The 44716-nt window shown below is 47.6% G+C and carries 38 protein-coding genes; 25 read left to right on the top strand and 13 right to left on the bottom strand.

The annotated features are described in order from the left end of the window. Positions 1–132 precede the first annotated feature (132 nt). The 3 genes from ACR2PX_RS26060 to ACR2PX_RS26070 all read right to left on the bottom strand — a co-directional run bounded on the left by ACR2PX_RS26060 (position 133) and on the right by ACR2PX_RS26070 (position 2558). On the bottom strand, positions 133–261 hold the full coding sequence (locus ACR2PX_RS26060) for a hypothetical protein (RefSeq protein WP_434002278.1): 129 nt from the start codon (positions 259–261) through the stop codon (positions 133–135). 592 nt (positions 262–853) lie between these two features. Further along, on the bottom strand, positions 854–1627 hold the full coding sequence (locus tag ACR2PX_RS26065; protein WP_434002279.1) for a siderophore-interacting protein: 774 nt from the start codon (positions 1625–1627) through the stop codon (positions 854–856). 103 nt (positions 1628–1730) lie between these two features. Further along, positions 1731–2558, bottom strand: a complete 828-nt coding sequence (locus ACR2PX_RS26070) for a class I SAM-dependent methyltransferase (RefSeq protein WP_434002280.1) — start codon at positions 2556–2558, stop codon at positions 1731–1733. Positions 2559–2899: 341 nt separating this feature from the next. Here ACR2PX_RS26070 and ACR2PX_RS26075 point away from each other — a divergent pair, with 341 nt between their 5' ends. The 13 genes from ACR2PX_RS26075 to brxL all read left to right on the top strand — a co-directional run bounded on the left by ACR2PX_RS26075 (position 2900) and on the right by brxL (position 22983). Then, positions 2900–3595 carry a hypothetical protein gene (locus ACR2PX_RS26075; RefSeq protein ID WP_434002281.1) on the top strand — a complete coding sequence of 232 codons (696 nt, stop codon included), beginning with the start codon at positions 2900–2902 and terminating at the stop codon, positions 3593–3595. Positions 3596–3796: 201 nt separating this feature from the next. Continuing rightward, a complete protein-coding gene (locus tag ACR2PX_RS26080; protein ID WP_434002282.1) occupies positions 3797–5020 on the top strand; it encodes an NAD(P)/FAD-dependent oxidoreductase in 1224 nt (407 codons plus the stop codon). A gap of 114 nt (positions 5021–5134) precedes the next feature. Then, on the top strand, positions 5135–5374 hold the full coding sequence (locus ACR2PX_RS26085) for a helix-turn-helix domain-containing protein (RefSeq protein ID WP_434002283.1): 240 nt from the start codon (positions 5135–5137) through the stop codon (positions 5372–5374). Continuing rightward, a complete protein-coding gene (locus tag ACR2PX_RS26090) occupies positions 5371–5976 on the top strand; it encodes a DUF1819 family protein (protein ID WP_434002284.1) in 606 nt (201 codons plus the stop codon). Before ACR2PX_RS26085 ends, ACR2PX_RS26090 begins: the two co-directional genes overlap by 4 nt. Then, the gene (locus tag ACR2PX_RS26095) at positions 5976–6569 is read left to right on the top strand and encodes a DUF1788 domain-containing protein (RefSeq protein WP_434002285.1); all 594 of its coding nucleotides are present in this window, start codon (positions 5976–5978) and stop codon (positions 6567–6569) included. Before ACR2PX_RS26090 ends, ACR2PX_RS26095 begins: the two co-directional genes overlap by 1 nt. Positions 6570–6617: 48 nt before the next feature. Then, positions 6618–10331 (top strand): BREX system P-loop protein BrxC, encoded by a 3714-nt coding sequence (gene brxC / locus ACR2PX_RS26100; RefSeq protein ID WP_434002286.1) that lies wholly within the window; start codon positions 6618–6620, stop codon positions 10329–10331. A 91-nt stretch (positions 10332–10422) separates the two neighbouring features. Continuing rightward, complete coding sequence (pglX, locus tag ACR2PX_RS26105; protein WP_434002287.1) at positions 10423–14448, top strand: BREX-1 system adenine-specific DNA-methyltransferase PglX; 4026 nt, start codon at positions 10423–10425, stop codon at positions 14446–14448. Further along, positions 14445–15497, top strand: coding sequence for an AAA family ATPase (locus ACR2PX_RS26110; RefSeq protein ID WP_434002288.1), 1053 nt, complete (start codon positions 14445–14447; stop codon positions 15495–15497). The genes pglX and ACR2PX_RS26110 overlap by 4 nt, the downstream gene beginning before the upstream one ends. After that, entirely contained in the window at positions 15494–16312 is an 819-nt protein-coding gene (locus ACR2PX_RS26115; protein ID WP_434002289.1) for a hypothetical protein, read from the top strand. The genes ACR2PX_RS26110 and ACR2PX_RS26115 overlap by 4 nt, the downstream gene beginning before the upstream one ends. Continuing rightward, positions 16291–17484, top strand: coding sequence for an AAA family ATPase (locus ACR2PX_RS26120; RefSeq protein WP_434002290.1), 1194 nt, complete (start codon positions 16291–16293; stop codon positions 17482–17484). Before ACR2PX_RS26115 ends, ACR2PX_RS26120 begins: the two co-directional genes overlap by 22 nt. Before the next feature lie 3 nt (positions 17485–17487). Then, positions 17488–18219 carry a hypothetical protein gene (locus ACR2PX_RS26125; protein ID WP_434002291.1) on the top strand — a complete coding sequence of 244 codons (732 nt, stop codon included), beginning with the start codon at positions 17488–17490 and terminating at the stop codon, positions 18217–18219. Between the two features lie 72 nt (positions 18220–18291). Beyond that, entirely contained in the window at positions 18292–20913 is a 2622-nt protein-coding gene (gene pglZ, locus ACR2PX_RS26130; RefSeq protein ID WP_434002292.1) for a BREX-1 system phosphatase PglZ type A, read from the top strand. A gap of 3 nt (positions 20914–20916) precedes the next feature. Beyond that, a complete protein-coding gene (gene brxL / locus ACR2PX_RS26135) occupies positions 20917–22983 on the top strand; it encodes a protease Lon-related BREX system protein BrxL (protein ID WP_434002293.1) in 2067 nt (688 codons plus the stop codon). A 23-nt stretch (positions 22984–23006) separates the two neighbouring features. On the opposite strand, the gene ACR2PX_RS26140 is transcribed toward brxL, so the two are convergent. Next, positions 23007–23630: a TetR/AcrR family transcriptional regulator gene (locus tag ACR2PX_RS26140; protein ID WP_434002294.1), complete on the bottom strand. Its 624-nt coding sequence runs from the start codon at positions 23628–23630 to the stop codon at positions 23007–23009. Between the two features lie 322 nt (positions 23631–23952). Between ACR2PX_RS26140 and ACR2PX_RS26145 the strand changes: the two genes are divergently transcribed. The 4 genes from ACR2PX_RS26145 to ACR2PX_RS26160 are packed head-to-tail and all read left to right on the top strand — an operon-like array spanning position 23953 to position 27564. After that, entirely contained in the window at positions 23953–24756 is an 804-nt protein-coding gene (locus ACR2PX_RS26145) for an SDR family oxidoreductase (protein WP_434002295.1), read from the top strand. A 42-nt stretch (positions 24757–24798) separates the two neighbouring features. Beyond that, a complete protein-coding gene (locus ACR2PX_RS26150) occupies positions 24799–25908 on the top strand; it encodes a DUF1214 domain-containing protein (RefSeq protein ID WP_434002296.1) in 1110 nt (369 codons plus the stop codon). 12 nt (positions 25909–25920) lie between these two features. Beyond that, positions 25921–27087: a sulfotransferase family protein gene (locus ACR2PX_RS26155; protein WP_434002297.1), complete on the top strand. Its 1167-nt coding sequence runs from the start codon at positions 25921–25923 to the stop codon at positions 27085–27087. A gap of 12 nt (positions 27088–27099) precedes the next feature. Continuing rightward, on the top strand, positions 27100–27564 hold the full coding sequence (locus ACR2PX_RS26160) for an SRPBCC domain-containing protein (RefSeq protein WP_434002298.1): 465 nt from the start codon (positions 27100–27102) through the stop codon (positions 27562–27564). A 39-nt stretch (positions 27565–27603) separates the two neighbouring features. On the opposite strand, the gene ACR2PX_RS26165 is transcribed toward ACR2PX_RS26160, so the two are convergent. From ACR2PX_RS26165 to cysD, 3 genes are read right to left on the bottom strand one after another with little or no spacing between them, the layout of a single operon-like run. Further along, entirely contained in the window at positions 27604–28563 is a 960-nt protein-coding gene (locus tag ACR2PX_RS26165; protein ID WP_434002299.1) for a DHH family phosphoesterase, read from the bottom strand. Positions 28564–28570: 7 nt separating this feature from the next. Further along, positions 28571–30475: a sulfate adenylyltransferase subunit CysN gene (cysN, locus tag ACR2PX_RS26170; protein WP_434002300.1), complete on the bottom strand. Its 1905-nt coding sequence runs from the start codon at positions 30473–30475 to the stop codon at positions 28571–28573. Then, a complete protein-coding gene (gene cysD, locus ACR2PX_RS26175; RefSeq protein ID WP_434002301.1) occupies positions 30475–31377 on the bottom strand; it encodes a sulfate adenylyltransferase subunit CysD in 903 nt (300 codons plus the stop codon). Before cysD ends, cysN begins: the two co-directional genes overlap by 1 nt. Before the next feature lie 248 nt (positions 31378–31625). Here cysD and ACR2PX_RS26180 point away from each other — a divergent pair, with 248 nt between their 5' ends. The 6 genes from ACR2PX_RS26180 (at position 31626) to ACR2PX_RS26205 (ending at position 37398) form a co-directional block, all read left to right on the top strand. Next, a complete protein-coding gene (locus tag ACR2PX_RS26180) occupies positions 31626–32219 on the top strand; it encodes a TetR/AcrR family transcriptional regulator (protein WP_434002302.1) in 594 nt (197 codons plus the stop codon). A 91-nt stretch (positions 32220–32310) separates the two neighbouring features. Then, positions 32311–32661 carry a hypothetical protein gene (locus ACR2PX_RS26185; RefSeq protein ID WP_434002303.1) on the top strand — a complete coding sequence of 117 codons (351 nt, stop codon included), beginning with the start codon at positions 32311–32313 and terminating at the stop codon, positions 32659–32661. 58 nt (positions 32662–32719) lie between these two features. Then, positions 32720–33637: an SdiA-regulated domain-containing protein gene (locus ACR2PX_RS26190; RefSeq protein WP_434002304.1), complete on the top strand. Its 918-nt coding sequence runs from the start codon at positions 32720–32722 to the stop codon at positions 33635–33637. Positions 33638–33742: 105 nt separating this feature from the next. After that, the gene (gene truC, locus ACR2PX_RS26195) at positions 33743–34489 is read left to right on the top strand and encodes a tRNA pseudouridine(65) synthase TruC (RefSeq protein WP_434002305.1); all 747 of its coding nucleotides are present in this window, start codon (positions 33743–33745) and stop codon (positions 34487–34489) included. A 480-nt stretch (positions 34490–34969) separates the two neighbouring features. Next, positions 34970–36184, top strand: a complete 1215-nt coding sequence (locus ACR2PX_RS26200; RefSeq protein WP_434002306.1) for a hypothetical protein — start codon at positions 34970–34972, stop codon at positions 36182–36184. A gap of 167 nt (positions 36185–36351) precedes the next feature. Further along, entirely contained in the window at positions 36352–37398 is a 1047-nt protein-coding gene (locus ACR2PX_RS26205; RefSeq protein WP_434002307.1) for a Fic family protein, read from the top strand. Positions 37399–37517: 119 nt separating this feature from the next. On the opposite strand, the gene ACR2PX_RS26210 is transcribed toward ACR2PX_RS26205, so the two are convergent. From ACR2PX_RS26210 to ACR2PX_RS26235, 6 genes are all read right to left on the bottom strand, one after another. Next, on the bottom strand, positions 37518–38048 hold the full coding sequence (locus tag ACR2PX_RS26210; protein WP_434002308.1) for a cytochrome b: 531 nt from the start codon (positions 38046–38048) through the stop codon (positions 37518–37520). Positions 38049–38278: 230 nt separating this feature from the next. After that, the gene (gene can / locus ACR2PX_RS26215) at positions 38279–38929 is read right to left on the bottom strand and encodes a carbonate dehydratase (protein ID WP_434002309.1); all 651 of its coding nucleotides are present in this window, start codon (positions 38927–38929) and stop codon (positions 38279–38281) included. A gap of 176 nt (positions 38930–39105) precedes the next feature. Then, the gene (pyrF, locus tag ACR2PX_RS26220; protein WP_434002310.1) at positions 39106–39918 is read right to left on the bottom strand and encodes an orotidine-5'-phosphate decarboxylase; all 813 of its coding nucleotides are present in this window, start codon (positions 39916–39918) and stop codon (positions 39106–39108) included. Between the two features lie 116 nt (positions 39919–40034). Continuing rightward, positions 40035–40745: a hypothetical protein gene (locus ACR2PX_RS26225; RefSeq protein ID WP_434002311.1), complete on the bottom strand. Its 711-nt coding sequence runs from the start codon at positions 40743–40745 to the stop codon at positions 40035–40037. A gap of 167 nt (positions 40746–40912) precedes the next feature. Further along, positions 40913–41662: a hypothetical protein gene (locus tag ACR2PX_RS26230; protein WP_434002312.1), complete on the bottom strand. Its 750-nt coding sequence runs from the start codon at positions 41660–41662 to the stop codon at positions 40913–40915. 261 nt (positions 41663–41923) lie between these two features. After that, positions 41924–42667, bottom strand: coding sequence for a hypothetical protein (locus ACR2PX_RS26235; protein ID WP_434002313.1), 744 nt, complete (start codon positions 42665–42667; stop codon positions 41924–41926). A 282-nt stretch (positions 42668–42949) separates the two neighbouring features. On the opposite strand from ACR2PX_RS26235, the gene ACR2PX_RS26240 reads away from it, so the two are divergent. Next, positions 42950–43426 (top strand): YbjN domain-containing protein, encoded by a 477-nt coding sequence (locus tag ACR2PX_RS26240; RefSeq protein WP_434002314.1) that lies wholly within the window; start codon positions 42950–42952, stop codon positions 43424–43426. A 117-nt stretch (positions 43427–43543) separates the two neighbouring features. Beyond that, a complete protein-coding gene (locus ACR2PX_RS26245) occupies positions 43544–44443 on the top strand; it encodes a DMT family transporter (RefSeq protein WP_434002315.1) in 900 nt (299 codons plus the stop codon). Positions 44444–44716: the final 273 nt, after the last annotated feature.

Genomic DNA, 44716 nt, shown 5'->3' on the forward strand with positions numbered 1-44716 from the left:
CAGCTTTCCAGCTTTCCAGCTTTCCAGCTTTCCAGCTTTCCAGCTTTCCAGCTTTCCAGCTTTCCAGCTTTCCAGCTTTCCAGCTTTCCAGCTTTCCAGCTTTCCAGCTTTCCAGCTTTCCAGCATAGAGAATCACTTCACCAAAGCAGGCTGATATTTCTTATACCAGGCTTTACGCTCTTCCAGGTCTTTTGCTGCCTCTACTTTTTCTTCAGGTGTCAGTAAGTCTTTGACTGGCAGGCTCATTAAATGACTGAACATGTGTGTCTTCCAGTCGAAAGAGGTGCCAGTTTTTTACGAGCAGACAGTCCAGAACACCTTTGGTAACAATCTGCTGATCGGATCGTCCCATATTTTTGGACATCTGATATCCCTTTGCATGTGACTGGATGTAGTTCAAATAAAAGGTATGACACTGATTAAAGTCATGCTTGAAAGAATGTTTGGGAGCCGGAGTATTTTTATTGGAAAGTAAACACCAGCATACATGTATTGGGCACCCTTACGATTTGATTTGTAAAACGGCTCGAACGACGCAGGGGATGCATCTGTTTTGGCACTCACTTGAGAACTTTGTGAGGCATAAACGGATGCTAATAAAATCAACGAAAGGAATGTCAGGGCTCTCTTCATCATTATTGTACGTCTCAATTTGAAATCATTGTTTTCATGCTTATCCAGAAGAATGTTTAGTAGCCGGATTCCAGTGGCACTATTGTTGCTCTTGTGGAGTCAGGATAGATGGAGATATCAATTCTTCCAGTGAGACAAGGCTATGAGGCAGGAGACGGTGCGAAGAGAGTCAAGGGCCCGTAAGGCCCTGAATACAGAAAAAGCTGATAGAGACGCTTAATTAAGTCTCAGACAGTCTCTCTTTCTTTTGAAGCTTATGAGCTTCGTCCGATAGACCAAATTGCCAGTAGCTACTGATGTATCGAGATGAGCGGGGAGCCAGTGATTCACTATTAACCCAGCTTCTGATTTCCAGTACGGCATTGAGCTCGCTGGCGGCCCAGATATAGGGATTGCCGGGTAGACGGGGTAATCCAGCCAGTGTTTCCTTCAATAGATCTTTCTGCTTGCCTGGATGAGGGTTTATGACCCAGATGATATCAATCGCTTTGGGTAGTGAAGCATCATCCAGTGCAAGGGATTGCTGGTCGTCCTGATGAGGGATCTCCAGAATCACATAGCCTTTGGCATTGGCAGGCAGAATCTCTATGTTGGCACGAATAGCCGGCAGAGCAGTCAGGTCTCCAGTCAGAACAAACCAGTCAGCCTCCTGGTTAACCAGTTTGGTAGGCCCGGGTCCATGCACAGAAATAGAGTCGCCAATTCTGACGCTTTCGAGCCAGCGAGATGCAGGTCCCTGATCATTGCCGCCAGGATGCACAGCAAAATCAATGATCAATTGATGTGCTGTCTGATCGCAGGAAACCACGCTATAACTTCTCAGCAATGGTTTTTTGGGCATGTCTGGGTTATCAAAAGCCAGTTTAACGTAAGCGCTGGCTTGATCAGGAGGAAAGTCAGAGAGAGATTCTCCTGTCAGGATCACCCGCTTCATATGAGGACTCAGTAATTCAATACTCTGGACAGATAACTCTCTTGCCGGTGCTCTTGCCATATAAATACTCAATTGATTTTAAGATTCTAATTGAGAATCATTATCATCTCTGTTTGAGTCAATTTCAATAAATATGTGTCTTAACTGCAGCGTCGTCACGCCGTCAGGATGATGAGGGTCGCAGCGCCACTGTCTGGACCACCATAATTCGGTTCTCCTTGAGGTTTTTCAGCTGGTTGGCGGCCATTTCAGAAAAGCGATCACCCAGAAGCAGATGGTATCCCAGTTGAGGACGGCCTTCTTCCTGGATTCTTACCAAGACATTTTCAAACCATTCGAGTGACTGATCTGAGCAATCTTTCCAGGAGTAGACTCTGAATCCCGCATGTTCGAGCAGAGTGTGAAGCTTTCCTCCAGTTACCAGAAAACTCTGTGTCGGCGACATCGCCCAGGGGACAGGGTAGTGAAGTTCTTTGTCGGCGTTTGAAAGGATATCGTAGAGAGCCAGATAGCCTCCTGGTTTCAAGACTCTATAGGCTTCCTTCAGCATCTGTCCTTTGTCATTGATATTCATTGAAGCATGCTGGGTCCAGACCACATCAAAGCTGTTGTCTTCAAAAGGCAGGTCCAGAGCATCGCCATGGAAATAGGAGACCTGCTTTTCCAGATCGGTCAGAGCAGTCAGGGAGCGGGCTACCGAACAATACTCTTCTGTCAGATCAATGCCTTGAACGAAGCAGCCAAACCTTGCAGCCAAATGACGTGAAGCTCCTCCGATCCCACAGCCAATATCCAGTACTTTAGTGCCCGGCATTAATGTGATTTCTTCTGCCAGTTCATTGGTCGCCATCCGACCTCTTAAATGAAACTCATCAATAGCCGAAAGGTCTTCCGGCTTCAGTTTCTTGAGATTTTTGCCTGATTGATCAAGGGCTTGCAGAATGGTTTCTTCCAAAGCCCCGTGGCTGTAGTGATCAGCGACTTCTTGCATTGTTACTCTCCACTTGAAATTGAGCCTGTAACCGTTGGAATCTGTGCTTAACTTCTGACCTGGGAGTCTCACGGAATTGAGACCATTTCAGCCTTAAATCCAGAAAGAGCAGGTAGTTCAGCCATGAGCGTGCTGAAGACAGTCTCGTTGAATTTACTTAAATAGGTGAACTATTCGCGTAAATTCAACGAAAAAACTGACCTGCGTTACTGAATTTCATGCATGAAAGCTCAAGTCAGACAGGCTGTTAGAAGAAAAAACATAAAGATCCGCAAATATAGGGATTGATAATTTGTCAGTTCCTGAAAAAATAGCCGGATTTTTTTCTAGAGGTTAAACAATTGATCACCCAAGATTTGTTCCTGAAGGCTCTTAACAATAATAAAGCTGTTCGTCCTCAAGATATGGAACTGCTGACAGTATGGTTTACTCTGTCCGGACGTGCTGCCAGTGCTGAGCAGGTGGTTGCGGTTACGGGAGCCAAGCGTGCTTCTCTGATTATCAATAACCTGGGCAAGCGCATTGCTGCTTTCCTGGAAGTTGATGCAGGTACTGGTGCTTCTGTTGTTGCTCTGGATGACAAAAACGAAGCTGGGGAAGCAGTATGGGTTATGCGCGAAGAGCTGTCTCAGGCTCTGGTTGCTCATGGTTCAGTCACGGCTGAAACAGCTCAGAAAGTGTCTGCTCCTGTTGCTGAAGTTGAGCCTGTAAAAGCAGAAGTGCCTGTTAAGACCGAGGCGAAAGAAGCGGCAGTAGTATCCAAGCCAAAAGTCGCTGTTGACGTTGAAGTGGTTAATAGCCCACTGGCTGAAGCTCTGGTTGAGTTTGATGCTCAGTCTATTCGTAAAGCCTACCCTAACACCCCAGCGGACCAGCGCTTGCTGAAGCCCGCTATGGTGAATGCTCTGGTGGCAAAACGCCCATCGAATGCCCGTGCATACCAGCGTCAGATCCCTGCTGAGCTGCGTAAGAGCGTCAGTACCCAGGAAGTAAAAATATTCCTGAACAAAGTGCTGGGTATTCTGAAAGCTCACTGATAGGCATCATAAAGGATTGCAATTAGCCTAGAGCCCGAATTGAATGAAACAGGGAAGGGGGAAACCGTTACCAGCAGTCGGTTTATGCTCTTTGGTTTCTTTACAGGGCTTGTTTATTTTCTGACAAGAAAAATGTTTCGTCTTGAAAAGGCGAAAAGTCATGTCATTTGCCCCTATCTGTTTACTTGAGATCCACCGAATATGCCCCTGACCAGAGCTCTGCAGTCTGACTATGATGCCATTATTATCGGTGCCGGTGCATCGGGTCTTATGTGCGCGCTTACAGCGGGATATCGGGGTCGAAACGTTCTTGTTCTGGATCATGCCAACAAGATCGGGAAGAAAATTATTATTTCCGGTGGAGGTCGTTGTAACTTCACCAATCTTTATACAGAGCCGGCCAATTACCTTTCAGACAATACCCATTTCTGTAAGTCTGCGCTGGCCCGCTATACCCAGTGGGATTTTCAGGCACTTGTGGATAAGTATCAGGTTGCCTGGCATGAAAAGACGCTGGGGCAATTATTCTGTGACAATCGTTCACAGGAGATCGTTGATCTGCTGCTCAGTGAATGTCGTGATGCAGGCGTAACCATTCGAGCTAAAGCCAGTGTTGAATCCGTTACCTCCAATGCAACCTCGGGTTATGCGCTGGCCACCAGTATCGGTGAATTCATCTGTCAGTCACTGGTGGTAGCAACAGGCGGATTGTCATTCCCCACCATGGGAGCTACAGGATTTGGTTATCAGGTGGCTGAACAATTTGGCCATACACTGATAGAGCAAAAGCCCGGACTGGTACCATTCACCATGAACCAGGCTTGGCTGAAACACTTCCTAGAGCTTTCCGGTGTCAGTTCAGAAGTGATTGCCAGCTGCAATGGGCAGTCTTTCAGGGAAAATATTCTTTTCACCCATCGTGGTGTCAGTGGCCCCGTTATTCTACAGATTTCATCCTACTGGAATCAGGGAGATACGGTGTTCATCAACTGGATTCCCGGCACAGACATTCATGACTGGCTTCAGTCCTGTGCAGAGCAGAGGCCCAAAGCACAGACCGCGACCATCCTGTCAGAACATATGACTAAAAGGTTGTCTCACGCTTTATGTGAACAGGGCCAGCTGAGATTGTTAACAGACAATGGTCAAAAGCCGATCGCACAATACACGCCTGCCCAGCTGGAAGATTTGGCGAATGCGCTGGAAAACTGGGCATTAAAGCCCTCGGGTACAGAAGGCTATAAAAAAGCAGAAGTCACTCTGGGTGGCGTAGAGACATCAAAAGTGTCGTCTAAAACGTTTGAGAGCCGTGTCCAGCCGGGACTGTTCTTTATAGGAGAAGTTCTGGATGTCACCGGTCATCTGGGTGGATTTAACTTTCAGTGGGCCTGGGCTTCAGGCCATTGTGCCGGACAGTATATTTAATTCATAACATTTTCCATAGTTTGCTTTTCTGCATCTACTAAGAGCATAATGCTTCGTTTATGAAGCATTGTGGGCATCAATACCTCTCACCTTATAAACAGGACACCCTCCTTCATGATCCGAGTCCTGCTCAAACAGAAACTGGATGAGAAAGCTTTCAATGAGCGTCGTCGTATAACTCTTAGCGAAGTTTCTGAAGTTACAGGTATAAGTCGTGCGACGCTTAACCGCATTGCTAATGTTCCTGGCTATAAAACCAGTACTGATGTTATCAGCTCCCTGTGTCTCTATTTTGAGTGTTCACCTGGGGATCTGCTTCAGTACTACCCTGAAAAAGTTGAGGAACAGGTATGAAGAACAACTCTTACCCTGCCAACTTTACGAAGGCTTCGCTGCTGATCCCAGAGAGTAGAATCATTGCGGAATTGATGTTGAAACACCCAACACCGGCTGAGTGGAAGCAACAGATTTTTGACGAGAATATTCTACAGAGAAGGACTCCTAACAGTGCCTCCACGGTTGCCAGCCTGATTCGCAGTCGGCTGAACACAATGGATGAGAGGCTCTGGGGGTTTATCCAAAAAGGCTCGAAAGAACTTGCTACTCAGGCAATACTCGCCGCTACAGTAAAATACTCTCCTCTTCTAGGAGACTTTCTCCGAGAAGTTTATCAACGAGAGCGCAAGCAGTTTGCCGAACAGCTCAGATCCACTTCCTGGGATCAGTTCATTGAGGACTGTCATAATCGTGTTCCTGATTTGCCGGTAAGATCTGAGAGTACTCACGCAAAGCTCAAACAAAATGCATTTCGAATGATGGCTGAGGCAGGTCTGATCGAAGATACAAAATCTATGGCTATTCGCCATATGTTGTTGGCACCAGAGTTGAAACGGTATCTGGTGAGCCGAAAAGAAGACTATGTCCTCAAGTGCCTAGTGCCTGCGGGAGATCACTAATGAGTAGTCACAGCGATAACCGCTTGCAAGGTCGCCTGAATCAGGTGCTGCCAAAAATCACCAGCGAAAGTTTCCTGAAAAGTGAGCGACTAGGCAATGAGATACCCTTTTATGCTTTCGACTATCCGCCTGAAGCAGAGGAGGTTGTCAAAGAGTACGTTGGTTTTCTCGATCAGCAGCTAAAGAAAAAGCTGCCAGATCTACCTGTTTTGCACATCAACCTGTTGCAGCTGGCTCTGGATACCATCAACAGTCGCAAGGGCAACATCTATGTTGCTTCCCTGAAGATGCAAAAAGACAAAGGCGATACTTTTGTCTTCAAAGCACTGAGAGCCATGCTGGAAGCTAACAAGGTTGCTTCCATATTGGCAGACAAAGCAAAAGAAGCGAATGCCGGGATGGTGTTGATCACAGGAGTCGGTAGTGTCTACCCATTGATTCGGACTCATCACCTGTTGCATGCCCTTCATGCAAAGATGGGGCAAACACCCCTTATCGTATTTTACCCGGGCAAATACACAGGTCAGGGCTTAAGCCTGTTTGGGCTACTACCAGATAAACCCTATTACCGTGCATTTCGCCTGATCGATTGAAGAAGGCCGGTTGAGTAAGTGCGGATTGAAGTTTAAAGGAATACCGAAGTGAATATTGAAGCGCTATTTGAAAAACCGATAGCTCGTAATATCAACGGCGTCATCAAGGCAGACCAGACCGACAGTGAGTCCATCTGGCAGGAACTGGATGAATACGTCATTACCCGAGAGCTGGATATTCACCTGAGAGGCTTTTTCGAAGCCTACCTGAATGCTATCGATCACCCAAATGACCCCGCTATTGCAGGCAAAGTGGGCGTATGGGTATCCGGTTTCTTCGGTTCTGGTAAATCGCACTTTATCAAAATACTGTCTTACCTTCTGGAAAACGGCTCTATCAGTCGTTTTAACCCAGAGACGAAACAGCAGGAAACCAGAACCCCTCTGGACTTCTTCAGAGAGAAAATCACAGACAACCTTCTGGCAGCTGATCTGGAACGTGCCGTTAAGAGTGAAGCAGAAGTTATTCTGTTTAACATCGATAGCCGTGCAGATAACACAGAAGGCCGCGATGCCATCCTGCGAGTTTTTCTGAAGGTCTTTAACGAAAAGCTAGGTTACAGCCCAGACCACCCAACCATTGCTCACCTGGAACGTTTCCTTGATCGACAGGGCAAACTTCAGGCATTTCATGCTGCCTTTCTGAAACACAGCGATATGGATTGGGTAGAAAACCGTGATAACTACATCTTCCACAACGATGCTCTGGGTACTGCTCTGACTGAAGTGACTGGCCAGACTATTACCGATGCCCTGAGCTGGCTGGAACGCTTTGAAGAAGATTTCAGTATCTCTGTTGAAAGTTTCTGTGGCTGGGTAAAAGAGTATCTGGATACTAAACCGAAGGATCACAAAATCCTGTTTCTGGTGGATGAAATAGGCCAGTTTATTGGTCAGGACACCCACCTGATGCTGAATCTGCAAACCATTACCGAAAACCTGGGTACCGTCTGCAGCGGTCGAGCCTGGGTGGTTGTTACATCTCAGGAAGATATTGATGCCGTAGTAGGCGAAGTTCGTGCCTCCAAAGCCAACGACTTTTCCAAAATTCAGGGACGCTTCAGCACTCGCCTTTCCCTGTCCAGCGGCAACGTAGATGAAGTCATCCAAAAGCGTATTCTGGGTAAAACCACAGCGGCAAAAGATGCGCTCATACAGGAATATCGCAACAAAGCAGATATCCTGAAAAACCAGCTCAGCTTTACCAATGTTGGCATGACTTTTAAGGCATTTGCCGACGAAGATGATTTTGTCAGCACCTACCCCTTTGCGCCTTACCAGTTCCAGCTGGTGCAAAAAGTCTTCGAAAGCATTCGTAAAGCGGGTGCGACCGGTCTGCACCTGGCCAGGGGTGAACGCTCCATGTTGAATGCATTTCAGGGGGCGGCACAGCAGTTAGCGAATGAAGACAAGCAAGTGGGAGTCATGGTACCGCTGTACCGCTTCTACCCTTCCATCGAAAGTTTCCTTGAAGGTGTCGTAAAATCCACCATCGATAATGCTGACCGAAACAGTTCTCTCAAACCTTTCGATGCTGATCTGCTGAAAACCCTGTTCCTGATTCGTTATGTGGATGAAATCAAAGGTAATGTAGATAACCTGGTGACACTCTTCGTAGATCAGATCGACGCCGACCGACTGTCTATCAAGAAAGAGATTGAATCCAGTCTGGTACGCCTTGAAGGCGAAACCCTTATCAACCGCAGTGGTGAAAACTACACCTTCCTGACCAATGAAGAACAGGATGTAAACCGCGAAATCAAAGATGTGGATCTGGGTCCAGGCGAAGACACTGGCAAACTCAGTGAAATCCTCTTCAGCGAAGTGTTGGAGGATGTCCGTAAATTCCGCCACCCGGTTACTGGCAAAGACTTCACCATCAACCGTACCTGTGATGGTATCCCTTATGGCCCTCGCTCAGAAGGCGGGCTTGAGCTGAAAGTCATCTCCTCTCTGGCAGATGATTACGACTTCTTTGATGAAAGTCGCTGTATCCTGACCTCGCAGGAAGGCCGTGGCCAGATCATTGTTCGACTGGATGATGAACAGCACCTGATGCAGGAAATCCGAACTTACCTGCAAACCGACAAATACATCGGCCGTAAAAATGATGACAGTGCCAGCCTGACCCAAAAGCGTATCTTCAGTGACCGGGCAGAAGAAAACCGTGAACGTCGTGGACGAATCGAAACAGGTCTCAAACAGCTCTGGTCTGAAGCTCGCTTCACCATCGCCGGACAGCTCTGGACCAATAGCAGCGAACACCCCAGAACTTCGTTAACCAAAGCACTGGAATATCTGGTTGCCAACACATTCAGCAAGCTATCCCTGCTTTCCAAGCCAAATGGAAACCCCCAGCAGGAAGTCAGCGCGGTACTCAGTACTCCAGTCAGTGAAGGGTTCGATTTTGAAGGCGGCGAGAGCAACACCCAGGCTCTGGATGAAGTAAGGCGATACATTGAGTTGTCATCCAGTGCAAGTCGTATGGTTATTCTTCACAGTCTGGTGGAAGAAAAGTTTGGTCAGCACCCCTATGGCTGGCCAAACTGGGAAACCCTATTGCTGGTAGCTCGCCTGCTAATGGCAGGTGAAATCAGTCTGGTCATGGACAATGCCGCCATGACATCCGATCAGGTGCGTGATGCTGTCCAGACGCCGAACAAATGGCGTCGTATCCAGGTCATCAAAAAGAAAACGGTAGACAGTGGTGTTCTGCAAAAAGCACGCAACCTGGCGCGGGATGTTTTCGGTCGAATGCCCACTGAAGGTGAAGAGGCCATTCATGTGGATCTGGGAACCAACCTGCAAGGATGGCAGAAAGAACTGGCAGAATGGAATGCCATGGCCGGCACTGGTCGCTATCCGGGTGAAGAATCCATTTCTGAGCTGCTGGTGATAGTGAATAAACTGCTGACGCTTACTGAAAGCTACGAGCGTATCAGCAAGTTTGTTTCAGATCGGGACGATTGGCGGGTGCAGGCTGAAATTCATAGCGAACTGCACTATTTCTACACCAGTCAGAAGCCAGTTTGGGAACGTCTTCAGAAAACGGTCAGAGAGCTTGAACCCAACCTGCCAGAGCTGGAAAAACAGCCACAGGCTGCAACCGCCATAAAGAGAATGAATCAAATTCTTGAGGCTCACTCACCTTTTGATTGGCTCAGTGATGCAGATGGTTTGATTCAGACAGCCACTCGTATTAACAGCGAACTGGTGGGCGACAAACGCAGCCATGCTCTGGAACGAGTTGACGAACGTATCGCGCGGGTTGAACAGGAACTGGCCGCAGCTCAGGCTGAAGACGCACTGAAGAATAAGTGTCTGTACCCTTTGAAGCAGCTGCATCAGAAGCTGGAGAAAATGAGTAGTATTGCTCATATCTTCCAGAATCAGATGCAGGCCAAAGATCTTGAAGATCAAGCTATTGATTTGATTGACGCCGCAGTGGAAGAAGCCAGACAAGCGGAACTGAGGCGACAAATTGCTAAAGACCTTGCAAAAATAGAAGCTCAGGAAGCCGCGAAAAAAGCCAGAGCTGAAGGTAAAAAGCCTGAAGTGAAAAAGGTTGAGGAACCAGCACCTCCGACGTACATCCCCCAGGTAAAAAAAGCGCCAAAGAAGCGGCGTAAAATTACTCCGAGCCACTACACCAGCGGCAGAACCTATCTGGAAGATCAGGATGACGTGGATACTTTTCTGGAAAAGTTGAGAGAAGAGCTGGAAGAGGCTCTGGCACGCGATGAGCGTATCGAAATTATCTGATTAACTGATCTCGTTCCCACTCACTGCGTGGGAGCGTAATACCCCAATATGCATTCCCACGCAGAGCGTGGGAACGAGACTGGCTCTACTTATGAACCGCACTCAACTGAAAAACTACGCGCCAGCAGCACGCCGCGATTTTATTACCGCTGTGACCAACCGTGCCCGCACGCTGGGTATAACGAATAAACACATCGCAGATGCTTATGTAGAAGGCGATGTACTGATGATTGACGGTCGTCCCTTCCCGTCAGCACTGGCTCACCTGCGTAAAAAACTGGTGGAGCGTGTTCAACATGAAGGATTTGATCAGGTCATGCAGGCCATGGCTTATACCTGGTTTAACCGTTTTGTGGCTATCCGGTATATGGAACTGCACGGTTATCTGGATCATGGTTATCGAGTGTTATCCCATCCGCAAGGTCAGAGTACGCCGGAAATTTTGCAGCAGGCCAGCCATGTTGACCTTCCTGGTCTGGACAAAGAACAGATTATTGATCTGCAACTGAACGGCAATAAAGACGCTGAACTTTACCGACTGTTGCTGATTGCCCAATGCAACGCCCTGCACTCGGCCATGCCCTTTCTGTTTGAACGGATAGACGACGAAACCGAACTGTTGCTGCCCGATAACCTGCTGCACTCCGACTCGGTGATTCGCCAGCTGGTCAACAGCATTGATGAAGAAAACTGGAACGAGATTGAGATCATCGGCTGGCTCTACCAGTTCTATATCAGCGAGCGTAAAGATGAAGTCATGGGCAAGGTGGTGGCCAGTGCCGATATTCCCGCTGCTACTCAGCTGTTTACCCCCAACTGGATTGTGAAATATCTGGTACAGAACAGTATTGGCGCACAATGGCTGGCCACCTATCCGGATTCCGGCTTAAAAGAACGGATGAATTATTACATTGAACCCGCTGAACAGACCGAAGAAGTTAAACAACAGCTGGCAGCCATTACGCCGGATGAACTGAATCCCGAAGAACTGACCTTGATCGACCCCGCCTGCGGTTCCGGCCATATTCTGGTGGAAGCCTATGACCTGTTTAAAGAGCTCTACCGGGAGCGAGGCTACCCGCGCCATAAAATCCCGAAACTGATTCTGGAGAAAAACCTCTACGGACTGGATATTGATACCCGTGCGGCGCAAATGGCAGGTTTTGCCCTGTTGATGAAAGCCAGGGTCGATAGTCCAAAGGTGCTTGGCAGTACACCAAAACTCAATATTCATGCTTTGCATGACATACCTGTAGTTAGAGCAAATGAGTATGCAGCCATTTTTCTGGATGCATACCTTTCTATGGAACAGGAGCAACCGCAAGGATTGTTTAGCTCCGAACTTCCTTTGTCTGATACATACAAGCAAGATGCACTGCAATTCCTTGATACGGTTATTTCCATCATTCCCAGGCACTTGTCACGTTTTTGGAAAGGGAAAAAGCCAGAAGGATCTATTCGCAACAAGCTGGATGAAGTCACCAGCCTCATGGATCAGCTCAACGACATTGCCAGTGAATGCCGAACTATCAAGTGTGGTAGTACCGATGTTTTCGCCTACCTTTATGATCGAATTGATAGCAGCAGTTCCTCACTGAACACTATTTTTGAGTGGTGTGAGAAACTGGCCGAGTCAAAAGAGATAAAGCCCGGAAAGGATACTGAAGAATACTGGAAACAAATAGAGAGCTACCTTGATCCTCTTTTGAAGCAAGTCGATGCTATTGAAAAGTGGTGCCATAAATTCCGAAGTATATACTCGGAACTGAGCCAGGGCAGAAAGTACTATGAGCTGATGATGCTTTTCGAGCATGGATGTACCTTTGGCTCTCTGATTGAAGTTCCTGAATTTATTCGACGAAATCTGTCTGAAGTCTTTGAGCAGCTCACAGCCTTCACAGAGACATCTAATGATATTGCTCGGAGATGTGCAGTAGAAATAATAGAAACCTGCATTATACCTGCTCAGCTGCTGGCGGCGAACTATGATGCGGTGGTGGCGAATCCTCCATATATGGGTGGCAAAGGAATGAATGCACCTTTGAAAAAGTTTGCTAAAGACTTCTATAAAGATGCCAAGGCAGATCTATTTGCCTGCTTTATTGAGCGTGGTTTCACACTGGCGAAGCCTGAAGGGCATAACGCTATGGTGACAATGCAGAGCTGGATGTTTCTTTCCAGCTATCAGGCTATGCGTGAAAATCTGCTTGAAACCAAAACCATTAAGGCAATGGCTCATTTAGGGCCTAGAGCATTTAGCTCAATTTCTGGTGAAGTAGTCCAAACATCAGCTTTCATTATGAGTAATTACTTTGGATCTCAATTCAGACCATCATTTTTTCGTTTAACTTCTGGTAATGAAAGCGAAAAGTCCTCTAATTTGCAGCATAAAAGACACGGATTTTATCATTGCATGCAGAATAGCTTTTCTGACATACCGGGTAAAACGATAGCTTATTGGATAACTGAAGATACACTTAGATCATATCAAGGAAGTCTATTATCAAACTTCATGTTTTCAGATGGCTATGTCAAAACTGGAAATAATGAAAAATACCTGCGCCTACTTTGGGAGGTAGATAGTAGTAAAGTCGCAGATTACGACGGTTGGAGAATGCATCCGAAAGGCGGTGATTTTCGGCGCTGGAGTGGCAATGTAGAAACTGTCGTTAACTGGTGGCCAGAGGCAATATCTCACTATAAAAACAATCATATCGCTAGGGTGTATAGTGATGATTACTGGGATCTAGAGGGTATCTGTTGGTCTGCAGTTACAGGAGGACTTCCATCTTTTCGATTTTTAGAAGCTAACGAGGTAATCAACAATGCAGCCCTGTGCATCTTTGCTACAAACCAGAAGCTAGACTTATATGTTGCTTTAGCATATTTAAACTCAGTTGTTGCCTTCCACTTTTTACAAGTCAGTACCCAAACAGTTAACTACCTAGTTGGGGATGTTTTCTCAATACCATACTCAAAGCTAAATGATGTTACAGGGGAAATTGTTAGCCTAAACACAAGAAAACTCAAAGAAATGTCCAGTAGTGACTGGGCATCTACGGAAAGTACATGCGGGTTCAAAGCAAACCCACTCACCACTAGCCACTCACCACTCACCACTATCAAAGAAAGCTACAAAACCTGGCAAACCCAAAACCAACAAACCATCACTCAGATGAAACAGCTAGAAGAGGAAAACAACCGCCTCTTTATTGATGCCTATGACCTACAGGATGAGTTAACACCAGAAGTCCCCATCGAACAAATTACACTCACGGTTAACCCCCCCTACCGCTACGGCGCAGGCAAAACCGTAGACGAGTACGAAACCCTGTTCCGCACCGACACCATGAAAGAGCTGGTCAGCTACGCCATCGGCCGCATGATGGGACGTTACTCTCTCAATGCACCAGGCTTGATCTACGCGCATTCGGGAGGCCAGGATTTTGCAGAAATCTATCAGGAAAAAACAGGCAGCTTCCAGCTTCAAGCTTCCAGCTTCCAGCCCGACAACGACGGCATCATCCCTATCACCGATACCGACTGGTTCGCCGACGATGCATGCAACCGTCTGGTGGAATTTATTGAAACCGCATGGCCTCGTGAGAAGCGCGATGAGAACCTTATGTTCCTGGCTGAAGGCCTGGGCAAAAAAGCCAGCGAAGCGCCAGTGGATACTTTACGCCGTTATCTGAGCAAGGATTTCTTCAAGGATCACCTGAAAACCTACAAAAAACGCCCCATTTACTGGCTGTTCAGCTCTGGCAAACAGAAAGCGTTTGAATGCCTGGTTTACTTGCACCGGTACAATGAGGGTACACTGTCACGAATGCGGGTGGATTATGTGCAGCCCTTGCTGGGCAAGTACGAGAGCCGGATTAAACTGTTGCAGGACAATATCGCCAGTGCCAGCTCCACCTCTGCCCGCAAGAAGATGGAAAAGGAACTGACTCTGCGCCAGAACCAGCAGCTGGAACTGCGCAAATACGACGAACAGCTGCGCCACTACACCGACCAGCGCATCGCCCTGGATCTGGATGATGGCGTGAAGGTTAACTACGGTAAGTTCGGAACCCTGCTGGCCAACGTGAAGGACGTGACCGGGAAGAAGGCATGAGAATCAAATCACTGCATTTTAAGGATGTCGGACCGCTGGGAACCCAGACGATCGATCTGTCTGATGACTGGGAAGGCGGTATTGAAAATCGGGTGCTGTTCACTGGTCCTAATGGCTGCGGCAAGTCTACCGTGCTCAGGGCTGTAGCCATGTTGTGGGAAGCCTTTGGTTACTGGCTGGATCGCAGGATGGTGTTGCCACCCAAACATGCTGCCCGTGCCTGGCTGCAACAATGGGAAGGTTTAGCCATTGTTATAGAGCATCAGATGGTGGGTTCGAACACGTGTTTCGGTCTGGTATTTGGAGAACAGAACTGGGTGAATAACGTTTTAAACCAACACCATTGTTCTGACTGGATGGGAGAGCTGCATACCCTGGATACCCGTTCGAGACGCAAATCAATATTTATCTCGGATAAGGAATGTTTTGATCTATGGGCAGACCTTCGAAATAAAATGGTGGTGTCTTTTGGTCGGGTGGATGTCCCCAATGTTGTCTATCTGGATGCAGAAGAGCGTCGCTGGGTTACACCTAAGCGAAATGTTGGAGAACACTTACCTGACCAACCAACCTTGCGTTGGTTGACACGTTATCAGGCGACAGAAGACTGGAAAGGCCAGCTTGAATCGTCATTACTGAACCTTAAAATCACCCAACCTAAAAAATTCTCGGCGGTTGTTGAGGATCTGAATAACTTTCTGGCGGGGAAGGTGATTGATACAAAAGTGCATCCCGGTGAGAATCGCTTACGGGTAAAAATACAGGGGCAGCGTGGCTTGTATCACTCTCTCGATAAGCTCAGTGCGGGTGAGCATCAGGTTCTGATTCTTGTTTATATGATCAGCCGCTGGGCCGAGTTGGGCTGTGTCGTGATGATTGATGAACCTGACCTGTACCTTCACCCGTCTCTGGTTAATGGCTTACTGGCCAATCTTGAGCAGCTTGTGAAAGAGAAGGGAGGGCAACTGCTTATTACCTCTCATTCCCCTGATATCTGGAGGCGTTACGAGAACAAAGGAAAACGTCTTGAGTTGGGAGCTGCCCAGTGAGTCAGGCCAGCAGTAAACGCATTCGTCAGATAGAAGAGCAGCTTATTGGCGGAACCGGGCACAGGGTTTTGCTGGTAGAAGGCCCTGATGATGTGGACGCATTCAGTGCCTGGTTAACCCGATCCTTTGAAGCAGTCTGGGAAAACCAGTGGGTAGTGACTTATGCAGGCAAGAAGACATTGGTTCTTGAAATTCTGGAACAGAGGCCTGAATGGCTGGGTGTCGTAGACCGGGATGAATGGTCAAATGAAGGTATTGCTGAACGAGAGCAGCGTCATACTAACCTTATGATTTTACCCCGATATTGCATCGAAAATTATCTCATTGTGCCTCAGGAACTCTGGGATGCTTTGCCACCCGTACAGCAGGAAAAAGTGCAGGGAGGCTATGAGACCTTTGAGCAGAAGATAACGTCTGACCTGGAGCGCTGGGTGAAACATGGCTCACTGTGGGCTGCGGTCAATCCTCTCTGGGAAGGCTTGCGCGCCCTGGGTTTTAAAGAGGCGCTGCTTGCCCCTGAAATCGTTGAAAATGACCAGGTCGTGCGGCAAAAGCTTGAAGAGTGGCATAGTTTTCTTGAGCCTGGCAGCATCTACCAGAACTATCAACAGAAGCTGAATGCCGCGAAGACACTTGAGCCGTCAGACCAGCTCAGACGGTGCGTGCACGGAAAAAAATTCTATGACACTGTTGTGAACAGTGTACTGAATGATCTATTGGGACAGATGCAAAGTTCAGAACGACAACGTGCCATTCTCAGGAAACTGGCTGTTCCTGAGGATCTTCAACCTTTATGGCAAAGGATGGAGCTTTGATGGGGTCAAGACGAAAAAATATGCAATTACGAGAAATCAGAGTCAGTAATTTCAAGTCACTGGTGGACTTCAAGCTCTCCCTGCACGACTTCAACTGTCTGATTGGCCTGAATGGAGCGGGTAAGTCTACAGTGCTCCAGTTTATGGATTTTCTGGCTCAACAGGTCAAAGGTGATCTGGATGAGTGGCTGGAAGAGCGGGACTGGAAAGCAACGGACATCAACTGCAAGCTGGGTAATAACAGAAAAAGACTGGTGACCTTTTCAGTCAATATTTCGCTCTCTGAAAACGAATTATTGCACTGGAATGCATCGTTTAATCCTGTAGAGATGAAGTGCACATCAGAAGACATCCTATTCAGTAATGAGGAAGGGGCTAAAACACTTCTGATGGTTTCTGGTGGTGGTTACCATTTGGAAAATAAGGGGACACAGGAGATTCCCTTTGATTATCAGGGCTCCATCATTTCCCAGCTCAAGGAAAAAGATCTCCCACCGGAAGTAAAACAGCTCAAAGCGTTCTTTATGAAGTTTCGCTCTCTGGAGCTGCTTGCACCTCAGGCTCTTCGCGAAAAAGCACAAACCAGCTCAGGTGAGCTGGGTCTGGGTGGGCAGCGTTTATCTGCATTTATTCACGAAATGAGCCCAAATCAAAAAATAAAGCTGGGCGAACAATTAAAGGGCGCCTACCCAAGGCTGAAAGATATCGAAACCAAAGCGCTTCGTTCTGGCTGGAAAGAGCTGAACATTGCGGAGAGTTTTGGAAATCAGGTGTTACCAACCGAAGCCCGTCATATGAATGATGGCATGCTACGCATTATGGCCATACTGGCGCAGCTGATGACTGAGCACAGCTTTATGGCCTTTGATGAAGTTGAGAATGGTATCAATCCGGAGCTGATCGAATACCTGATCGACACATTAGTCTCCGCTGAGCAGCAGGTGCTGGTCACTACTCACAGCCCCATGATTCTGAACTTTATGGAAGATGATGTAGCTGTGGACAGTGTTCAGTATCTCTTTAAGACAGTAGACGGCTATACCCGATCTATTCCCTTCTTCAGTATTCCATCCCTGAAAGAAAAGCTGACGGTTATGGGGCCTGGGGAAGCCTTTATTGATACTGATCTGACCCAACTGGGCGATGAAATTGCCTCACTGACGCAGGAGTAACCGATGTACCTGCTGTTCAGTGGAGAGGGCCCTACTGATATGGGGCAAAGCAATGTTGCTCAGACTGTTTGTGAGGGTGATGATTTTCTGCCAGGGCCTATGGCCTGGTTTGTGGATCAGTGGGTAGAACGAAAACTGTGCTTTTCTCATATAGAGAACAGCCTATGTGGTTTTATTCCTAAAACACAATTGGTTGAACAGGCCAAAAATGGTCCGGGCAAAAGTAAGAAGCGCATGGGATTAAGGGGAAAAAAGAATCCGTCTCATGAAACCCAGTACTATTACAACAATGCTCGGGCAATGGCTCAGATAGCCAGAAAGCTTGCAGAAGATCGTCATGATACTGTTGTGTCTGTTCTTTTTCGGGATGGCGATGGAACTCAATCTGCTGGCCGTGGCGAGTGGGATGCCAAGTGGCAATCGATGTTGGATGGCTTTGCAAGAGAGAAGTATGAGTCTGGGATACCGATGATCCCGAAACCCAAATCTGAAGCCTGGCTTTTGTGTGCGGTTGGCAATAACTACCAGCATTGTGCTGCTCTCGAAGAAGAGTCCGGCAATGACAAGGCTCAAAACCCGCTGAAAGCTCAGCTGGATGAAGCTTTGGGTGAGCCTGCCAGTAGAGAGCTTCTTGCTGAGCGAGTTAAAAGTCGTGCAATAGATATTGAACAGATTGTTGATATGCCTAGCTTGAACCAGTTCAAGGAAAGGCTGGATGAAGTATTAGATAGCTAATATTCTGCAAATCAATGAATAAGCTTTGTCAGCCTCGGTCAGTTCCGGGGCTGATTGTTATGAGAAGGCATTATGCAATCCCCTGAAATTCAGGAAAACCTGACCCGATTATTCCAGAGCAACAAGGTAGTGTTCTGGCAGGACCCGGATGGCGAGTATCAGGAGTCTGTTGAAACGCTTATTCCATCAGGTGTTCGGCTGATAGACCTTAATACGGAACCCAAGCTGAAAGTGAAAGTAGATCTGGAACTGGGTGAGCCAGACCAACAGTTTTTGATCTATGAGCCCTATCCAAAACCTTCCCCGGAAGATGACTGGCTGCTGAGTGTACGCTTCTATGCTGCGCCTTTTGCCGCTGATCGCAGCACCCAGATTCTACAGCAGCTGGGACTTGAAAGTATGACATTGAGAGATCATGTCAGCCTGCGGAAGAAATTCTTTGCCAGCAAAGCCCGGCTCGCTGCGCTACAGAAGCGGGTTAAACCCTCTGATGATGCCTTAAAGCTGGATCGGAAGATGCTGGCCACTCTGGCCAAGTGTGAGACCAATGATCTGGCAACCCTGTTGATTACGCTTTTTCAGGAACTGGCTACTGAAGGTTCGTTGGACGCACAGAGTAAATCATTAGCTGAATTTGCCAGGTTTGGTCTTGAACAAAGCTTCTGGCAACAAGTTGAAAGTGGCTTTGGTTATGTTAGCGAACAACCATCACTGAAGAATTTGTTGCTGGCTATGCTGGTGACCGATCTTTACTACAGTACCGGACAGTTGCCCTCTGGTATACAAGGGCTTCGCTTGCCGGAAGTGGCTGAAAGCAATGTTGTGGTGTGTCTTGGGCGTTGGAGAGACAGCGCCAGTTATTCCGCAGCCTATGACAAACTCAGTGCTCAGGCTGCTGAGATATTGAAACTGCAAAGCCAGTTATCAGAACTGGAAACGGAAAAACTTTTGGATAACCGCAGCTTTGTGGTCATTGAACAGCTTATTGCCAGCCGATTGCGTGACCGGTTACTGGCAGAGGCTGACAGCCTGGATGAAGCTATTTTCTGCAACCTGGTACAGGCTCGGAAAAACAGTTACTGGGCCTCTCCCCTGCTGGCAGATAATGACGATGTTGCCCGTAGCGCTTTCCAGAAAGTTTATCAGGCACTGGATGTTGCAGCCCGGTTTATGGGGCTGACTTCTGCGGATAGTCCTGGTTTTGCCAGCGCAAGGGAAGGTGTTGATCTTTACCAAAAACAGTTCTTTAAAATCGACCAGTATTACCGCCTGATTTGTGAGGCGGGTGCTGCAATCAATGAACAGGGCTGGGATCTTCTGAAACCTCTGCTGTCTGAAGTTGAGGCTCGATACAGTCAGCGTTACCTAACGCCTCTGGCGTTAAATTGGGGGAAATTGCTGGAGAGAGGGCCGCTTGAAGACGGTGAAGATACCAGCTTGTTGAGTAACTGGAAGGTTGAAGGTGTTGTTCCTCAGCAGAGCTTCTATAAATCGAAAATAAAGCCAGTTCTCGATAAACCCGGTGACAGACGGGTATTTGTAGTGATCAGTGATGCTTTCCGCTATGAAGCCGCTGAAGAACTGACTCGTGAATTAAACGGCAGTAATCGTATTAGTGCTGAACTGGGTTCCCTTCTGGGGGTTCTACCCTCTTATACCAAACTGGGTATGGCGGCATTGCTGCCACATCATTCGCTTTCCTATAAAGACGCACGCGTTCTGGTCGATGGGCAGCCTTCTGCTTCATTGGAAGATCGGAATAAGCTGCTGGGGCAAGAGCAGGGGGCTGCTATCAAAGCCGAATCCTTTATGGCTATGCGAAAGGATGAAGGCCGGGATTTTGTTCGTCCCTATCAAGTGATTTATATCTATCACAATAAGGTGGATGCGATTGGCGACAGCGCCAGCACTGAAAGCGGTACCTTTGATGCGGTTCGTGACTCTATTGATGAGCTGGCAGCGATCTGTAACAAGATTATCAATAGTCTGAACGGTTCTCAGGTATTTGTGACCGCAGATCATGGATTCTTGTATCAGGAAAGTGCTCCAGCGGACGTGAATAAGCATGGTCGCACAGAAGCGGATGATCTTGTTGAACAGAAAAAGCGGTATGTGATCGGTCATAAGTTGCCAGACAATGATACGGCTTACCGGGGTAATATTTCTGATACTTCCGGGGCGGATACCGATCTCAATTTCTGGGTGCCTAAAGGTATTGGTCGCTTTCACTTTATCGGTGGCGCACGCTTTGTGCATGGTGGTGCCATGCCACAGGAAGTATTGGTTCCACTGATAAATGTTCGTCAGCTTAAAGGCAAGCATGCTGAAGGCGCTGTCAGCCGTACCACCGGCGTAACTGTCATGGGACAGAATTTCCGCATCAGTACCCTTCGTTATCGTTTCCAGCTGGTTCAAACAGAAGCTGTCAGCGAAAGAGTGAAACCTTTGACAGTAAAAGTGGGACTTTATGATGTGACAACGGCCATGGACTCAGTGAGTAATGTTGAGGTGTTACATCTGGCTAGCACATCAGCAAGTCTGGACGATAAACTGCAAGAAGTATGGCTTACTTTGGACAGCCAGGCCTACGACTCACAAAAACGTTATGCGCTTGTGCTACAGAATGCAGAAACCGGAATTGAAGAAGCCAGAGTTGATGTGGCAATAAATCTGGCGTTCAGTATGGACTTTTAACCGATGACTTCTGATTTAACTATGGGCCAGCAAGGCAGTGATATAGAGGGTAACGTTGACGAACTGTTGATCGATCAATTCAGCGGTCGGATTGTTCGTAAAGATCTTACCAAACAGCTCAAGGAAGGCGCTAATGTTCCGGTCTATGTACTGGAATATCTGCTGGGGATGTACTGCTCATCGAATGATGAAGAGTTGATTCGGGATGGTATGGAGAATGTTAAACGGATTCTCACTGAAAACTATGTTCGTCCCGATGAAGCGGAGAAAATTAAATCCCTGATCAGGGAGCGTGGTGCCTATAACGTCATTGATAAAGTCAGTGTGCGCCTGAACCAGAGAAAAGATGTTTATGAAGCGACATTATCCAACCTTGGCATTAAGGACGCAGTTGTCCCTGCCAAGGTGGTCAAGGATAACGAGAAACTTTTGACTGGTGGCATCTGGTGTATTGTCACTGCTCAGTACTTCTTTGAAGAAGGGCAGAAAATATCGCCCTTCTCGATTCTGACCCTGAAGCCTATTCAGATGCCTTCTATGGATATGAATGAGCTGTTTGCCGCCAGAAAACAGTTTGATCAGGGGCAATGGATAGATGTTCTGCTTCGCTCTGTGGGTATGGAGCCGGATAACCTGGATGAGCGGGTGAAGTGGCACCTGCTAGCTCGCATGATTCCATTTGTGGAGAACAACTATAACGTTTGTGAGTTAGGGCCTCGGGGTACAGGTAAGAGCCATGTATACAAAGAGTGTTCCCCTAATAGTCTGCTGGTGTCTGGTGGTCAGACGACCGTTGCCAACCTGTTTTACAATATGAGTTCTCGTCAGGTTGGTCTGGTTGGCATGTGGGATGTGGTTGCTTTCGACGAAGTGGCCGGTATCCGCTTTAAAGATCGTGATGGCGTGCAGATCATGAAGGATTACATGGCTTCTGGTTCTTTTGCCCGTGGCAAGGACTCTGTGGAAGCCAAGGCGTCCATGGTGTTTGTTGGGAATATCAACCAACCTGTAGAGCAACTGGTAAAAACCAGCCACCTGTTGGCTCCATTTCCTGAAGCCATGATTGATACAGCATTTTTTGATCGCTTCCATGCTTATATTCCGGGCTGGGAAATCCCAAAGATGAGACCTGAGTTCTTTACTAACCGCTATGGGCTGATCACGGATTATCTTGCTGAATATATGCGAGAGATGCGTAAGCGTAGCTTTGCTGATGCCATCGACCGTTACTTCAAACTAGGAAATAACCTCAACCAACGGGATACTATTGCAGTTCGCAGAACGACTTCAGGTTTGCTGAAACTGCTTTATCCTCATGGTGACTTTGATAAAGATGCGGTAAAGGCGTGTTTGACGTACGCATTGGAAAGCCGCCGTCGTGTGAAAGAACAGCTGAAAAAGCTCGGTGGAATGGAGTTCTACGATGTGCATTTCAGCTTTATAGATAATGACTCAATGGATGAAACGTTTGTCTCTGTACTGGAACAAGGAGGTGGCGCGCTTATTCCTGAAGGACAAGCAAAGCCAGGATTTGTTTATACCATTGGGCAAGGAACGGGTGGGCTCAATGGCTTATACCGTCTGGAACTACAAGTATCACCAGGTACAGGTAAGTTAGCATTATCAGGTTTGGGCAGTGATACATCTGCAAAAGAAACGGTCAAAATAGCATTTGACTACTTCAAGGCAAATATCGGGCGAATCAGTGCTTCAGCCAAAGTCCTGGATTATGACTTCCACCTGCATTTTGTTGAATTGCAAAATACGGGAACCTCTAAGGAACTTGGGCTTGCCAGCCTTGTTGCTTTTGCTTCTGGGCTGTTGAAGAAACCAGTGCAGAATCAGATGGTTGTGCTGGGTAATCTTAGCCTGGGTGGCAATGTTAACCCTGTTACAGGGTTGGCTGAGAACCTTCAGGTTGCTTTTGATGCTGGCGCGAAGCGTGTTGCATTTCCTATCAGTAACGCTGCTGATATAGCGACTATTCCTCCAGAGTTGTTCACCAAGTTTCAGAGCAGTTTTTATGCTGATCCGGTTGATGCTGTGTTTAAGGTGCTAGGAGTTGATTGATTTGCTGCAGCTTTTACATGTGTTCAATTGGACTCCATAGCAGCAATGCCGCCCGCGATAAAATCGATCAGTCTGTTAATGTAGTGCCGATAGTGTTCTATCTGTGATGAACCACTACGAATGGTCATGACACTATCGATATTGGCTAGCCCCTGGAAGGTGAGTTCTGATGCAATAACCCAGCGTTGATGTAGCAGTTCCTGTTCAATATCAGGTAGAGCCTTTTTAAGTAGTCCATTAAATATACGATGGCTCTCTTCTATGATGTCTTTGGTCTGACCGTAACTGGCCTGATCGATATACGTTCTGAAGAAAAACTTGATAGTTCTGAGGCCAAGCTCTGGATTTTCCAGAATAGGCTCGGCCATAGGTAACACCAGAGCTTCCGTTATACGATAGATATCAGGCTTTTCCTCTTTCCCCAGCACATCCAGCAACTCTTTCCTTCGCGCCAGAATAGGCTCTTGTCGTCTAGTGATCAGAGCATCAATCAGCTTGTTGCGGTTGCCAAAGTGATAGTGCAGTGCGGCAACACTGTACCCTGCCTCGGTATTGATCGTTCGAAGAGATACAGACTCCATACCCTGTTCGGCAAACAGTCGTTCTGCAGTATCAAGAATTACGTCTTTGGCGGAAACTCTGGCCATTGTCTTACCGTGAAAAAGTCTTATAGGAGCCTGTCGGACTTAAGCTTTCGAGCATGAAATTCAGTAGAGCGAGTCAGTTTTTTCGCTGATATTGTGCGAATAGGTGGCCTATTTAAGCTAATTCAACGGAAAAACTGGCCGCTCTTTCTGGGTTTCAGGCCGAAACTGCCTTGAGTCTGACAGGCTCCTTTAGTCTGGCTTTGATTCGTTTACAGGCGAGTTTACAGGAATCTCTGATGATTACTATATAACTTATCAGTTGATAAGTTGGTGCTGTCTGGGTATAACTTATCAACTGATAAGTTTCAGGAGAATAAGAAAAATGATACTGAACGACAAAGTAGTGATTATTTCCGGCATTGGTCCCGGCCTGGGAATCAAGTTGGCACTACAGGCTGCAGAAGGTGGTGCCCGTGGTGTTGTATTGGCCGCTCGAACCCCCGCCAAGCTGGATGATGCTGAAAATCGGATCAGAGAATCGGGTTTTGATTGTGAAATTCTTAAAGTTCCCACTGACATTTGTGATCGCAGCCAATGCGATCACCTGGTGAAAGAAACGGTTAAAACATTTGGTCGGGTAGATGCTTTGGTTAACAGTGCGTTCTTCCACGGTAATTTCGAGCCTATAGAAAATGCCGACCTTGAAGACTGGCGTCGTGTGGTGGACACCAACCTGATTGGCACCATGAATATTACCCAGGCAGTGATTCCGGTCATGAAAGAGCAAAAAGGTGGTGCCATCGTCATGATCAATACCCAGGCTACCCGTAAGCCTGTTGTTCTTGAGTTTGGTGGCGAGTCTGGCTATGCCGCTTCCAAAGGGGCGTTGACGGTTGCTTCAAAATACCTGGCAAAAGAGCTGGGTGGTTATGGAATACGGGTCAATACAGCACTGATGGGCTGGATGTGGGGAGAGCCCGTTAAAGGTTACATTCAGTTCACGGCTGCTAATGAAAAGATTTCTGAAGAAGAAGCGATTGGGCAAGTTACTCAGAATATTCCTTTAGGCCGTATTCCTACCGACGATGAGTGTGCAAAAGCGGCTCTTTTCCTGGTTTCTGATTATGCCTCTGCCATCACCGGCGCCACGCTGGATGTGAATGGCGGAGAGTTTATGCCTGCCTGATTTGGAGCAGCCCTGAGCGATTAAAAAACAAGAAGAATAACAATGACTGAATCTGAACAGAAAGTAATAGACGGCCGGGTGTGGGAAGAGTTCTGCGATGCCCTGAAAGAAGCCGGAAAGATTATTCAAAGTGAGAAAGCGCCAAAAGATGCCTTCAATCAGGCAGAAGGTTACCGCTATCTGACTCGATTGCTCAGAGGGGGATTGGAAAGTTTTCTCGAGCATCGTGATTCGGCTTTCCCTCAGCTCCGCTGTGGCTGCCATGAGACGATTAAGCTGGGAGCTGATAACCCGGATAACCGCTATGAAAGTGCGCCTATAGATCCTCGTTATGATTACCGGATCACCGGCAGCAGAGGTACGGTAGATTATCTGGGTTTTGGCACTGTCATTAACAAATATGCGTCCGGCGGCACCATGGAAACCACGGGGTATCTGGATGCCAGACAAATGGACATTGATGAGAATGGTACTGTTGAGCTGATCATCAGTCAGAAAGAACATCCAGGAAACTGGCTGCCCATGGGGCCAGAAACTAATTCGATTAATGTCCGGCAGACTTTCCAGGATCGAGTTTCCGAAAAACCGGCAGAACTGAAAATCGAGCGTATTGGTGTCGAGCAGGATCGCCCAGACCCTCTGACAGCCGACAAACTGGAAAGAAGTCTTCAAGGTGCGATAGCTTTTGTAAAAGGTTCTACCCAATTATTTGAAAACTGGAGCGAAAGCTTCCTTCCCACCAATAATCGATTACCACCGGCAGATCAGGCCTTTTGTCAGGCCATTGGTGGTGATCCCAATATCTTCTATTTCCACAGTGCCTGGAGTCTTGCAGACGACGAAGTTCTGGTGATTGAGGCTCCGGAGATTCCTGAGTGTCAGACCTGGAATTTCCAGCTGGATAACTGGTGGATGGAATCTCTGGATTATCGTCATCACACTATTCATGTGAACAAACACACTGCCCATTATGAACCTGATGGCAGCGTACGGGTTGTGGTTTCTCACACCAATCCGGGCGTACCCAACTGGATTGAAACGGCGGGTCACAACATGGGCACCATGTGCTGGCGCTGGATTGGTGCAGAGGAACATCCTGAGCTGAATACCCGGGTGATGAAGCTTTCTGAACTGAAAGAAATCTGTCTGTAGAGGAGACGATTCATGTTAGCGGAAAAACAAACAGTCTCCTTTGCAGCGGATGAAGTCGTTGCAGAGGCTATCGAGAAAACAGGGTTCAATGATTTTGGCACAGAGCCTTATCGAGAAGGTCTGGAAGCTTTGCTGAAAACATACGATAACATGGTGAAAGACCCTGGTGGCAGGGAACGCTGTCGTAATCGTGTGGTCTCTCAGCTGGAAACCCGCCTGCGCTGGGAGCAGGCCTATCAGAGCATTCCAGAGATTCAGGAACAGGAAATCAAAGCGCCAATCTTTGTGACAGGTCTGCCTCGTTCCGGGACCTCGGCGCTTCTGAACCTTTTGGCCATAGCTCCGGAAAACCGGGCTCCCCTGCAATGGGAAATTCAGTTTCCAGATGTTTGGCCAGGCACCCAGCCTGAGCAAGAAGATCCCCGTTATCCCTATTTGGTAAAAGCGCTGGAAGAGAGTCAAAACAAGGCCTTCCAGAAAATTCATTATGTAGATGCAGATACTCCGGAAGAGTGTGTATTGCTCCATGCTTTTGCTTTTGATGGGGCCCAACTGGGGTTTGAAGGGTTATTTGAGCCTTATGGCAGCTGGATGAAGTCCAGAAGTCTGGAGAATCTGTACATCCATGAGAAGAAGCAGCTGCAAATGCTGAACTGGCGAAAGCCAGGTCAACAGTGGATGCTCAAGGCACCCTCCCATATGTGGGGAATCGATGCCATTCTGAAAGTCTTTCCTGATGCCCGGTTTGTCTGGTGTCATCGTGATCCCCAGCATGTTGTCCCTTCAATTAACAGTATGAATCGTATGGTGATGGAAATGTATGCCGGTGACTGCTCCCACTTAAAAGACGTGGGTCAAAAGCTTATGGAGTGGTATGCCTCGTCCCTGGAACGAGCATTGGCTGTTCGGGAAACATTGCCTCAGGAGTTGTTTGTCGATTGTTCCCAGCAGGAGTTTGCAGAGCAGCCCATGGAATTGGTTGAGCGTATCTACAACCATTTTGATCTGCCTCTTGCTGATGAGTCCAGAGCCATCATGCAAGCTCATGTGGATGCCAATCCCAAAAACAAACATGGCAAACATGAGTACGATCTTGAAACTTATGGCCTGACAGAAACCATGATTAACGAACGTTTTGCGTTTTACACCAGCGACAGTCGCTGGCCTATTAGCGACTAGAGGGAACTGAGAATGATTACTGAAGATACAGTGGTCTCTGATGAAGTTGTTATCAATGCGCCTGCTGAAATCGTTTGGGACGTACTGGTGAACTTTAAGGACTACCATAAATGGAACCGTTTCTGTCCACAGGCTGATGCCACGCTCGAGTTAGGTTCTCCCATCGTAATGAAAGTGGATCTGGGGTTTGGCCTTCAGGATCAAGTGGAGTTCATTTCTCTGATCGAGCCGGGCAAAGCCATCGCCTGGGGGATGGAAAACAAGCCTGGAGATCCTATTCATGCGGTCAGGACCCAGATTTTGAAGCCTCTGGATGACAACCGCTGCAGTTATCTTTCCATTGACGATTTCAAGGGATCAGATCCTGAAGCTTTGAAAGCAATGATGGAAATGATGGCAAAGCGGGTCGAGGATGGTTTTAACCTCTGTGCACAAGGGCTGAAAGAATATGCAGAGCAGATAGCCTGCCCTGCATGAGAACTACTGTGAGAACTACTGTGAGAACTACTGTGAGAACTACTGGTAGTTTGCTTCTAGCTTTTCAATGAACTCATCCATACGCTGTGCAGGCAAATCATTAATGCCTGCGGCAGCGGCTCTTCCTCCACCGGTTGGAAATTGACGACAGAGGTCGACAGCACCCGTTTTATTATTCAATGGAGCCCGGACACTCACCAGATAGTTGCCATTCTCCTTTTCTGTCAGCACAGCGTGGGCACGATCCGGGTGCTGATTGGCCAGGTCATTGCTAAAAACACCACTGACTCTTCTGGCCCAGCTTTGATCTGGCAGGATATAAACAGCGCTGTTGCTGGTGGCCACTTCGGGTTGAGTTTGCTGGGCAGAGCCCATGTCATTGCGGTAACCGGCTTCAAGCTTTTCAAAGTCCTCACTACCACTCTGGATAAAGTCCAGTGGGTTCGAGAAAGGTACCACCTTCTGATACAGCTCATCAGGCCTGAAATGCAAGTCTTCCAGGTTGGAACCATAGCCGTTGTAATTGATGTAGATGCCCAGATTCTCCAATTGATTAAGCTGGCCTGAAGAAACATCCAGTTGTTTAGCCAGTGCCTGGGCGCTTTTCTTCAGGTTATCACCAAAAGCTCCGACAACAGCCCAGGCGCAGTAAGTGCCTTTTAAATGGGTATTGACCAGAATGCTGGTACAAGTATCAGGTGCTTCATTGATGATTGCTGTCAGATTTTTGTGATCTGGAATATCTCCCGGAAAATGGTGGTCTACATAAAAGACGTCAGCCCCTGAATGGAGTGCTTTTTCAAGCCCCGCTCTATTTTTATCCATGGAGACATCCAGAACCGTCAGGCGATCTCCTTCATTGAGGGCCACCTTTTCCAGCAAGGCGATATCTCTTTTGACACCTGTTACCAGCTTCGACTTTCCAGGTTCATGATTTCTCAGCTGAACCAGTGAGCAGATGCCGTCAGCATCGCCATTAAAAACATCATAATCAGCCATGATTACCTCAAGTTGTCAGAAAACCTTCCCGGTCCAGATAGTCCACAATTTCACCGGCTATTCTTTCGGGTGATTGTTCAGTGGTTTTAACATGAAAGTCCGGGTTCACCGGGGGCTCATAAGGGCTGTCGAGACCGGTGAAGTACTTGATCTGGCCTTTGCGTGCTTTTTTATAAAGTCCTTTAGGGTCACGCTTCTCGCACTCTTCGAAAGGCGTGTCGATAAAAACTTCAATGAAGCTGTTGCTGCCACAAAGCCTTCTGGCCTGTTCCCTGTCTTCCCTGAAGGGAGAGATAAAGCAGCTCAGGGTAATAAGACCTGCGTCGGACATCAGGTTGGCGACTTCACTGATGCGTCGTATATTTTCGACTCTGTCTTCAGTGGTAAAGCCCAGGTCTTTATTTAATCCGTGTCGTACGTTGTCACCATCCAGTGTGTAGGTGTGATTGCCTCGGGCAAACAATTTCTGTTCGACCAGATTGGCAATGGTGGACTTACCGGAACCGGACAGACCAGTAAACCAGAGTACAGCAGGCTTCTGTTCTTTCGCTTTGGCTCGGGACTTTTTATCCACATCCAGAGCGTGCCAATGAACATTGGTGGCACTGTCCAGACTGCTTCGAAGCATGCCGGAACCCACGGTCTTGTTGGTGATTCTATCGATAATCACGAAACAGCCCATGCTGCGGTTTTCTTCGTAGGGATCGAAGGCGATCTCTTCGGTCAGGGATAGCTCACAACGGGCGACTTCATTCAGAGTCAGAGCTTCGGCATTTTCCCTGTCCAGATTATTAATATTGATCTTGTAATTGATGCGACTCAGGTTGCCAGGAATGGTCCTGTTTTCCAGCCGTATCAGGTACGGACGGTGTAGCACCATCTCATGCTCATCCATCCACAAAATGTCGGCTGCCAGGCTGCTGCTGACTTCTGGTCGGGCTTTGGCGGAGGCCAGTGTATCTCCTCTGGAAATATCAATTTCATCTTCCAGAGTCAGAGTGATGGCCTGCTCGGAGAAGGCGGTTTCCAACTCACCATCGAAGGTGACAATGCTTTTAACCTTGCTGGTGCGTCCACTGGGTAAAACGGCCAGTTCATCACCTACTGAGACTTTGCCGGCGGCCACTGTGCCAGAGAATCCACGAAAATCGAGATCGGGACGGTTCACCCATTGAACCGGCATGCGAAAATCCTGATCATTCTGGTCGCGTTCCACATTCACACTTTCCAGGTGAGCCATCAGACTGGGGCCTTGATACCAGGGCATGACGGTGCTGTTTTGCAGAACGTTGTGGCCTTCCAGAGCTGAAATAGGAATGGCTTTGATATCCAGAAAACCGAGCTCTTTGGCAAACTGTTGATAACTGTCTCTGATCTGTTCGAATTGTTCCTGAGAGTTATCCACAAGATCCATCTTATTGATCGCCACAACAACATGACGAATCCCCAGTAATGAAACAATATAACTGTGTCGTTTGGTTTGGCTGAGTACGCCCTTTCGGGCATCAATCAGAATGATGGCAAGGTCTGCAGTAGAAGCACCCGTAGCCATGTTCCTTGTGTACTGTTCATGCCCCGGTGTGTCTGCAATGATGAATTTACGTTTGTCGGTAGAGAAGAAACGGTAGGCTACATCAATGGTAATACCCTGTTCACGCTCTGCTGCCAGTCCGTCTACCAGCAATGCCAGGTCAATTTGCTCGCCTGTGGTGCCGCTGCGTTTGCTATCTGCTTCCAGAGCAGACAACTGATCATCAAAAATCATTTTTGAATCGTACAGGAGCCGCCCGATCAGTGTGCTTTTGCCATCATCTACGCTGCCGCAGGTGATCAGGCGCATATAGCTTTTGTTTTCCTGCTCATTCAGGTAGCCATGAATGTCAGAAGCAATGAGTTCAGATACGTGTGCCATCAGAAGTACCCCTCCTGCTTTTTCTGTTCCATGGAAGCCCCATGATCCTGGTCAATCACCCGTCCCTGACGTTCGGAAGTGGTGGTCAGCAACATTTCCTGAATGATTTCCGGCAGGGTTTCTGCCTCGGATTCCACGGCTCCAGTCAGCGGATAGCATCCCAATGTGCGGAAGCGGACTTTACGCATCTGAACGGTTTCACCCTCTCTAAAAGGAAAACGTTCGTCGTCTACCATGATCAGCGAACCATCCCGTTCAACCACCGGACGCTCTTTGGCCCGGTACAATGGCACGATGGGAATCTCTTCCCGATGGATGTATTGCCAGATATCCAGTTCAGTCCAGTTGGAGAGCGGGAAGATGCGCATACTCTCCCCTTTGTGAATACGGTTGTTGTAGGTTCGCCAAAGCTCCGGGCGCTGGTTTTTGGGGTCCCAGCGGTGCTGGTCACTGCGGAAAGAAAAAATGCGTTCTTTAGCACGTGATTTTTCTTCATCCCGGCGTGCGCCACCAAAGGCCGCATCAAACTGATATTTATCCAGGGCCTGCTTCAGGGACTGGGTCTTCATTACGTCGGTATGGACAGCTGAGCCATGACTGAAGGGACCAATGCCCTGTTCTATACCTTCCTGATTGATGTGCACAATCATCTCCAGCCCCAGATCTTCAGCAACCTGATCACGAAAACGGATCATTTCCTGAAACTTCCAGGTAGTGTCGACATGGAGCACGGGAAAGGGTGGCAATGAAGGGTAAAAGGCTTTCATTACCAGGTGGAGTAACACCGAAGAGTCTTTACCAATGGAGTAAAGCATGACCGGATTACGGCTCTCGGCAACCACTTCGCGAACAATGTGGATACTTTCAGCTTCCAACCGCTGAAGATGGGTGAGACTTTTCATACTTTCCAATTCCTGTCAGACAGGCTCGTGAGAGCTTGTTCTTATTGTTTTCCCAGTACTGCTTGGGAATTGGTTAGATTTCTATAGTTTGATAGAAATTCTATAGATCTATATAAAAAATTTAAAGCACTTTAATTAATTTATGAGCTTTGATGAATATCAAATGTCCCTCGAAAAAGATCCTCAGGCATGATTTCATAGCCTGAAAGCGACAATATCCGTAGACAGAATGGGACAGGACATCTGTGTTGAAAGAGAGGACACCAAAATACGATCAGCGATACCTTGCTGCTGTGGACGCAGCAGCGGCTGTGTTTGCTGAAAAGGGGTATCATGCTGCTGGAACGATCGATATTGCTGAGCGGCTGAATATCAAGCAGGGTAGCCTATACTACTATTTCCGCTCAAAAGAGGCTGCACTTGAGGCAGTATGCCTTGAGGGAATCAGGCATCAGATCAGTTATCTTCAGTCGGTGATGGATGGAGAGAACTCTTTCGCAGAAGCGATCCAAAAGCTGGTCATATACACATTGTCTTCTCTGGAAGAACGCTCTGATTATATGATCGTTTTTGATCGGCATCGTCAGGTTATTCCGCTGGAAAAGCGAGGTAACATACGAGATCAGTCGAATACCTACCACAAGCTGCTGGAAGACATGTTTGAGCAGGCATGCCAAAAAGGTGAACTCAAGCCTGGTCAGGATATTCATATTTCGGTGAGAGCATTTACTGGCTTACTGTCCTCTGCAAGCAGTTGGTATCAGATGAAGCAGTCCATTGATCTGAAAGTCGTCGCAAAGCAGTACAGTGACGTATTTTTATTCGGCAGTTGTGCCGTTTGAGAGACAGCCATGTGCGGGCAATGCAGTTAACCCCGTAACATGAAATTGGCTATAGAACCTGATAAAGCTGCATTTTTTTATGGTAGAAGTTATGAAGTTTATTAATCGTTGTGTCGTAACGCTTAAGCCCAGGCAGCCTTTTATTGACTGGGCCAAGGGGTTGGGGACAGACCTGCCGGAAGACTGGAGCTTTGAAGGGGGATCTTATCTGCTGGATGAGCAGGAAACCGAAGAAGGTCTGGAAGCTGCGGTGACGAACTATGCTCGAGACATGATGGAAAATGAATTATCCGCCTGGGAAGAAGACCCGGGTCGCTGGCCCCGGCAGCGAGATGCAGAAGCCCTGAAAAGCTGGTTTGATGTCCACGTGTCAGTGGCCGGTTTTGATCTGGGCGCCGAAAGCCTGATGAGAGCTGACCTGTCTGATCTTGAGGTCATGTGACCACACTTTGTCTGTCATGCCCTTAAGGCATTCCCTGGATTTGACGTATTCCCTCATCATGAAGAAGTCCATAAAACGCTCCCTCAAGATCATTGCTGTTGTTGTTCTGGCAGTGATCGCTATTAATTATTTCGATATCGACGACAAACACTACGATGAATATCTATCTCAGACTGTGTCCAGTGAACAGCGGGCCAATGCCATCCAGTTAAATGATTATGAACGGGTGGCAGGGCCTGTGAAATTAGCAGAAGCAGGAGATCAGGTCTCCGGAGTGACCTGGAGTCCCATTACGGAATCTCTGTATGTAGTGGCACGCGGGGATGTGGTCAATGTACTTGAGTATGATCGTTTGGGAAACTTTAAAAGGCGGTTGAAATCCAATAGAAATATGGATGCTGAAGGGATCACTTGGGTCGATGGCAACACGTTTATTATTGTGAACGAGCGTCAGCAGGAGCTGTCAGCTGTTCAGATTTCTCCTGAAACACGGGTGGTTGACTTTAACGGTGTCCCCACTTTTTCTCTGGCTGGAGGTAATGCAGGTAATAAGGGTTTAGAAGGTATTGCCTGGAATCCTTATGATCAGTCAGCTTATGTTGTGAAAGAGAAGGATCCGATTCAAATTTTCCGTATTCAGGGCTTTCTGGAACGTGATCATAATCGGGAGTTGACCGTTACAGAGCAGAAAGTAATGGTCCAAAGCCTGAACTACTTCAACAGAGACTTGTCGGGTATACATTTTGACTCGGTGTCCAGGCACTTCGTAGTACTCAGTGATGAGTCCCATGCATTGTCAGAGCTGGATGAAAACGGTCAGGCCGTCAGTGTCATGAATCTTGAAAAAGGCTGGCATGGGTTGAAGAAAACGATCAAACAACCAGAGGGCGTGGCAATGGACACAGAAGGAACGGTATTCATTGTCGGAGAGCCGAACGACTTGTACATTTTCAAAAAGGTCTTGTTAGAGCATTAGCTTTATAAGGCCTGTGAGATTTATCCAACCATCTGGCAACCAGAAGAGAAGCTACTTTAATCAATTGGATTTAAAATAGCTGCCTTTGACGTTGAGATGTCGCCCATGCCGGAAGAGACTTCAGAAAAGCTTGAAATCATCTATCAGGATCAGTGGTTGGTGGCTGTAAATAAGCCGTCAGGTCTGCTGGTGCATCGTTCCATGATTGATCGGAATGAAACCCGGTTTGCCTTGCAGATCGTCAGAGATCAGGTGGGTCAGCATGTTTATCCTCTGCATCGTCTGGATAAGCCGACTTCGGGTGTGTTGCTGTTTGCCCTGTCGCCAGAAATAGCTCGATCAGCGGGAAAACAGTTTGAAGAGGGGTTGGTAAAGAAAACCTATCTGGCGGTGGTCAGGGGGTATGCTCCTGAGTCCGGAGTGATTGATCATCCTCTGAAAGAAGAGCTGGATAAAATGACAGATCGCAAGGCGCGTCAGGATAAACCGGCTCAGGAGGCTGTTACCGCTTATGAAAGGCTGGCGACTGTTGAGTTGCCGCTTGCTATTGAAAGATACCCTACCAGTCGCTATTCACTGGTTAGAGCCTGGCCAAAGACGGGTAGAAAACATCAAATTCGCCGACATATGAAACATATTGCCCACCCCATAATTGGTGATGCCAAACATGGAAAGGGTGTTCATAATCGCTATTTTGCCCAACATTTTTCAGCTGGACGATTACTGCTGGCCTGTACTGAAATGGCATTATCTCATCCGGTATCCAATGAACAGCTAGTGTTGTCTGCTTCGCTGGATGAAGTCTTTATTGACCTGTTGAATAGATTTGGCTGGGAAGAAAAAGCGCATTAATTGTTCGGATTATTCATGACGAACCTTAGATAAGTATCTAGTCTGCCTGAACTGTCTGGTTCAGGAGGCTTTATGCTCAAGCCTGGTTTGAGTGTGCTGATATTGGTAGTTTTGTTTTTTGGAGCGTTCTGCAGTCACGGAAATGGAGATGATAAGAAAGCCAAAATAAAAACAGATGAATTAGGTCATGAAAGGTGTGAACTGTGTGGGTTTCGCCTTGATGTCTGTAATTGCTCCTGCAGGAGATGTGGAAAAGCCTTCAGAGAAAAGAGGCTTGTTGCCCGAAAAGGAATAAGAAAAAAAGGACAACAGGATGCCCCGAGTGGTAAAGACCCCCAACCCAGAGAAGCTTATTTATCGACTGAGTATACTTGCCAGTGTGAAGAAAACCAGCCGGCTCCTGAGCCTCCATCTGATCCTCGACTGAAGTCTGGTTGCAGGAAAAGGGTTATTGCTATTGATGGGCCTTCAACCAGTAAAATGGCTTTATTGGATTTATCCGGGGGTGGCTTTTCTGGTGAGGCGGTTCCTGTTCCCGTTTTCGTTCCCGACACAGAGAATCAACTGGACTGTGAATGGATGAACCAGCCGACTGATCTCAGCGGTTTCCAGCAGCAGGTTCCCATTGTCGTTGTGCCTCCCTACCAACAACAAGCATCTCAAGCTTCTTCCTTCAATGTCTGTCATCTGCAAAATAATATGGTGCCAATCACCTTCCAGGCTTCAAATACGCTTGTTCTACATTTACAGCAGGTGTTCGTTCAGATTCAGGCCGCTACTCATCAGGACCTGGTTTCAGGGCTGATATTTGAGGGGTGGATGAGTGCACATGCTCAACCACTGGGCAATGTTAATACCCTGGATGATGGTTATTATGTCCTGGCTCTTCCTAATCCTCAGGGAGGTTTTTTCATTACCCTTATTGTCGTAGAAGAAAAAATGACCTTTGTTTTTCTTCTGAATCAGGTTGGGGAAGTGGGTGGCTATGTCAGTGATAATCAAAGCCTCATTATTTGGGGGATCAATAACTACCTGAATGCGATGGGAGGACGGCTTTACCGGATTTTGTTACCTATCACCATCGATGTGCTCAATTACATGCTGGAGACGGCTGTTGCTGCTTTTGATCAGATGTGCCCGGATGAAGAAGCAGGAAAAAATTTGCTGGTGGCTGATGACGATAACGAAGTGATCCTGGTTGCTGATTCCCCCATGGGACATGACGTAGCTATTCGTCAGTGTTTTATGAATCAAATGTCTAACGGTCCACAAAAGATTCCGTTGCCTCAGGGGGTGGATGAATCTCAACTTCCGGAGTTATACGCCTTGATGCAGCTTATGGAAGTGGGTCATGCCATGAATGCTCTTGAAGTGGCTCTTGAGGTCGAAGAAGTTCCGGCGTTTAACTCGATCCAGCAGTTAATGAACACTGCACTGGGACAAGGAGTCTTTATCATGGTGATTCAGGCACCAAATGAGCAGGCATTTGTTGTGATCATCTCGGCTAACACCTCCGGCATGACGTTACGAATGTTGTGCTTCTCTGACAACCTTCGAGAGCGAGCTTCATTGAGGGCTGTCAGCGGTCTGGTTTGTGAATGGAATAAAGCATTACAGGTGCTTGTGTGCATTCTAAGAGCGGGCCACAGCGTCAAGGTTTATCGATTAAGGTCGAGTGGTGACGGTAACAATTAATTTATCTGTGGATATGAGTGCTTTTAATCAAAAAAATTGAACATTAACCATTTTTTAACGATTAATAAGTGCACTAATAAGTCTATGAATTTATTGGATATTAAACGACTTATGTGCATAATCTACAGAAGTCTTAACCGATAATTACCCGTTAGTCAGGAATTCTAATGCATACGCTGGAACGTTTGTCAGACTATCGATTTACTGCATCCCAGTTGGGGCGATTCAGACAGCTGGGAGAGTTCCGGGGGCGTCAACCTCACACCTTGCGTCAGCAAGCTGAGATTCTGGATACGCTCAGGCAGGTGGCCACCCTTGAGTCTGTGGAATACGGTAATAGCCTTGAGCGCATCTCTGTCGGCAAAGAGGCGTTGAGAAAGCTGGTTCAATATGAGATCAAACCGGGCACGCCTCCAGAAAGGCAAATAGCAGGTTATCGTGATGTGCTGGATATGGTGACTGAACCTGCTGAGCATACCAATGTGTCCTCAGGCTTGATCCGGCAGCTTCATGCCACCCTCTATAGCCACTTTCCTCATGAAGGTGGACGCTGGAAAGCGACCAATAAAGATATTGTGGAACGGGACTCCCAGGGAAACCGAATAGGCGTTCTTTATCGAACGGTCCCAGCGGCAGACACACCGAAAGCGATGGAGTTTACAGTAGCGCTCTATCATCAATGTCTGGATAAGACGATAGAACCTCTGTTGGTAGCGAGCTGTGCTGTATTGGATTTTCTTTGCATTCATCCTTTCAGTGATGGCAATACCCGTATTGCTCGTTTGATCGCTACTTTGATGCTTTCCCTGAACCATTATGACGTCTGTCGCTACATCAGCCTGGAAAGAATCTTTGCCCAGAATGAACAGGCTTATCTGGATGCCTTGCAGCTCAGTGTGAAAGGTTGGCATGAAGGTACTCATAACCCTATGCCATGGGTTAACTTTTTTCTGGACAGTGTGATCAAAGCCTATGAAGAGCTTGAGCAGAGAGTGGATGCACTGCAAAACCAGGGAAGCCGGGCACCTAAGTCACAGTTGATTGCCATGGCGATTGATAATGCCGATGGGCCGTTTTCGGTGGCTGATATTTGTATTCAGCTGCCCACCGTCAGCCGGGAACTGGTGAAGAAAGTAGTGCAACAAAAGCGCAAGGATGGAGAGCTGAAGTCAGTAGGAAAAGGTCGAGGCGCTCATTGGGAAAGAGTTGGTTGAACAGATTAAAGGGCTCTTGAAAGAGCCCTTTTTTAACACATTAGCCCGAATGTTCCATCAACTCCCTTAGAGCGGCAAAGGGCAAGCGAGAACGGGAGCATGTTTATGAAATATCCGGGTTAAATCATTCTACTCAGAACATCATTCTCTGGCTTATCCATAAACCGGTGTTTTAATGCACCGAGAATATGCAGGGCAATGATTGCCAGAAAGACATAGGGAACATAGCTATGGAAAGTATGGAGTACTCCAGCCAGTTCTTTATTGTTTTCCATCAACTCTGGCAGTTGGATGCCAAAGAAGAATATATCGTGCCCCCCGGCGTCTGACATGGTGAAGCCACTGAGAGGAACGATAATCATCAGGGCATAGAGTGAAAAGTGCGTGATTTTGGCCAGCATCTTTTCATGGTTAGGCAGGCCTTTGGGCAGAGAAGGAGTCTTGCAGAAGAGTCTGACCAGAATGCGGACGGCAACAAGAATCAACACAAGAATACCGAACGATTTGTGCCAAGGGTAAATGTCATATTTATAACTGACATCCTGGGAAAGGTTGGCCATATACCAGCCACTGCCAATCATTCCCAGCACTGCAATAGCCATCAACCAATGGATTAGCCGCAGCAGGGCCGGATATTTTTCAGGCGTCATAGATGTATCCTCTGGAATAGTAGGTGCGTACGGCTCAATGTTTATTTTTTTTATCCAAAGCAGCCATGAGCGAAGAAACTCATTTCACGCATAAGGATGAAATTATTTTTACTTTAAACCGTGGTCATGTCACGCAATTCCGGCAAAGTATAGACGCTGGATAGTCAGTGTCTCAGGGATGAGGCCGACAGTCATGGAAAATGACCGTCGGGATTTGAATGGCAGGTAAATCAGTTGCTGGTGATCTGTTTGATGGCACTGCTGTAGAGTCCATCCAGGCTTTCAGAGTCCGAGACACATAATCCCAAGTCTCTTAGCAGACCGTCTTTCAGTCCGTATATCCAGCTGTGAACGGTCAGATCCTGCCCACGCAGCCAGGCATCCTGAACAATGGTGGTCTGGCAGACATTGAGCGCCTGTTCCACAACATTCAGTTCATACATACGCTCGAACACATCTTCCTGACTGTCCAGAGTATTCAGGAAAGGCTGATGCTTGTGTTGTACATCCTGAACATGACGCAGCCAGTTATCAATCAGTCCCAGCTTGCGGTTTTTAACGGCTTCCTGAACGCCACCGCAGCCATAATGACCGGTTACTATGATGTGCTCTACCTTCAGGTAATCAACAGCATACTGAATAACAGAAAGGCTGTTCAGGTCGGTATGAATGACCTGGTTGGCCACATTCCGATGAACAAACAGTTCACCTGGAACCAGCCCGGTAATCTGGTTGGCAGGTACCCGACTGTCGGAGCACCCTATCCAGAGGTACTTGGGGGCCTGCTGGTGGGACAGGTGTTCAAAAAAATCCGGCTCTTTTTCCCGAACAGAGGCTGACCATTCGCGGTTTTGGTCCAACAGATTCTTGAGTCTGCGCATGGGAGGCTTCCGTATCTGAATTGACTGTAAAAAGGCAGCGATTATCTGGAGTAAGGATCCAGTTAGGCTGCACTTTTCGTCACGTCGATAAACAGTGCAGCTATCGCCACTCAAATGGGTGATTCCATGCTAGCAAAGGAAGATACCGGTTCAGAGTATCTTCCTGTAGTCATTTGTTAACGGTACTGATTCACCTGGTCTCTGAGTTCAATGGCAGCGGCTCTGGCTGCTTCGGCGAAGTTTTCATCATGACCGGCATAAATAATGCCACGGGATGAATTAACGATCATGCCTTCACCTTGACTGTTCAGGCCATTCTTGACGGTGGCTTCAACGTCTCCACCCTGGGCACCCAGACCGGGAACCAGAAAGGTCATATCTCCGGTAATGGATCGAATGCGCTTGAGTTCTTCAGGGTTCGTGGCACCTACAACCAGTAACAGGTTGTTATGCTTGTTCCACTCTTCTGTTGCCTTGCGGGCAATGACTTCATACAGAAAGTCGTCACCGACCTTGAGGTTCTGAATGGCTGCAGCACCGGGATTGGAAGTACGGCACAGAATGACCGTACCTTTATCTTCATAGCGGGTGAAAGGTTCGATGGTATCAATGCCCATATACGGGTTTACAGTGATAGCGTCCGCTCCGTAACGTTCAAACGCTTCAGTGGCGTACTGATCCGCTGTGCTGCCGATATCACCACGCTTAGAATCAAGAATGACAGGAATATCGGGGTAGTTATCCTTGATGTATTCGATCGTTTGAGCCAGTTCATCTTCAGCTCCACGGGCATGATAGTGGGCTGCCTGAGGTTTGTAAGCGCAAACTAAATCAGCAGTGGCATCAATAATGAAGCGGTTGAATTCCAGAATAGGCTGCTCAAGCGCCTGAATGTGAGCGGGAAACTTCTCGGGTAAAGGGTCCAAGCCTGCGCAGAGCAAAGAATTGTTCTTACGCATAGCAGCCTGTACCTGATCCAGAAAACGCATAGCAAAGCCTTATGTTGCAGTGGACGATGTCTGGGCGTGCAGTGTAACAGATTGAAGACAAGGTTTGTTGTGGCTTTAGGGAAATTTGCCAGGCATAGCCCGGCAAGCTTCGATTATCAGGCTTTTGAAGGAATACTCTCTGTGACAATCGGTGGGTTGTCGTGGGAGTAATACTGTGGAGGAGGCGTTGCAGGAGCTCGTACCAAAGAGGCACTGGATTCAACTCGAACCTCTACACCCTCTTGCGTGGGTCTGTCTGCAAGAGCGGTATTGTCTTTGTAATGCTTCTTTCTCAGTTTGTTGTGAGTTCTGTGCCAATCGTCGTTTTTCTCCAGAAAGTCCCCTATGGAATCACCATTGAAGAGGCTGGGGTAGAGTCCGAAGACCGGAGCATTAAGGTCCTCACTTCTTGTCAAAGAGTAACCATAATTGCGGTACTCATCGTAAACCTTTATGGCGGAAGAAATACCTTTGGCCAGGTTGATTCCTGCACCAATGGCAGGAGCCATTCCCAGCAGTTTGCCCACCAGTGGGTTAGCCGTGGTAATCACGGCATAAGTTGGCAAGCTCAAAGCTACAGCTCCGGCAAACTGAAAACCCCGGACGGTTCTGTCTGCGTGCTTTTTGGCATTGATCTGCCATGCGTTAGGCAATAGCTTATTCATTCCTTTACAGGTGTACTCAACCACTTTGCTAACGGGTTTTCCCGCCAGCCAGCCAACGGCTGCTCCAGGTGCTCCCACTACACTGGTGGTTACAGAAGCGCCGACCAGAGTGCCTCGTAACGGCATGGCAGCAATATAAGCGGCTGTCTTTAAGCCTGACATTATTCTTCCTGATCCTTGCATGCTGTAACTCCTTGTATAGCCGGATTTTATTTATTCACTCATTATCTGTTTTTAAGGGGCTGATTAATCTGACGGAGCAGTTAGACCTGCTGACGATTTTGGTCATAAAAAACCGGGCGTGAAGCCCGATTTTTTAGCGAACTGCTTTAAGTTTCAAGCAGGTGCGGTTGTTTTGCTGTCAGGTCAGGGGTATAGGTCCGCGTGAACAGTTCTTCAGAGCTATTACTGCTGCCTTCCAGGGACAACGTATCCTGAAAACTCAGCTTTTCCTGATATTCCCGTTCCATGTCGTCTCGCTTTTGCTGGTGTCTGGCCGCTTGCTCTTCCAGACGAGGCATTCTGAATAAGTCTTCAAATTTCCCTGTTTTTGAGAAGCGATCAGAATAGTTATGGCAAAGGTCATCCCCGTGATAGATGTTGAGATACAGGTTTTCTACAGGATCCATCAGGTTTTCCTTCAGAGTCTCTGAGGCTCCGTATTTTCTGAGTTCCTGATAAACCGTTTTACAGGCCATCAGATTCTTGATGGTCTTTCCGGTGGCTGTCACCAGCCCCGGTGCTGCATATAAAGCCGTTAGCACGGGATTAGAAAGTGCCTGCATAACCACCAGAGGAGAGCCAATGATAGCGCCTGCAGTCTGGAGAACCTTGACCGTTCTGCGAATGTGCTTCTGGGTATCAATCTGGTTCTTCATGGTTCGGTTTTTATTGAGCCTTTTACAACCCGCTTCAACGACTTTACTGACCAGCTTTCCGGCCATGAAACCTGCGGCGGAACCGGGCATGCCAACCATGGTGGTGAGTAATCCTACTCCGTCAGCAATGCCTCTTAATGGGCTTGCAGCGGCGTATAGGGCTGTTTGAATACCGGCACTGATTCTTCCTGCTCCTTGCATAATCTGTACTCCTTGGGTGTGCTCTCGAATAGTTATGGTCCGAGTATGCCAAGAGGAGGAGGCGAAGTGACTGACAGGGCTGTCAGTATTACTGGCAGAATATATAACTTATTGAAATAAAAGATATTTATTTGAGGTTTGCCGGGCTCAAGGCCCGGCTGATTGTATCAGGCGTTTACTACTTTAAGCGGTACAACCGACGGTGTGAAAGGGCTTGTGATAACGGTTTCCAGACTGTCATGTGCCGTTTGATCGACCGGATCAAAAGCACTCAAGAGTGTTTGCTTTCTTTCTTTCCTGTCTTGCTGTTTTCAGCTGATCTTGACGCTTTTGTTCCAGGTCTTCACGGATTTTATTGTGTCTGGCCTTTCGGGCTTTAGCAGTAGGTTTTTCCATATGCTTTTGAGCAAGGCCCCAAAGCTGCGTGTTAACTTTTTCCGATGTTGCAGATTCTGATAAGTCCAGTTTTACCAAATCACTGATTGAATCAGCATACCTATGCCAGATGTCTTCACCGTGATAAATATCCAGGAAGATATTATTAATGGGGTCAAAAAGGTTTTCTTTGGCTGTTTCTGAAGTGCCATATTTCCTCAGTTCTTGGTATACCGTCTTGCAGGCACCCAGATTTCTGAGCGTATCTGTGACAGTTGCTACCGAGAACTGGATCGCTGCAAGTGTTGAGAAAACAGGGCTTGCTGCTACTTTCACAGCGATCAGCGGAGCACCAAGGATCGCACCTGCCGTTTCAAGGACTTTTACGGTGCGGCGCACATGTTTCTGGGTATCAACACGAGGGTTTTCTTCTCTTCCCTTGTTAATCCTGTTACAGATGGCTTTAACCGCCTTGCCGACCAGTTTTCCTGCCAAAAAGCCTACGCCAGCACCTGGCAGGGCGGCATTAGTGGCCAAAGTTGAGATGCCTGTAGTCAGACCTCTGATGGGGGTAGCTGCAGCATAAAGCGCGGTTTGAATACCGGCACTGATTCTTCCTGATCCCTGCATAATATGTACTCCTCGTAACTTCTATTCCATGCTTGTTCACCGAGTATGCAAGGGTAACGTCCCGAAATGACTGACAAAGTTGTTAGCTCGTCGGCTTCAACAGAGCAAGAAGGGGTTCACTGAGCGTTGGTCAAACTGACCATTTCACCGTTCACTGGGAGACCATAAAATGCATTGCAAATGCAGGGATATAGTTGTCTGAGTGTTGTGCTCATTCATCAGTCCCATATGGTTTCGGTAAGAGCCGACCCCGGTTCTCTGGCCCCGGGCAGGAGAGAGTTGATGCAGAAGTTAGTCGTACCAGATCTGCAGCAGGTGGAAGTCTGGCTGAATCAGGCCGGCCATGAGTCCTGGATGTGTGATCATTGTGAAGGATTGCATGTCGCGTCGCTTCAGTCTCTGGATGGCATTCTCGATAGCCGTTTGTTTATTGAGCCATTCGGCATTCTTTTTTCTACAGAACTGGATTTGAAAGCTGCCTCCGCGTTTTCCGTACAAGCTGACTTGACCCGTCTCAACCTTGGCTTGCCCATGCTCAAACTTTTTCTGGAGATGCTGGATTCCGGTCACCTTTTGCTGGTGGCTTCCGATGTCATGATGACCACTAAAGGTATTTGTTACAGTCAGTTCTGTGAATTTCTGGAGATGACTCTGGACGCCAAGAGCTGGTTATACAGGGAGTGTCAGAGCCTGCAATACATCCTTTCCGAACAAGAGCATTTCGTCCCTCCGGTGGAGGGCAAGTTTTCGTTCCATTAAGTGCGGATATTTGCCCGTTTTCAGAAGAAAGGAAAATAAAGCGCTGACGGTTCTGGCGAAACTTTCCATTTGGCCTAATGTCATACAGTCATCCTTCTGATGCGGGAAGTTCGTAACGTGTCCAATGCCACTCTTTTCTGTATCTGTGCTCTGGTTTGGGGTTCTACCTGGTATGCGATCAGCTGGCAGCTGGGTAGTGTTGACGCCATGTGGTCTGTTGCATACCGATTTCTGCTGGGGTCTGTGTTGTTATGGATTGTTTGCCAGCTCCGGGGTGGTATTCCCCGTTATACCCATCAACAACATCTCCGTTTCTTTTTCCAGGGATCATTTCTTTGTGGGCTCTCCTACTGGCTGATTTATGAGAGCGAGAAATTTATCAGTAGTGGGCTTTCAGCACTGATTTGTACGGGCATTCTTTATTCCAATGTAGTGATTTCCCGTTTCTGGTTGGGTCATGCGGTTAAACGCTCTGTGCTCATAGGCGCATTATTGGGCAGTGTCGGTGTATTTATGGTGTTTCTTCCCCAGATCACCTTGATTGATTCAGATCCTCAAGAATTGAAAGGACTGGCTCTGGCATTGGGCGCAGTATTGATGTTCTCTCTGGGCAGTGTGTCTTGTGAAATTAACGAGAGAGATGGTTTGTCGGTCATACCCGTGACGGTATTCGCGATGTTTTATGGTGGGGTCGAAATGGGGCTGCTGGCAATGTTTCGAGGTATCCCGCCTACATTTGATTTCAGTCCGGGTTATCTGGTTTCCCTGGTTTATCTGGTGATATTTGGCTCAGTAGTGGCCATGACGTCTTACCTTGCCCTGATCCAGCGAATGGGGTCTGACCGAACCGCTTATGTCGACATCATTTACCCCATCATTGCCTTGTTAATTTCCACTGTTTTGGAAGGCTATGAATGGACAATAGTTTCTGTGCTGGGTGTAGTCGTTATTTTATTGGGTAATTTGCTCGCTATGGGAAACCGTTTCGATAGAAGCAAAGTTGAGACTTCCTGCTAAGCTGTTTTTTTTACTCTGAAATTTACTGGCGCATCTATCCTTCACACGACGCCACTCGTGTTGAGTATTGAAACTATGTCGAATGTTTTTCTTTTCTGCCACTGTTCCATTGTGTGGGGTACTACCTGGTTTGCAATCAGCAAGCAGCTAGGAGTCTGTCGGACTTAGCCGACCGTAGCGAGAAAAAGTCCGGTTTGAGACAGTTTTTATGATTATTTGAGGCGAATAGCGAGCTATTCAACGAAAAGAATCATAAAAAATGGCCAAATCCGG

Source organism: Endozoicomonas sp., from assembly GCF_051008435.1.
Classification (GTDB): domain Bacteria; phylum Pseudomonadota; class Gammaproteobacteria; order Pseudomonadales; family Endozoicomonadaceae; genus Endozoicomonas_A.

What these genes read in the sequence shown, in the direction of transcription:
- ACR2PX_RS26060 (WP_434002278.1), bottom strand. Translation starts at nt 261, where the DNA reads ATGTTCAGTCATTTAATGAGCCTGCCAGTCAAAGACTTACTGACACCT.
- ACR2PX_RS26065 (WP_434002279.1), bottom strand. Translation starts at nt 1,627, where the DNA reads ATGGCAAGAGCACCGGCAAGAGAGTTATCTGTCCAGAGTATTGAATTA.
- ACR2PX_RS26070 (WP_434002280.1), bottom strand. Translation starts at nt 2,558, where the DNA reads ATGCAAGAAGTCGCTGATCACTACAGCCACGGGGCTTTGGAAGAAACC.
- ACR2PX_RS26080 (WP_434002282.1), top strand. Translation starts at nt 3,797, where the DNA reads ATGCCCCTGACCAGAGCTCTGCAGTCTGACTATGATGCCATTATTATC.
- ACR2PX_RS26085 (WP_434002283.1), top strand. Translation starts at nt 5,135, where the DNA reads ATGATCCGAGTCCTGCTCAAACAGAAACTGGATGAGAAAGCTTTCAAT.
- ACR2PX_RS26090 (WP_434002284.1), top strand. Translation starts at nt 5,371, where the DNA reads ATGAAGAACAACTCTTACCCTGCCAACTTTACGAAGGCTTCGCTGCTG.
- ACR2PX_RS26095 (WP_434002285.1), top strand. Translation starts at nt 5,976, where the DNA reads ATGAGTAGTCACAGCGATAACCGCTTGCAAGGTCGCCTGAATCAGGTG.
- pglX (WP_434002287.1), top strand. Translation starts at nt 10,423, where the DNA reads ATGAACCGCACTCAACTGAAAAACTACGCGCCAGCAGCACGCCGCGAT.
- ACR2PX_RS26110 (WP_434002288.1), top strand. Translation starts at nt 14,445, where the DNA reads ATGAGAATCAAATCACTGCATTTTAAGGATGTCGGACCGCTGGGAACC.
- ACR2PX_RS26120 (WP_434002290.1), top strand. Translation starts at nt 16,291, where the DNA reads ATGGCAAAGGATGGAGCTTTGATGGGGTCAAGACGAAAAAATATGCAA.
- ACR2PX_RS26125 (WP_434002291.1), top strand. Translation starts at nt 17,488, where the DNA reads ATGTACCTGCTGTTCAGTGGAGAGGGCCCTACTGATATGGGGCAAAGC.
- pglZ (WP_434002292.1), top strand. Translation starts at nt 18,292, where the DNA reads ATGCAATCCCCTGAAATTCAGGAAAACCTGACCCGATTATTCCAGAGC.
- brxL (WP_434002293.1), top strand. Translation starts at nt 20,917, where the DNA reads ATGACTTCTGATTTAACTATGGGCCAGCAAGGCAGTGATATAGAGGGT.
- ACR2PX_RS26140 (WP_434002294.1), bottom strand. Translation starts at nt 23,630, where the DNA reads ATGGCCAGAGTTTCCGCCAAAGACGTAATTCTTGATACTGCAGAACGA.
- ACR2PX_RS26145 (WP_434002295.1), top strand. Translation starts at nt 23,953, where the DNA reads ATGATACTGAACGACAAAGTAGTGATTATTTCCGGCATTGGTCCCGGC.
- ACR2PX_RS26150 (WP_434002296.1), top strand. Translation starts at nt 24,799, where the DNA reads ATGACTGAATCTGAACAGAAAGTAATAGACGGCCGGGTGTGGGAAGAG.
- ACR2PX_RS26155 (WP_434002297.1), top strand. Translation starts at nt 25,921, where the DNA reads ATGTTAGCGGAAAAACAAACAGTCTCCTTTGCAGCGGATGAAGTCGTT.
- ACR2PX_RS26160 (WP_434002298.1), top strand. Translation starts at nt 27,100, where the DNA reads ATGATTACTGAAGATACAGTGGTCTCTGATGAAGTTGTTATCAATGCG.
- ACR2PX_RS26165 (WP_434002299.1), bottom strand. Translation starts at nt 28,563, where the DNA reads ATGGCTGATTATGATGTTTTTAATGGCGATGCTGACGGCATCTGCTCA.
- cysN (WP_434002300.1), bottom strand. Translation starts at nt 30,475, where the DNA reads ATGGCACACGTATCTGAACTCATTGCTTCTGACATTCATGGCTACCTG.
- cysD (WP_434002301.1), bottom strand. Translation starts at nt 31,377, where the DNA reads ATGAAAAGTCTCACCCATCTTCAGCGGTTGGAAGCTGAAAGTATCCAC.
- ACR2PX_RS26185 (WP_434002303.1), top strand. Translation starts at nt 32,311, where the DNA reads ATGAAGTTTATTAATCGTTGTGTCGTAACGCTTAAGCCCAGGCAGCCT.
- ACR2PX_RS26190 (WP_434002304.1), top strand. Translation starts at nt 32,720, where the DNA reads ATGAAGAAGTCCATAAAACGCTCCCTCAAGATCATTGCTGTTGTTGTT.
- truC (WP_434002305.1), top strand. Translation starts at nt 33,743, where the DNA reads ATGCCGGAAGAGACTTCAGAAAAGCTTGAAATCATCTATCAGGATCAG.
- ACR2PX_RS26200 (WP_434002306.1), top strand. Translation starts at nt 34,970, where the DNA reads ATGGCTTTATTGGATTTATCCGGGGGTGGCTTTTCTGGTGAGGCGGTT.
- ACR2PX_RS26205 (WP_434002307.1), top strand. Translation starts at nt 36,352, where the DNA reads ATGCATACGCTGGAACGTTTGTCAGACTATCGATTTACTGCATCCCAG.
- ACR2PX_RS26210 (WP_434002308.1), bottom strand. Translation starts at nt 38,048, where the DNA reads ATGACGCCTGAAAAATATCCGGCCCTGCTGCGGCTAATCCATTGGTTG.
- can (WP_434002309.1), bottom strand. Translation starts at nt 38,929, where the DNA reads ATGCGCAGACTCAAGAATCTGTTGGACCAAAACCGCGAATGGTCAGCC.
- pyrF (WP_434002310.1), bottom strand. Translation starts at nt 39,918, where the DNA reads ATGCGTTTTCTGGATCAGGTACAGGCTGCTATGCGTAAGAACAATTCT.
- ACR2PX_RS26225 (WP_434002311.1), bottom strand. Translation starts at nt 40,745, where the DNA reads ATGTCAGGCTTAAAGACAGCCGCTTATATTGCTGCCATGCCGTTACGA.
- ACR2PX_RS26230 (WP_434002312.1), bottom strand. Translation starts at nt 41,662, where the DNA reads ATGCAAGGAGCAGGAAGAATCAGTGCCGGTATTCAAACAGCCCTATAC.
- ACR2PX_RS26235 (WP_434002313.1), bottom strand. Translation starts at nt 42,667, where the DNA reads ATGCAGGGATCAGGAAGAATCAGTGCCGGTATTCAAACCGCGCTTTAT.
- ACR2PX_RS26240 (WP_434002314.1), top strand. Translation starts at nt 42,950, where the DNA reads ATGCAGAAGTTAGTCGTACCAGATCTGCAGCAGGTGGAAGTCTGGCTG.